Below are 56,130 nucleotides of genomic sequence, written 5' to 3'. Positions count from 1 at the left end.
GTTGCCTGCCAGCGCCCCCTGCTGCGCGAGCCGCACCGCCGAGGCCAATTGTTGATTAGCGAGGAGCGGACTGAAGCCGCTGCGGTTGGCGAAAAGGCCAATCCCGAGGCTACTCAGGATGCCGATCAAAACCAATGTTATAACCAGTTCCACGAGCGTGAAGCCACCGCTATCGTCTAGGCGGATGGTGCAGCGCTTCATGTCAGCCTCGCGACGGCTCCGGGACGTCTGAAAAGCCGCCAAGTCCCGAAAGCTTTAGGACGTTTTTGGCGTTCAATGCATGCGACCCGATGGCTTTACGCCTAGCAGTCATCAACGTTTGTTGACACGGACGCTGGGCTGCTGAGCGAGCCACCGCTCGCAGCCGGGGCTGAGTATGTGGCGGCACAACCAGTACCCCCCGAATCCCCCGGAACGGTCAGTACGACTGACTGGTCAACGCCGTCGGTCCCCCAGCTACCACCGTTCGGCACATAATCCGACGAGCTGACCTGTGCCGCAAATCCGATACCGTTTTCTTCTGCGCTTGGGTACCCATAGACCACGTTGATCGTCTCACCAGACAAATCAACAGAATCATCAGCAGATGATTGGTCACATTCGGAAGAAGCTAGACACGCACTTCTTACAACACCAGTCGCCGATTTCATACTGCCTGCCAATCCTTCTATCGATGAAGAGCGTGCATCCCCACTAAGATCCGCAAACCGCGGCAGCGCAAACGCTGACAGAATGCCGAGAATCACGATCACAATAACCAGTTCGATCAGGGTGAAACCCTGCTGTTGACGTTTCATAAGGTACTCCTACAACCCTTTTTTGCATTTTAGATATATTGCCTCACAGTATGGCCCAATTCCTGCACTTTTCAAATCAGGGTTTGATCTCAGTGACTACCTCCCCCTCTTCAGGGTCGTACTCAATATAGTTATCACTGCCATCAGGCTGATAGGTGAATCGGCACTCACCGTCGTTGTTCAGAGTGGCAACATAGTCGACACCGCCCTCACTGTCACTGGTCGCAACCGTTGGCGCATTGGACTGAAGCAACGCGCCCCAGAGATCCACACACTGATCATCCGAGAGTTCGCCAGGCTTATTGGTACCGTCCGTGGAGACCGGCCAGCCCTCTGAACTCACGTCCACGGTCTCATCACCAAAACCCCTGAGATCATCCACCTCGCCAGGCGCTCCAATTCCGGTCCACTGCGCCTTGACCAGCGCCACCGCGGCCCCGAGTGCGCCACTGGAGCCACGAACGCTCGCCCGATGGGCTTCTTCCGATAACTCCGCAAACCGGGGCAACAGCGTTGCGGCAAGAATCGCCAGAATCACGATCACCACCACCAACTCAATCAAAGTAAAACCAGCGCTGTTTGCTTTTGTTGCCTTCACTGTAAAACCTTCTCCTCTAACGGTTTACGGCCTCAACCGGTTCCGGCAGCGCCTCGGGGCCTGAGCCAGCGTCAATCTCAACTAAGCCAATAGTGTGACAAATCGGACCGCTGAATCACATACCGCAAGAAAACACCATAATCCCGTAACGGCGCAAATCTCGCCTAAGATGTCCAGGAAAGAGCCATGCCAAATCACCCCAAAATGCTCTAACATGAAGCGCCAACACCAGAATAGCCGTCGATGCACCGAATGAAGGTGTCAATGACTGCCCGATCATGCCGAGGAAACCCGATGAGCTCTGCTGCAAAGACGTCTCCATGGGCCGCCAGCTTCGCAGCTGTATTCCTGATAATTGGGCTAGTCGCCAGCCTCTACTACAACCAACTGGACCCCATGTATTTGGGCCTCGCGGGGCTCGGCCTGATCAGCTCCTTCGCCATTGCGCTGTGGGATCGCGCGCCCTCGGGCTCCTGGCCGCTAACCGGGCCGCTATGGCTCCTGGGGCTTGTCTGGTTCTGGTGGTTTCTTCTCAGCGGTTTCAGCCCGGTGCTTTACCTGAGCGAGAGCGCCACGTGGACACTGGCAGCGCTTCCAGCCAGCGCCATTATCACGCTGTGGTTACGCCATTCCCAATGGTTTGTATCGATTACAGTTACTGCAGTGGGGCTACTGCTGGCGTCACTTGCGGTCATGGCCTGCTACCAGTTTTTCATTCAGGTCCAGCAACCGTCGGCCACCTTTCTCAACAAAAACAACTTTGCTGCTCTTGAGATGCTGGTGGCGTTAAGCGCGACCGGCATCGCGCTGCAGCATGGGCGTGGCTGGCGCAGCTGGGCCGGCATGGGCCTCATGGGCCTGCTGGTTTTTGTGGTCGGCCTGGTCGGCAGCCGTGGCGCCCTGCTGACCCTGGTGACCAGCATGGTTATCCTGCTTGTTCTTGCCTTCCGCAAAGGGGCCTCGAGGAACTCCGTTGTCAGCACGGGTCTTATTTTTATTGGCGCAACGGGTAGCGCCCAACTGGCCTCAATGGGTCAGCTGGGTGAGCGCGTATCCTCCCTCGCTGATCCCTGGACGGCCGGTGGCAGCCGCTTTGCAATCTGGAGAGGCTCGCTGGAACTCGCCCAGGACGCACCCTGGCATGGCATCGGACCAGGGCTGTATTGGCTCTTCTACCCGCCCTACCGGGCCATTGAGGATCAATCGGCGGCGTTCTACGCTCATAACGACTATCTCCAGTTCCTGATCGAGACAGGTTGGCCCGGGCTGCTGTTAATCCTGGCCAGTATGGCGATGCTGGCATGGTGGACAATTCCCCGCCTGATGGCTCGATCAGCCACTGATCAAAGCATTGAAGCGTCAGGTCTCTTCTGTGGCCTGCTTGCGGTCGTCACCCATAGCCTGCTCACATTCAACCTGTACCTCATGCCGGTCCTCTTTGTTATGGGGCTCGCGATTGGTCGACTCTTATCACTGCTGGGGCCGGCTTTCGAGGATTCGCTCGAACCAACGACGCGTACAAAGCCGGTTTTCAACCTGAGCCTGACACTGCTTCTGCTGATCCCCCTGAACCTTTACATCAACGCGCTGGCCAGCGGCTGGCACTACCATCGAATGGAGGAGACAAGAAACCGCAGCGCCCCCTTAACCGCGATGGCCCACATCAATAGCGCAATCAGCTGGTGGCCGGACGTCGATCTCTACCACTACGTCAAGGCGCAGATGCTGCTTAAATCCGCTCGGGCGATAGAGGGCGACCCTGCCGAATCCACCCTGTCGGCGATCAGATCCGAGCTCGACAAAGCCGTGACGCTCAACCCCTACCGGCCCGAGACACGTCTGTTGCGCGGGCGATTCTACCAAGCGCTGAATCAAAGTCCCGACGCCGACACCTCACCGGCCGAGGCGGCCCGAATCGCCTACCGCCATGCACTGGCCCTGGATCCGTACTTTCTACGAGCCCGCTTTCGCCTCGGGCGCCTACTGCTCGAAGCCAATCATATCGAGGCCGGCATGGCAGTACTCGAAGAGAACGTCGAACACCGTTATCCAAGCAACAAGGTCACGCTGAACTATTTTCGGCTTTTGAGCCGTACGCATGAGGCTTTGGAAAATCCCGCCAAAGCAGCACACTATCGCAAGCGGCTCCAAGAGGTTGCAGGTAAGCCAGCGCCAGCCTCACCCGGCTCCGAATTGCCCCAATGACCAGTCGTGAACAAAGATGGATGCCGAACGCAGCAAGCACAGCTCCAGGAGTGACGAGTGGCACGCTGAGAATGCCCCGCTTACGCCAGATATCCAGTCGCACCTCCATCAACCTGGTCCCCGTTCAGTTGATTGCGGCACTGCCCAGATCCCATACCGGCAGAAAGACCCCTAGCGCCAGGATCAGCACCAGTATCGCCACACCCACCAACAGTATGGGCTCTATGGACTCAGACAACCGGTTGAGCTGGTAATCCACTTCCTCGTCGTAGAAATCCGCTACATTGGTCAGCATCTCATCCACCGAGCCGGTCTCTTCGCCCACCGAAATCATCTGCATGATCAGGGGTGTAAACAGCCCGCTTTCACGCGCGGCGCGCAGCAGGCTGTCGCCGCGCTCAATAGAGGCGCGCATCTCGTGCAGGTGATGGGCAATCCAGGCGTTACTGTTGGCATCCGCCACCACCGAAAGCGCGCTGGTCACCGGCATGCCGGCAGACAGAGTTGTGGCAATGTTGCGCGAAAAGCGGCTCAGCGCGATCTGTTCCAGAATCGGGCCAATAATCGGGATCCTGAGCTTATAGCGGTCCCACTGAAGGCGCCCGTGCTCCGTGGCAATCCACCGCCGGACGCCCACAAACACCGCTACAATACCGCCTAGCAACGCCGGCCACCAAGTGGTCATGAAGTTGGAGGTCATGATCAGCACCTGGGTCAGGAACGGCAGATCCGCCCCCAGGCGCTCGAATGTGGAGATGAACTGGGGAATCACGAAGAAGTTAATAATTATCATGGCCGCTGTCAGCGCCACAATCACGAAGATCGGGTAACGGGTGGCCTGCTTGATGCGCCGGCGCGTGTCCCGATCAAGCTCCATTATCAGGGATAATCGGTAGAAGGCATCATCGAGATTACCCGTGTTCTCCCCCACGTGCACCATGGCCACAAACAGCCCAGAGAACACGCGGCTGTTCGCCTGCATGGCTGTAGCCATGGTGGTGCCGGTCTCCAGCCGGTCCGCCACATCGTCCAGGGCCTGGCTCAGAGCGCGGGATTTGCTGGTCTCGGCCAGCCCCCGCATGGTTCGGATAATCGGGATACCGGCCTTGGTGAGCGCGTACATCTGCCGGCAGAAAACAATCAGATCATCCAGCTTCACTTTGGGCTGAAACAGCTCAAGCCGTGCCAGCTGAGCGCCCAGGCTTTCGCCTTTGTCCGCTTCCGGCGCCACGGAAACCGGGGTAATGCCGCGACGCTGCAATTCGGCGGCAATGGCATCACGGGAACCGCCTTCCAATACGCCCTGCTCCAATGCGCCCTTGCTGTTGCGGCCCCGGTATTCAAAGCGCATGGTCAGTCTCCCGCCTCATCCGCCGTACCGCCACTGAGCGTGGCGGAAACCCGGGCAACCTCTTCAAGGGTGGTAATCCCCTCTTCGGCGTAGCGCAGCGCGCAATGGTCCAGGCTCTCATAGTCCGGCAAGGCCCGGGCTGCCCGCTCAAAACCAGAATAGTCAGCCCGGCGCAGGGCATCCAGCATAGCCTCGCTGAATTCCAGCAGTTCATAGACGCCGATACGGCCCCGATAGCCGGTATTGCTGCACTGATAGCACCCCTTGCCAACCACAAAACCCGCGCCGGGCGCCGCCTCCGATGTGGCGCCGGTGCCCGGGGCTGCTTCACCGTTATCCATCAGCTCATCAGAAAGCGTCAGCTCCAGTGATCCCTCATCGGCTGGGGGTGGCGCGGCCGCCGGCTCAGGCGGTGCTGACGCTGCCGGCTCACCACGCTCGCCGCGGATCCGGTCAATCCAGATCTGCTCCTGATGCGTTGGGGTGTAGGGCATCTGGCAGTTCTCACACACCCGCCGCACCAGCCGCTGGGCCAGAACGCCGGCAATGGAGCTGGATACCAGGAAGGGTTCCGCCCCCATATCCAGCAGCCGCATGGCACTGCTGACGGCGTCATTGGTGTGCAGCGTGGACAGCACCATGTGGCCGGTCATGGCCGCGCGCAGACCTATTTCAACCGTCTCCTGGTCACGCATCTCCCCCACCAGAATGATGTCCGGGTCCTGGCGCAGGGCCGAACGCAGCACCGATGCGAACGAAAGCCCGATCTGGCTGTTCACCTGAACCTGGGTGATGCGTGGCAGGCGGTACTCGACCGGGTCTTCGGCTGTGATGACCTTAACCTCGGCGTCGTTCAATTCAGCCAGCGCCCCATAGAGCGTGGTCGTCTTACCCGAGCCGGTGGGACCAGTCACCAGCATCATGCCATGGGGGCGATGAATGAGCCGGCGGAAGCGCTTCATGATCCCGGGAGGCATGCCGGTGGACTCAAGATCCAGAATCCCCTGGGACTGGTCCAGCAGGCGCATGACCACGGACTCACCGTACTGCACCGGCAGCGTGGACATCCGCACGTCGATGCTCCGGCCTTTGACGCGGATGTTGAAGCGCCCATCCTGGGGCATGCGCTTCTCGGAGATATTGAGCCCGGCCATCAGCTTGAGGCGCAGCACCAGCGCGGCGTGGATGCGCTTTTCCTTCATGACCTGTTCCTGAAGCACGCCATCAATGCGCTGACGGATGCGGATCACGGTTTCGTCCGGCTCGATGTGGACGTCCGAGCTGCGGGCCTGGATGGCATCCTCGAAGATCGTCTGAAGCAGGCGCACCACCGGTGCTTCGTTAACGTCCGTATCATTGCCTAGAGCAGCAAGGTCAAAGGCCTCGTCGCCGATCTCGTCTTCCAGCTCCTCGGCCAGGGACGCAATCTCATCCGTACGCCGGTACACCAGATCCAGAGTATTCAGTAGTTCACTTTCGCGCACCACGGCCTGCTTCACCGGCTGGCCGAGGAGCCGGGCCAGCTCGTCGTAGGCAAAGATGTCCATGGGGTCAGCCATACCCACCAACAGCTCACCGTTACGCTCGGCCAGCACGATCGCCCGAAAGCGCCGCGCTTGAGTCTCTGGCAGCTTTTTGACCAGCTCATGATCAAAGTTGTAATGGCGCAGTTGGACAAACGGAATGTCCAGCTGCTGCGACAGGAAATTCAGTAGCTGGTCCTCTTCAAGGTAGCCCAGATCCGTAAGCGTCTTGCCCAGCTTTCGGCCGGTGCGCTTCTGCTCGGTCAGCGCAGTCTGGAGCTGCTCCTCTGTAATGACGTTGTTCTCAACGAGAAGATCGCCAATGCGGACTTTACGGCGTGTTTCAGAAGCCATGCTCTACCCCTGCTCCGCAGCGAGCCGTTGCTCAATGTACTGGCGCAGCTGCGGCGCCAGACCCGGCAGTGACAGCGCCCGCGAATAAGCCGCTCGGGCCCGTTCATTCCGCCCCCTGCTTTCCATGGCAATGCCCAGACCCGCCCACCAGCGGGCATTGCTGTCATCCGTCTCAATCAATGCGGCCCACTGCTCAGCAGCCGCCTGATGGTCGCCGACCTGCTGATAGAGCGCCGCCATCATGGTGTGATAGGCCGGCATGGTGCCTGGTCCCGGTGGTTCAGCCTCCAGCCATTCCAGGGCGCTTGCTCTACCCTTGCGGGCCAGTGCCACACGGGCCCTGAGCAGCCGCAGCTGCGACGACGTCGCCACGACCTGCTCCGGAAGCCATTGCAGCGTCGCCCCGTGGTCTCCGCGTTCCAGGCTATACCGGGCCATGACAGCCCGCGAGCGTGGCATCTTAGAATCCTGTGTGACACGCTGATTCAGCTGTTCTTTTGCCTCGGCTACGCGACCATCGGCGAGCAGAGTTTCAAGCTCCCGCGAGAGGCGACGGTCTTTTTCAGCCGGCGTGAGTTCCCGCACCGTTGTGCTTTCAGTCGCCGTTTCAGAATCCGAGGGCTCAGCAACCGCTGCCTCACCGGAATCCGGAGCCGAAGGCTGAGACGGTGATGGCTCACCATCGTCAGGGCTATCGGCCTCTGCTGTGTTTTCAGCCTTGTCAGCCAGGGCAGCGGTCGTCTGCGCCGACTCCGTTTCTCCGTCCTGACCAGAACCCGCTGGTGCCACCTCTTGATCCGCTTTATCAGCCGTTTGGCGCTCCCAGTTCCCCGGCTCCGGTGAAACCGTTCGGATTAACGGTTCAGGATCAAGGGCCGGCACAGCCCCTCCCCTGCCTGAGTGCGAATCACTGATCCCCCACCACCAGAAGCCAGCACCAGCGGCCACAGCCACCAGCACAGCGGCAACGCCCAGAATCCAGCGCCAGGACGATGACGCCGGGGCGCTGGCTGCACTCAGCCCTTCTGGGATCGATTCCTGGCCGCTGCCGTCGCCTCCCTCGCGCTTCTCCAGGTCTCTCAGCGCGTCATTGAGCAGACTCATATCAGCCCTCCCAGAACGCCCGGGCGACGCACCACACTGTCCGTATCCTGTATGGCCTGACGAACGTGGCGGCTGGTGATTTCCCGCTCGCCACGCCCATAAGCCGCAATCAGTGCCTTATGGGCCAGTATGTTGATGAGCCTCGGTGTACCACCTGAGGCGCGACTGATCAGCCGCACCGCACCAGGCCGGAACAACCGGCCGCCATTCCAGCCCGCCTGAACCAGACGATGCTGGAGATAATCCGCGACGGTGTCCGGTGCCAGCGTCTCCAACCGGTGCTGAAAGGTGATGCGCTGGCTGAGCTGGCGCAGATCCGGCCGTGCCAGAAGTTCATCGAGCTCCGGCTGACCGAAAAGGACGACCTGCAGCAGCTTACGGCTTTCGGTCTCGAGATTGGTGAGCAGGCGCAAAGCCTCCAGCGTCTCCACCGGCATCGACTGCGCTTCATCAATCACCAGCACCACCGCATTACCGGCAGCCGCGTTTTCAATCAAATGCGTCTGGAGTGTCGATAGTGCCCTGTGGGTGTTGCTGGCATCCTGCAAGGTCACCCCCAGCTCATCCGCCAGGGCCTCGTAAAGCCCGGTTGGCCCCAGCTGCGGGTTGGGTAAATAGGCGGTGGTGAGCTCCCCCTCCAGGGCATTGAGCAGAAGGCGGCACAACAGCGTCTTGCCGGTCCCCACTTCGCCGGAGACCTTGATGAACCCTTCTTTTTGGCGCAGAGCCACCAGCAGCAGCTCCAGCGCCTGATCGTGACTCGGCGCACGCAGGAAGTAGCGCGTGTTGGGCGTCAGTGAGAAGGGGGCATCCCTAAGGCCGAAAAACGCCTCGTACATGCTATCTGTCCCGCGTGGCGTCCGCCGCCGGCTCTGGCTTCGGGGACTCATTGGATTCCATGATTCGACGCAGATCGCGGATACGCTGGCGGCTCTCCTTCACGTCCTGAGTGTAGCGGTCCGCGTTCGCGATCATGGGCTTGAGCAGGATGACCAGCTCGCTCTTGCTGGATTCATAGTCACGCTGCTTGAACAGTTCACCGATCACAGGGATCTCACTGAAAAACGGTACTGCGGAGGTGGTTTCCTCGGTCTTGTTCTGGATCAGGCCACCGATGACCACGATCTGGCCACTGCGGGCACGCACCACGCTGTCTGTCTCACGAACGGTGCTCAGCGCCAGAGGCAGAGTTACGTCCCGATCACCAATGGTGATGAGCTTTTCCTGATCGTCCACTTCCGTAACCGACGGATGGACATGCAACGTGACCACATCCTGATCGCTGATCTGCGGCGTTACGTCCAGCGAGATACCGGAAAAGAAAGGCGTCAGATCCACGGAGGTGGAACGGGATGTTTCTTCCCCCCCCGTAGCATCATCTTCAAAATCGAGATCCGTGACGAAGAACTCGTCACTGCCCACCTTGATGACGGCCTTCTCATTATTGACCGTGGAAATCCGCGGGCTGGAAAGCACCTGGACGTTACCCTGCCGGCCAAGAAGCTGGATCAGGCTGTTGAAGCCTTGAACATCAAGCGCGGTCGAGAAGACCCCGCCGCCCTGAGTTGTGGTTCCGATGCTGCTCAGGCTACTCTCGACCGTCCCGCTTCCGACTTCATCCACTGAATTCCAATTGATGCCCTGCTGGAAGTCCTCGCTGAGTTCGACCTCGAGAATCCGTGCCTCCAGAATCACCTGGCGTTTGGAGATCAGCTGCATCCGGCGAAGGTAGTCCGCCACCGTCCTAAGTTCGTCCTGACGGGCATGCACCACGACGACACCGGAACCTGGGTTCGTGATCACCCGCTGGCCACGCTCCTGGCCCACCATAAGATTGAGCGAGCTCCGCAGATCGGCCCAGAACCGAGACTCTGAGGTTGTGGTAATACGCGTTCCGACCACAGTCCCGTTACCAGAGCCGCTGCTGCTGTCGCCGGACCCCGAACTGGAACTGGCATCCCCCGAACTGGTGACCTGCCCCGAGCGTACCTGGGTCTTTGAATTCCCGCTGCGCTGGATGTCCAGATAGTCCACCTGGAAAATACGAGTTCTCAGACCGGCAGGGCGTACGCGATAGATGCGCCCTTCCCGGTTAACCTGATAGCCATAGAGATCGGACACCACATCCATGACTTCATCCAGGGTAACCTGAGTCAGGTCGAGGGTCACATTGCCTTCAACGGCCGGATCCACTACCACATTGTAGGAAGTGCCATCGACCAGGCTTCGGAAGAAAGTAGGCGCCGCGAGGCCACGGGCATTCACATTAAACCGCTCTTCTTTTCCGGAACCGGATGCTACGGGCCCTGAAAAATCCGGCATCAAGGCACCGGTCACCTCATCCGGTGCCTGAGGAGAAGCCGCACTGCCCTGATCAGAGCCGGCTTTCTCGAGTTCCTGCTCAATCCGCTCTGTGGTTTCAGTGGATGTTGCCCGCTGGGTCTGCATCAGCGGATTACCGGCACACCCCACCAGAAACAGGGCGAGCACCACTGGGATCGGGTATGAGAAGAAACGCTTTCGCATATCGTTTAACCTGCTACTCGCGCCGGATCGACGGCGCGCTCTCGAGTTCAAGTGTGTACTGCTGCCCGCCGATCTCGATGAGCACACGATCGACACCAATGCGGACAATGGTGGCATTTGCCAGCGTACCGCCTTGGGCCAGTGTTGTGCCGTTGATCACAGCCCGCCGGCGCTGATCGCCCACCAGTATGGAATCGAGCCGGAATTGGCGTGCTGGCGAGACACTGTTTTTTTGCTGGGTCGCATCCATGGGCGGTTTAGTAGGATCCGGAAGTGATTCGTCGCTGCTGGCGCCAAAAGTCAAAGGCACCACCATGAAAACGCCTGCTATGACGCTGAAAAAACGTCTCTCAGACACCCAGCCACTCCTTATGCAGACTCAGCGTATGCATCCGGATCCGAACCCTGGCCCCCGGCCAATCCTGCGTTCTGTAATCCAGCGAGCGCCACCCCAGGCGCTCATCCAGACCCTCAAGGTCCCGCAGATAGGCCAGCACATCATGGAAACCGCCGCTGACAGTAACTTCCACCGGATGCGCGTAAAGACTGGCATCCTGTTTGTTGTTTCCGGTTTCACTCTGCTCACTGACAACAACCGGTTCCGGTGCCCGGTGGGAAACGCTCGCCAGCGTTACCCCATCATGCCGCGCCAGCATACGGCGCAGCAGAGCTACCATCTCCGGCGGACTGATCAGCCCTGTGGTCAGTTCTTCCAGCTGCTGGTCATAACGCTCAAGCCGCTTCTGGAGCTGGCTGATGCGTTCATGCAGAGGCTCGTTAGGATCTTTTTCTAACTCCCGTAGCAGCTTATCCTCCTGCTGGGAGAGGCTCTCCATGGATTGCTGCTTGCTTTCGATGCGCTCGGCCACACGGGTCTGGGCCTGCATAACCGGCGTAACCAGCAGCTGCCAGGCCCCCAGCGCTACAACCGCGGCGGTGGCCACCAGCATCAGAACCCGCTCACGGCGCTCACGTGCCAGAAAGGCAGCCGCAAACGCCTGCCAGCGTTGGCGCAGGCGCTCCTTCATTCGTCTTCCTCCGGCGTATCACGAGTAGACGCCACTTCAAAACTAAGGGGCTCTCCGCCTTCCGGACGTTCAATGACAAAACGAGCGAAGCGACGCCCCTCAAACACGGATTCCTCTTGAAGTCGCTGAAGATACTCCGGTACGTTCTGCCCGTCCCGGGTACGACCTGCCAGCCCCAGGCGATCACGCATCAGATCCACCCGGATCCGGGTGAGCCAGAGTCCATCCAGGCTCTGGCGGGCCAAGCCTTCAAGATAGGGCGTAAAGCCTTCGCTGCTCGCTTGAGCAACCGAATCGGCTCGCTCTACGAGGCGCCGACGATCCCGAACCCGCTGCTCAAGCCGCGTCACTTGCTGCTCAAGCGCAGGATCTTTCTGGCGTGCCTCAACCTGATCCTGGAGGGTCTCTACTGACTGCTGCTTTCGGCTCTCCCTGGATGCCAGGTCTTCAAGCCGGGCTTGCGCGCCGGCCAGCTGATACCGCAAAACCCCACTAACACCGGCAACCACCAGAAGCACAAGCGCCCCTACACCCAGCGCCCTTCCAAGGGTCAGCCATTCGCGAGAAGGCCGGAAGGCATCGGTATACAGGTTGATGGATTGCTTCATACAGCACCGCCATCATCACTCAGCAGTGTAGCCGCCGCCAGGGCACTTCCCGGCTCTGGCGTGATTCCTGAAAACACATCGCTCCAATCCAGATCAACCACCTCGGCAGTCACTTCGGAGTTGAGCATCCCCGCCAGTGGCAGGGCTTCCGGATGCCCGGCCAGCTGTACGCGGGGAGGGGGAATCTGGCGCAACTGACTCTCGTAATAGTCCAGCGAGCGCTGGATCTCCAATGCCAGATCCTGAACCGTCTGCTCCTGAGTAGCGGCGTCCCGCAACTGGGCGTGTGAAACATCCAGGCGGCGCGCCATGTAAAGCACTGGGCCACGGCAGAACACCACGTGGCCATTCTTCCTGCCGAGATAGACTATTGCCGCGCCCCGCTCCTCGAGGTCATCAAGCGCGAGCAGATTGCGCAATGCGAGCTCGGCGATGTCGATGGCTTCCAGTGCAAGCCCCGCTTCATGGACGATGTCGACGATCTGTTGGATTTGGTTCTGATGGGCACAGACGGCATTAATGAGAGACCCCCGGTCCCGGGAGGCGTCTTCCGGGAACGGAAAGGTATCAATAACCGCTTCAGTGGCGGGGTAATCAAGCAGGTCGCCCAGTTTCCAGCGCACCGCTTCGGCCAGCTCCCCGGCCTCCACATTAGGGCGTTCAGCCTGGAAGATCTGGTACTGGTTCTGGCCCAGCACTACTTTGGTCCGGGCTCCCTCCAATCCCTGTTCACTTACGAGCGTTTCCAGTGAGACTTCAGGTGCCACGGAGCCAGTCCGAAGCCCGCCATCGGCGTCACGGATTGCCCAGTACGTCGCCTCTTCCGCCAGTTCTAGACCAAGACGACGACGAGGATGGTGCCGGGCGAATGGGTTTCTGAGGAATCGGCGTGTGAACAAATCAACCGTCTGCGCTGTTCCGGAAATGGCGCACTGCTGGACCAGCATGCCTGCTTGAGCTCCAGTATAGTTCAGGATCCAAACAGTTTCACGCTGCTCAGGCACTTATCAACGTTATTTGACACAGCGCCGAGTTTTGCCGCCGTAATCGAGCCTACGTTGACCTCTAGAAGGGAATGTCGTCGTCAAAGTCATCGACTGGATCAGGCATTCCGCTTCCTTGGTTCTGATCGCCACCCTGGGGTGCATAACCACCACCCTGGGAGGGAGCGCCCTGGGCGGCTGCCGGAGCACCACCGCCGGTGCCGGCGTTATCGCCACCACGGCTGTCGAGCATCTGCATCTGGCCATTGATATCGACAATGATCTCGGTGGTATAACGATCCTGACCGTTCTGGTCCTGCCACTTGTTGGTCTGCAGACGACCCTCAATGTAGACCTTGGACCCCTTACGCAGATACTGGCCGGCGACTTCCGCGATCTTGCCGAACATAACGATACGGTGCCATTCAGTGCGCGGCACCATCTGGCCGGTATTGCGGTCCTTGTAGCTTTCGTCCGTTGCCAGCCTCAGGTTGGTAACCGGGTTACCATTGGCCGTGTACCGGGTCTCTGGATCCGCCCCCAGATTGCCGATCAGAATGACCTTGTTTACGCCTCTCGCCATGCTCTGCTCCTGTTCCTTTCTATTTATGCGCTGTTATGCGTTACAGGAAACCCTCCGGTGGTTTCCTTCGTCACTCCTGCTGCGCCACAAAAGGCAGCCGCCACAGGGCTTGTTCATCAAATTGTTGGCGATCCACCTTGAGCCAGGCTTCGCTGCTGGCAACCAGCACCACGGCGTCATCCACCCCCGCAATGCCCATAAAGGCCTCCCTCATGGTTCGTGGATCCTGTTGGTGGTCCTCACTCAGTTGTAACGCCAGGCTTGTGGCGTAACGTGGTGGCGCCATAGTGAGCACCAGTGCGAACCACGCAACGATCGCAATCAGGATAAGAACGATAACACCGCTGGCACCAGCGAAACCAGAGAGCCACCCTCCAAACGCCCCGCCTACAAACGAGCCCATGAACTGGCTGGTAGAGTACACGCCCATGGCTGAGCCCTTGCCGGCTGCCGGAGCCTCTTTGCTGATCAGCGAAGGCAGCAGCGCCTCCAGAAGATTGAAGCCGGTAAAGAAGATGAAAAGGACGACCCAGAACGCCGCCACGCGTTCCCAGCCAATCCCCATCAGCGCCACAGCGAGACCCAGAAGACCCACTGAAAGTGCCATAACCTGCTTTAGACGGCGCTTTTTCTCACCGATGATGACCAAAGGCAGCATGGCTACGAATCCAGTGCCCATTACCGACAGATACACCCACCAGTGCTGGTTTGTGCCCAGCCCCAGATCCTCGAGCGTCAGGGGTACGATCAGAAACAGCGCGGTCAGCGTCAGATGCAGCACAAAAATACCGGCATCAAGCCGCAGCAACCGCCCTGATGTGAGCACCTGGCGAAGCTGATCCCGGGCTGGCAGCGCATCCGGCTGATGGGAACGGATTTCAGGCGTTGGCACAACAGTTGCCACCAACACCATACCGATGCCCGCCAGAACCGCCGTTAACAGGAATATTCCGGTGAGGCCATAAGCGTCGCCGATCATGGGGCCAAGAACCAGTGACAGAGCAAAGGCCAAGCCGATGGACAGACCGATGCTGGCCATTCCCTTGGTGCGATTCTCCTCGCGAGTGAGATCGCTGGCCAGAGCCATGAGCACGCTGGCGATAGCCCCCGAGCCCTGCAGTATGCGCCCGGCAATAACCCCCTGTATGGAGTCCGACCAACCTGCCACCAGACTGCCCGCAGCAAACAGCACCAACCCAAGCTGGATCAGCGGCTTGCGGCCGAAACGGTCGGACAGCATGCCGAACGGAATCTGCAGAAGTGCCTGGGAAAGCCCATAGGCCCCCAGCGCAACACCCAGAAGCGCCGGGCTGGCGCCCTGCAGATCCCGCCCGAGCAGCACAAACACCGGCAGGATCATGAACAGACCGAGCATGCGCGAGCCGTAGACCGACGCCAAGGCGCCTATAGCACGTTTTTCAGTGGCATTCATTCAAAGCCCTCCAGAAAAGCGGTGTCATCTTAGCACAGGGCTCGCGCCTTACTCATCGATTCAGATCAATCCATCTATGGCGGCGTGCCAGTAACCCCTATAATGGCGGTTTTGCCCAGCCTTTGGAGCAACATGAACCACATCCGCATACGGGGCGCACGCACCCACAACCTGGCATCAGTGGATCTCGATATCCCGAGGAATCAGCTGGTGGTGGTCACCGGGCTTTCCGGCTCTGGCAAGTCATCACTGGCATTCGACACCCTCTACGCGGAAGGCCAGCGCCGCTATGTGGAATCGCTCTCCACTTACGCCCGCCAGTTTCTTTCCATGATGGAGAAGCCCGACGTGGATCACATGGAGGGACTGTCACCGGCAATCTCCATTGAGCAGAAGTCCACCTCCCACAACCCCCGCTCCACGGTCGGCACCATCACCGAGATTCACGACTACCTGCGGCTTCTGTTCGCACGTGCTGGCGAGCCGCGCTGCCCGGTGCACGATGAACCGCTGGACGCCCAGACGGTAAGCCAGATGGTGGATCAGGTGCTGAACCTGCCTGAAGGCAGCCGCATGATGATCCTCGCGCCCCTGATCAGCGAACGCAAGGGCGAGCACCAGCAGGTTCTGGATGAGATGCGCAGCCAGGGGTTCATTCGACTCCGCGTTGACAGCCAGGTGTACGACATCGACGCTCTGCCCTCGCTGGATCCCAAGCGCAAGCACAGCATTGAAGTGGTCGTGGATCGCTTCCGGATCCGGGAAGGGCTACAGCAGCGCCTGGCCGAGTCCTTCGAGACCGCACTAGCCCTAGCCGATGAAACCGCTCGCGTGGCCTCCATGGATGAGGATGGCTCGGAAGAGCTGGTTTTCTCCGCACGCCATGCGTGCCCCCAGTGTGGTTTCTCTATCAGCGCACCAGAACCCCGGACGTTTTCATTCAACAACCCTGCAGGGGCCTGCCCAACCTGTGACGGGCTGGGTGTCGATCAATTCTTTGACCCCGAACGCCTGATCCGCAACCCTGAGCTTACTCTGGCTGAAGGCGCAATACGGGGGTGGGACCGGCGTTCAGTCTATTATTTCCAGATGCTCGAAAGCGTTGCCTCCCACTACGGCTGCGATCTCGACACCCCCTGGGAGCAGCTGCCGGAATGGTTCCAGCGCACTGTACTTCATGGCACCGGCGACGAACCGGTCACCTTTCGCTACGTCAACTCCAAGGGGCAGTCCGTCGACCGCGATCACCCCTTTGAGGGGGTCATCCCCAACCTGGAGCGCCGCTACCGGGAGACGGATTCCCAGACAGTACGCGATGAAATGGCGCGCTCGCTGAATTCACGCCCCTGCCCGGACTGTTATGGCTCACGCCTGAACGAGGTGGCCCGGCATGTTTTCATCGGCGAGTGGACGCTTCCGGCAATGGCCCGACTTTCCATTGCCCATTCTCTGGAGACCGCACGGTCGGTCACGCTCCCCGGGTGGCGCGGCCAGATTGCCGAGACCATTCTCAACGAAATCCGCAAGCGCCTCGAATTTCTGGTGAACGTGGGACTGGGCTATCTGACCCTGGAGCGCAGTGCGGACACTCTCTCCGGCGGCGAGGCCCAGCGGATCCGACTCGCTAGCCAGATCGGCGCTGGGCTCGTGGGCGTGATGTACATTCTCGACGAGCCCTCAATCGGGCTCCACCAGCGTGACAATGAGCGCCTCCTCAATACACTCAAACGCCTGCGCGATATGGGCAACACCGTCATCGTGGTGGAACACGACGAAGATGCCATCAGAGCAGCGGATCATATTGTGGATATCGGCCCAGGCGCCGGTATCCATGGGGGACGAATCATTGCCGAGGGTACGGCGGACGCTATTGCGGCGGAACCCGAATCAATCACCGGCCAGTATCTCACCGGCCAGCGGCGGATCGCGATCCCAGAAAACCGCACCATCGCCGGTGAGCGCTGGATCACACTCAACGGTGCGAGGGGCCACAACCTCCAGGGCGACCAGGTGCGCATACCGATTGGCTTGATGACCTGTGTAACCGGGGTTTCCGGCTCTGGTAAATCCACTTTGATCAACAGCACTCTTTACCCGGCGGCCGCACGTCAGCTTAATAACGCCACAAGCCTGTCACCAGAGCCCCATCAAACCATCGAGGGGCTGGACGCATTGGATCGCGTGATCGATATCGACCAGAGCCCGATTGGGCGTACCCCGCGATCAAACCCCGCCACTTACACAGGGCTTTTCACTCCGATACGAGAGCTGTTTGCAGGAACGCAGGAAGCGCGATCACGGGGGTATAAACCCGGCCGATTCAGCTTCAACGTCAAGGGCGGACGCTGTGAAGCCTGCCACGGAGATGGCGAAATCAAAGTAGAGATGCACTTCCTGCCGGATATATACGTGCCTTGTGATGTTTGCCAGGGACAGCGCTATAACCGCGAGACTCTGGAAATCACCTACAAGGGTAAAAACATACACGAAGTGCTCTCCATGACCATTGAGGAGGCCAGGGACTTTTTCGACTCCGTTCCCTTCTTGGCCCGTCGACTTCAGACACTCATGGAGGTCGGCCTGTCGTACGTTAAGCTTGGCCAGAACGCCGTTACTTTGTCAGGTGGCGAAGCCCAGCGCGTCAAGCTGGCCCGGGAGCTTTCCAAGCGGGATACCGGCAACACACTGTACATCCTGGATGAACCAACAACCGGCCTTCACTTCCACGACATTCAGCAGCTTCTTGATGTTCTCCATACCCTGCGAGATCACGGCAACACCGTGATCGTTATCGAGCACAACATCGATGTCATCAAGACTGCTGACTGGCTCGTAGACCTCGGCCCGGAAGGTGGCGATGGCGGCGGTCGCCTCCTTGCCGGGGGAACGCCGGAACAGGTTGCCACCGTGGCTGACTCCCATACCGGTGGCTATCTGGCGCCAATCCTTCAGGTTCGCACCCCATAAAAAAAGCCGGACGCTTGGTCCGGCTTTTACGTGAGGCACTGCCTGACACGGTCAGGCATCAGAGCGAGGCTCAGTCTTCGTCCTCGTCATCCTCATCGTCTTCCACGTATTCAACAACCGGACGCCCGATGACCTCTACATACGCCATAGGCGCATTGTCGCCGGCCCGCAAGCCGCACTTGAGAATCCGCAGGTAACCGCCCGGACGGGATTCGAACCGGGGACCGAGCTCTTCAAAGAGCTTAGTCACCGTCTCGTCATTGCGCAGCCGCGCAAATGCCTGACGCCGGTTCGCCACCGAATCTTCTTTGGCAAGCGTGATCAGCGGCTCTGCCACCCGGCGAAGTTCCTTCGCCTTTGGCAGCGTCGTCTTGATCAGCTCATGCTCCACCAGAGAAGCGGTCATGTTGCGGTACATGGCCTTCCGGTGTGAACTGTTGCGGTTTAATTTACGACCACTCTTACGATGACGCATTGCTCTAATTCCTTAAATCAAAATCAGCGGTTCAGCGATCAGCCACCAAGGACCCGGTCATCACCGCGCAGGCTCGCCGGCGGCCAGTTCTCCAGCCGCATCCCCAGCGAGAGACCACGGGAGGCCAGCACATCCTTGATCTCGGTCAGCGATTTCTTGCCGAGATTGGGGGTCTTCAGCAGCTCCACCTCAGTGCGCTGGATAAGATCGCCGATATAGTAGATGTTCTCCGCCTTCAGACAGTTGGCCGAACGAACCGTCAACTCCAGATCATCAACCGGACGCATCAGAATTGGATCAACTTCCTCTTCTTCCTGCGACTCTTCCGGTTCTTTCTCCTGATCGAGATCCACGAATACCGACAGTTGCTGCTGCAGGATAGTGGCGGCGCGCCGGATTGCTTCTTCAGGATCGATGGTACCGTTGGTATCCAGATCAAGAATCAACTTATCCAGGTCGGTCCGCTGTTCAACACGGGCACTCTCAACCATGTAGGAAACACGGCGGATGGGACTGAAGGTCGCATCGATCTGGAGACGCCCAATCGCACGGCTTTCCTCATCCTGCTCGCGTTGATCCGCGGGCTCATAGCCACGACCAGCGCTCACTGTCAGCTTCATGTTGAGCTCACCAGCCTTCGACAGGTGGCAGATCACCATATCCGGATTGACAATCTCAACGTCATGATCAAGTTGGATATCCGCCGCGGTCACAGGCCCCTCTTCCTTTTTGGAAAGGGAGAGCTCGGCATGATCGCGACCGTTGAGCTTGACGGCCAGCCCCTTGAGGTTCAAAAGGATTTCTATAACATCCTCCTGAACACCCTCTATGGCACTGTACTCGTGCAGCACTCCATCGATCTGTGCCTCGGTGACTGCACTCCCGGGCATGGAGGAGAGCAGAATCCGCCGCAGAGCATTACCCAACGTGTGGCCAAAGCCCCGCTCAAGAGGCTCCAGTACCACGCGGGCGTGGGTTTGGGTCTGCTCCTCAACATTAATGCTGCGAGGAGTCAGGAATTCAGTAGCTGAACGCTGCATTGGACGCCCCTATTTCGCTGTCCGTTACTTGGAGTAAAGCTCGACGATCAAGCTCTCGTTGATGTCCGCAGACATCTCACTGCGCTCCGGACGGGAACGGAAAGTTCCCACGAGCTTGTTGGCGTCAACGTCGACCCACTCAATGGCCGCACGGCTGTTAGCCAGCTCCAGTGCGTTGCGGATACGAAGCTGGTTCTGAGCCTTCTCACGAACGCGGATCTCGTCGCCAGGCTGAACCTGATAGGACGCCACGTTGACGGTGCGGCCGTTGACCTGCAACGCCTTGTGAGAAACCAATTGACGTGCTTCGGCTCGAGTGGCGCCGAAACCCATCCGATAAACCACGTTATCGAGCCGGCACTCCAGCAGCTGCAGCAGGTTCTCGCCGGTCGAGCCTTTACGGCGAGTAGCCTCCTGGTAGTAATTCCGGAATTGTTTCTCAAGCACACCGTACATACGGCGTACCTTCTGCTTTTCCCGAAGCTGGGTTCCATACTCGGAAACCCGGGTGCGCCGCGCGCCATGCTGACCAGGCGCTTGGTCGACGTTGCACTTGCTTTCGAGCGCCCGGACCCCGCTCTTCAGGAAGAGATCTGTCCCCTCGCGGCGAGACAGTTTACATGTTGGACCAATGTAACGTGCCATAAATCGCTGTCTCCTTAATTACACGCGGCGCTTTTTCGGCGGACGACAGCCATTGTGCGGGATGGGTGTCGCGTCCTCGATATTGGTGATCTTGAAACCTACCCCATTGAGAGCGCGCACCGCGGATTCCCGGCCGGGTCCGGGACCCTTGACCATTACGTCCAGGTTTTTAAGACCGTATTCAGCGGCCGCGTTACCGGCCCTTTCAGCTGCTACCTGCGCAGCAAAAGGTGTACTCTTTCGTGAACCGCGGAATCCGGACCCCCCGGCAGTCGCCCATGAGAGGACGTTGCCCTGACGGTCGGACAGGGTCACGATGGTGTTGTTGAACGACGCATGAATGTGCGCCACGCCGTCAACAACTGACTTTTTCACCTTTTTACGGGTACGTGTACCTGGCTTTGCCATTTTTACCTACCTGTTATTTACGAATCGGTTTACGGGGGCCCTTGCGGGTCCTCGCATTGGTCTTGGTTCGCTGACCGCGAACCGGCAGACCATGGCGATGCCGCAGGCCGCGATAGCAGCCCAGATCCCGCAACCGCTTGATGTTCATCTGAACCTCACGACGCAGGTCACCCTCTACGGAAAGCTTGCCTACTTCGGTGCGCAGGTTATCCACCTGCTCATCGGTAAGTTGGCCAACCATCGTATTCCGGGGAATCCCTGTGGCGTCGCAAAGCTGACCTGCCGTGGTATGGCCGATCCCGAAGATATAGGTCAACGAAACCGCGGCATGTTTTTTCTCGGGTATGTTGACACCGGCTATACGTGCCATTCACTTCACTCCGCATTCAAAGCTTTGCTGTTTACGTTACCGTCACAAAAGGTGCGGAATGATAGCGCCTGTATCGGCAGATATCAACAACCGCCCTTTGCAGCGCCTCAACCTTGGCGCTGTTTGTGACGAGGCTCGGTGCAGATGACCCGGACTGAGCCATTGCGACGAATGATTTTGCAGTTTCGGCAGATTCTCTTAACCGATGCACGTACTTTCATTTCAGTCTCCCATTGATCAGCGGAACATACCGCTGCGTCCGTGATTCTTAAGGTTGGACTTCTTCATCACGGATTCGTATTGGTGCGACATCAGATGCGCCTGAACCTGTGACATGAAATCCATCACTACCACTACGACGATCAGCAGTGACGTGCCCCCGAGGTAGAACGGGATGTTACCGAACACCGTGAGGAACTGAGGCATGATCGACACCGCCGCGATATATAACGCGCCGAAGATCGTCAGACGCGTGAGCACCCCGTCGATGTATTTCGCAGTCTGCTCACCAGGCCGTATACCGGGAATGAAGGCACCCGACTTCTTGAGATTGTCGGCGACTTCCCGGGGGTTATACATCAATGCTGTATAGAAGAAGCAGAAGAAAATCACTGCAGCTGCAAACAGCAAGATGTACAGCGGCTGATTCGGCCCGAGGATCTGTGACAGGTTACCCAGCCACTCCATCCCCTCGGACTGCCCGAACCACTGCCCAAGCGACGCTGGGAAAAGCAGGATCGACGATGCAAAGATCGCCGGAATCACGCCAGCCATATTCACCTTCAACGGCAGATGACTCTGCTGTTGCGCATACACCCGCCGCCCCTGCTGGCGCTTGGCGTAATTTACCGTAATGCGGCGCTGGCCGCGCTCCATGAAGACAATAAACCCAACCACGCCAACGGCCATGATGCCAACACCAAAGACCAGTAACAGACTCATTTCACCGCTGCGTGCCTGTTCCAGCGTCTGTCCAATAGCGCCAGGTAGACCAGCTACGATACCGGCAAAGATCAGAAGCGAGATTCCGTTACCGATACCTCTCTCGGTGATCTGTTCGCCCAGCCACATCAGAAACACCGCGCCACAGACGAAAGACACAACCGCCACGAAATAGAAATCGAGACCGGACGAGAACGTCACCCCCTGGGACGCAAGCCCAACAGAGATTCCTACCCCCTGGACAAAGGCCAGCCCAACGGTGCCATACCGCGTGTATTGGCTGATCTTCTTGCGGCCTGACTCGCCTTCTTTCTTCAGCTGCTCTAACTGCGGGCTTACCGCCGTCATAAGCTGCATAATGATCGCGGCGGAGATGTAGGGCATGATGCCCAGAGCCAATATACTCATGCGCTCAAGGGCACCTCCCGAGAACATGTTGAACATGCCGAGGATCGTGCCCTGCTGCTGTTCAAACATTGCCGCCAACCGGTCCGGGTTGATGCCCGGCACCGGAATGTGTGCGCCGATCCTGTAAACCAGGATTGCGATCACAACGAACTTGAGCCTGGAGTAGAGCTCCGATAGCCCTTGTCCTTTGGCGGATGCCGGTCCCTGTTTAGCCATTTAGCCCTCGATTCAGTCTTCGACTTTCCCGCCAGCGGCAGTAATCGCTTCATGGGCCCCTTTACTTACCCGCAGGCCCTTTACAGTCACGGCACGGGAAAGCTCACCGGAGGCGACCACTTTCGCTTCGCGCACATCATGACGGATCACATTCGCTTTTTTCAGAGCGTCCAGATCCGCGACATCGCTTTCAACCTTCGCCAGCTCGTTAAGGCGAATCTCAGCTTCCCAACGCTGTTGACGAGAGGTGAAACCAAACTTGGGCAAACGCCCGGCCATTGGCTGCTGCCCACCCTCAAAGCCGGGGGCGATACTGCCGCCGGAGCGTGACTTCTGGCCATTATGGCCGCGACCGCCGGTCTTACCCAGACCGCTGCCGATACCACGGCCCACGCGCTTGCGGTCAGCCTTGGAACCATCGCCGGGGCGGAGTTCGTTCAGTTGCATCTTACTGCTCCTCTACCCGAACCATATAATTGACACGGTTGATCATCCCGCGGACCGCGGGTGTGTCCTCAAGTTCCACCGAATGGTGGAGACGGCGCAGACCCAGGCCTTGGATGCACAGGCGATGTTTCTTCTGCGCTCCAATGAGACTGCGGGTCAATGTGACCTTGATCGTTTTGTTAGCCATAACGTCAGTCCAGGATCTCTTCCACGGTTTTACCACGCTTAGCCGCCACTTCTTCCGGAGACCGCGTAGCTCTCAGGCCTTCAACAGTAGCACGTACTACGTTGATCGGGTTCGTCGATCCATAGCACTTCGCCAGTACGTTGTGCACGCCCGCAACCTCCAGGACAGCACGCATAGCGCCGCCCGCAATGATACCGGTACCTTCGGAGGCCGGCTGCATGAACACCCTGGAAGCGCCATGGTTTGCCTTGATCGGGTACTGCAGTGTGGCACCATTCAGCGGCACGGAAACCATGTTCTTGCGCGCGGAGTCCATAGCCTTCTGAATCGCCACCGGCACTTCGCGTGCCTTACCGCGACCATAGCCAACACGGCCATTGCCGTCACCCACAACCGTCAGGGCGGTGAAACCGAAAAGGCGGCCACCCTTAACCACTTTAGCCACCCGATTGACCTGCACCAGCTTTTCCTGAAGCTCAGGCTGGTTCTGTTCATTCACGCTCATCTTTTCCACCTCTTAGAATTGCAGGCCAGCTTCACGCGCCGCATCGGCAAGCGCTTTGACGCGACCATGGTAGCGATAGCCGGATCGGTCGAATGCAACCGTTTCGATACCCGCGTTCTTTGCCCGCTCCGCGATCATTTCACCAACCTGGCGCGCGGCTTCGACGTTTCCGGTTGCACCCTGGCGCAACTCTTTGTCCAGTGTGGAGGCGGCCGCTAGCACCTGGCTGCCATCCGCCGTAGTCACCTGTGCATACATATGACGCGGTGTACGGTGGACGCAGAGGCGGTTGGAGCCGCGTTCCCGGATTTTGATGCGCACCTTACGTGCGCGACGCAACCTGGATTCTTTCTTCGCGCTCATCTGTTCGCCTTATTTCTTCTTGGCCTCTTTACGCCTTACCGTTTCATCCGCGTAGCGGACACCTTTGCCCTTGTAGGGCTCAGGCGGACGGAAAGCCCTGATGTCTGCTGCTGCCTGGCCGACACGCTGCTTGTCGGTGCCTTTAAGCACCAGCTCTGTCGGCTTCGGGGACTCAGCGGAAACACCTTCCGGCAGCTGGTATTCCACCGGATGGCTGAAGCCAAGCGTAAGATTCACGCTGTTTCCTTCGGCCTGGGCCCGGTAGCCGACGCCATTGATCTCGAGCTTACGCTCAAACCCGCTGGACACACCAATAACCATATTGTTCAGGAGTGCCCGGGTAGTACCGGCTAGAGCCCGGCTCTTCTTCGCATTGTTGCGCGGCGCGAACCGCAGCTTATCGTCGTCCTGCGTCACTTCGACACTCGGGTGAATACTATGGTGCAGCGTGCCCATGGCACCCTTCACTTCAACGTCCTGGCCGTTGAACTTCACCTCGACACCGGATGGCAGCACGACAGGATTACTCGCAACCCTGGACATGACTCCTCCTAGAATACGGTGCAGATAATTTCGCCACCAATGCCGGCCTTACGCGCGGCGCTATCGGTCATCACGCCCTGGGACGTGGACACGATCGCGACACCAAGACCACCAGCAACGCGCGGCAGTTCGCTGTTACCGCGATACTGGCGCAGTCCGGGGCGACTCGCCCGCTGGATGCTCTCAATAACGGGCTTGCCTTCGAAATAACGCAGGCTGACAGTCAGCCGGGGCTTTTTATCGCCCTCAACGCTGAAGTCCTCGATAAACCCTTCATCCCTTAGGACATGGGCAACGGACTGTTTCATCTTGGATGACGGCATCTCTACGCTCATCTTCTCGGCCATCTGGCCGTTACGGATGCGCGTGAACATGTCCGCCAACGGATCTTGCATGCTCATTCGTATGAGACTCCTGATCGTTTCAGTTGTGCAGCAACAATGCTGTTGCTTACCAACGCGCGGGTTTACCAGCTGGCCTTGCGCAGCCCCGGAACCTCACCGCGCATTCCGGTTTCACGCAACTTGATGCGTGAAAGCTGGAATTTTCTGAGGACACCATGTGGGCGCCCGGTTACCTGGCAACGATTGCGTAGACGCACCGGGCTGGAATTACGAGGCAGCTTCTGGAGCTGCATCTGCGCTTCCCAGCGCTCTTCGTCACTCAGATTCTGGTCTTTCGCCTTGGCCTTGAGGCGCTCACGCTTATCAGCGTACTTCGCAACTAGACGCTCCCGGTTGCGTTCGCGCTGTTTCATGCCAACTTTAGCCATGTCCGATCCTTACTGTTTGAACGGGAAATTGAACGCCGAAAGCAATGCGCGCCCTTCCTCGTCACTCTCAGCGGATGTGCTGATGGTGATATCGAGACCGCGAACTTTATCGACCTTGTCGTACTCAATTTCCGGGAAGATGATCTGTTCCCGAACGCCCATGCTGTAATTGCCGCGACCGTCGAATGACTTAGGGCTCAGGCCACGAAAGTCACGAATCCGCGGAATCGCGATCTGCACCAGACGATCGAAGAAATCCCACATCCGCTCGCCGCGCAGTGTCACCTTGCATCCGATCGGGAAGCCTTCCCGGATCTTGAAACCGGCAACCGATTTGCGCGCTTTAGTGATCACCGGTTTCTGACCCGAAAGCTTCTCTAGGTCAGCGACGGCGTTATCAAGCTGTTTCTTGTCGCCAACAGCTTCACCTACGCCCATATTCAGGGTGATCTTTTCGATCCGCGGCACCTGCATCGGGTTCGCGTACCCGAATTGCTGGTTGAGCGCCGGGATCACCTGCTCTTTGTACACGTCTCTCATGTTGGACATCGTAACCACCGCCGCTTACTGGTTATCGATCACTTCTTGCGTGGAGCGGAAGATGCGCACTTTGGTGCCGTCTTCCTTCACCTGAAACCCGACGCGATCAGCCTGATCATGCTGCGGGTTATAGATGGCCACGTTCGAAATATGAATCGGAGCTTCCTTTTCGATGATGCCGCCCTGGGTTCCCGCCATGGGATTGGGGCGCGTGTGCTTCTTGATCATATTGATCCCGGACACTACGACGCGCTCACCACCATCAACAATACGCAGCACTTTGCCCCGCTTGTTCCGGTCTTTACCGGTGGTGACCACCACTTCATCATCTCGCTTGATCTTGTTCATAACCGGCCTCTCGTTCCTACAAAACCTCGGGTGCCAGCGAAATGATCTTCATGAATTTCTCATTCCGAAGTTCGCGAGTCACCGGGCCAAAAATTCGGGTACCTACCGGCGCTTCCTGCGGGTTAAGCAGAACCGCCGCATTGCCATCGAACCGGATCAGGGAACCATCCTGACGCCGAATACCACTCTTGGTCCGAACAACGACGGCCTTAAGCACCTGGCCTTTCTTGACACGGCCCCTGGGAATCGCCTCTTTGACGGATACCTTGATGATATCCCCGACCCTTGCATAGCGTCGGTGAGAGCCACCCAGGACCTTAATACACATAACCTGACGGGCACCGCTGTTATCGGCTACGTCAAGTACGGTTTGCGTCTGAATCATGGTTCGTCTCCACTAGAAACCACTTCGTCTTTACGACAAGAACCAGTGTCCTGGCGCCTTACACCTTCAACGCACGCTCAACAACGTTCACCAATGTCCATGCCTTATTCCGCGACAGCGGACGGCTCTCGGCGATCGTCACAAAATCGCCTACGCTACACTGGTTATCTTCGTCGTGAGCCTTAATGCGCGTTGAGCGCTTCACGTACTTGCCGTAGAGCGGATGCTTTTCGCGGCGCTCAACCTTCACAACAGCGGTTTTTTCCATCTTGTTGCTGACCACGTGGCCATTGAGCGTCCGGGCGTTACCTTTTTCTTGAGCCATTTCAGTCACCTGCCTTCTCAGTCATAACAGTTTTAACGCGCGCAATATCGCGCTTGGTCTGACGCAGCAAGTGAGACTGATTCAGCTGACCTGTCGCCTTGCGCATCCGGAGATTGAACTGCTCCTTGAGCAGCCGCATCAGCTCCTGGTTCAGTTCGTCTGCCGATTTGTCACGCAATTCTGTCGCTTTCATCACATCACCGTCCTGTTCACAAAGGTGGTCGGTACCGGCAGTTTGGCCGCGGCAAGGTTGAACGCATCGCGTGCCACGTCTTCTGCGACCCCTTCCATCTCATAAAGCATCTTCCCAGGCTGAACTTCGGCAACCCAGTACTCGACGGCGCCCTTACCCTTACCCATGCGGACTTCAAGGGGCTTTTCCGTGATCGGCTTGTCCGGGAAAACGCGAATCCAGATCTTACCGCCGCGCTTGATCCGCCGTGTCATCGTACGGCGAGCCGCCTCAATCTGACGCGCAGTAACCCGACCACGACCGGTCGCTTTAAGGCCATACTCACCGAAGCTGACCTTATTACCGGTGTTGGCCATGCCGCGGTTGCGACCTTTCTGTACCTTGCGGAATTTTGTTCGTTTCGGTTGCAGCATTTAGAGACCCCCTTACTTCTGAGCTTTCTTCTGAGCAGCGGCTTCTTTTTCAGCCCGAACCTGCTCCAGGCCACCCAGGATTTCACCCTTAAAGATCCAGACTTTGACGCCAATGATCCCGTAGGTGGTGTGGGCCTCGTAATGCGCATAGTCAATATCCGCACGAAGTGTGTGCAGCGGTACACGACCCTCGCGATACCACTCGGTGCGCGCAATCTCGGAACCGCCGAGCCGCCCGCTGGCCTGGATCCGGATTCCCTTCGCGCCTTGGCGCATCGCATTCTGAACAGCGCGCTTCAAAGCCCGCCGGAACATCACGCGGCGCTCAAGCTGGTTCGCTACACTCTGAGCCGCCAGCTTGGCATCCAGATCCGGCTTGCGGATCTCTTCAATGTTGACGTGTACGGGCACGCCCATCATATCCGTCAGCTCTTTCCGGAGCTTGTCCACGTCCTCGCCCTTCTTACCGATCACGATCCCGGGACGGGCCGTATGGATCGTAATCCGAGCATTCTGCGCGGGGCGCTCAATCAGAATCCGGCTGACCGAGGCCTTCTCGAGCCGGCGATTGAGGAAATCGCGAACCTCGATATCCTTAAGCAGGTTCTGGGCGTAAGCCCCTTTCTCCGCGTACCAGACCGAGTTGTGCTCTTTGACAACGCCAAGCCTGATACCGGTTGGATGTACTTTGTGACCCATCGGGTATCTCCTACTCGTCCGAAACCTTGACGGTGATGTGGCACGTGCGCTTCAGAATCCGGTCTGCACGACCTTTGGCTCGTGCCTGGATCCGCTTGAGCGTCGGCCCCTCGTCCACACAGATCGTTGCGAGACGCAACTCATCCACGTCCAGGCCTTCGTTGTGCTCGGCGTTGGCAATCGCAGACTCAAGGGTCTTGCGAATGATCCCGGCCGCTTTCTTTGGTGTGAACGCTAGTGTATTAAGCGCTTCCTCGACACTCTTCCCACGAACCATGTCTGCGACAAGGCGAGCCTTCTGAGCCGAGAGTCGAGCGCCTTTCGTTTTAGCCGCTACTTCCATCGTTAAATCCCCTCAGAATCAGCGTTTTTTCGCTTTCTTGTCGGCAGCATGCCCGCGAAACGTGCGTGTCGCGGCAAACTCACCAAGTTTATGGCCAACCATTTCTTCACTAATCATCACCGGCACATGCTGCCGGCCGTTATGCACTGCAATGGTCAGCCCTACCATCTCCGGAAACACCGTAGAGCGGCGCGACCAGGTCTTGATCGGCTTACGGGTGTTATTTTCCAGAGCTGCCTCAACCTTCTTCAGCAGATGCAGGTCTATAAAAGGACCTTTCTTCAGAGAACGTGGCACAGCTTTTTCCCCTAAACGTTATTTCTTGGCCGAACGACGACGTACGATCATCTTATCAGTACGCTTGTTCTTACGAGTCTTATGTCCTTTGGTCGGAATCCCCCAGGGTGTAACCGGGTGACGCCCGCCAGAGGTACGCCCTTCACCACCACCATGTGGGTGGTCAATTGGGTTCATAGCAACACCGCGCACTGTTGGCCGCTTGCCACGCCAACGTGTTGCACCCGCTTTGCCGGACTGCTTGAGACTGTGCTCACTGTTGGATGCTTCCCCCAGCGTGGCACGGCACTCAACCGGCACCTTACGCATTTCGCCCGAACGCAGCCGGATGGTTGCGTGATTGCCTTCACGCGCAACCAACTGAACCGACGAGCCAGCACTGCGGGCGATCTGTGCCCCCTTGCCGGCCTTGAGCTCAACGCAATGGATCACCGAGCCCAAGGGGATATTACGCAGGGGCAGACTGCTGCCAGCCCGTATCGGTGCGTCGACACCAGACTGGACACGGTCGCCCTGCTTCAGTCCCTTGGGCGCGATAATATAACGACGCTCACCATCCTGGTATTTAACCAGTGCTATATGGGCGGAGCGGTTGGGATCATACTCGAGACGCTCCACACGCCCCTGAATACCATCTTTGTTACGCTTAAAATCAATGTGACGGTAATGACGCTTATGGCCGCCGCCAATATGACGCGATGTGATCCGACCGTTGTTATTGCGACCGCCCGTCTTACTAAGCTTGGTCAGCAGAGGCGCGTAGGGCGCACCCTTGTGAAGGTCAGGATTGCGGACCTTGATGAGGTGGCGACGACCGGCTGACGTCGGCTTGGTTTTCTCAATCGACATGTCTGTAACCCCTCAACTTATTCCACGTCCATGAAGTCAATGTCCTGACCATCAGCCAGCCGCACATACGCTTTGCGCAGGGAATCCCGCTTACCCATGCCATGGATGGTGCGCTTGTTCTTACCCTTGCGGTTACTGACCTGGACCTTGACTACGTCCACATTGAAAAGCTGCTCTACCGCTTTACGGATCTCGGGCTTGGCCGCATCAGGAGCCACCTTGAAAACGACCTGGCCCTGATCGCCAACCATGGTCGCTTTTTCAGAGACCAGCGGGCCGAGCAGAACCTTGTAAATTCGCTCCTGATTCATCCCAGCATCTCCTCAAACTTCTTGAGCGCATCAACAGTAACCACGACATGGTCATGCGCTACGAGACTCACCGGATTCACGCCCCGAACATCGCAAACCGCCACATTCGGAATGTTACGTGATGCCAGCTCGAGATTCCGCTCTACGGACTCGGAAACGATTAACGCGTCTTGCGGAACTCCCAGTTCCTGAAGCTTGGCGCTAAAAGCCTTCGTGCGAGGCTCATCCGGTGTTACCGAATCCACTACAACCAAACGTTCCTGCCGGACAAGCTCAGAAAGAATCGAACGCAACGCGCCCCGATACATCTTCCTGTTCACTTTTTGTGAATAGTCCCTTGGCACCGCAGCGAAGGTTGTGCCGCCGCCTCGCCAAATAGGGCTGCGGATAGTGCCAGCTCGAGCTCGTCCAGTCCCCTTCTGCCGCCAGGGTTTCTTGCCACCACCTCTGACTTCGGAGCGCGTTTTCTGTTTAGTGCTGCCCTGCCGGCCAGCCGCTAAATAGGCGGTCACCACCTGGTGCACTAACGATTCATTGAATTCTTTACCAAAAGCGACATCCGATACCTGAACGCCGTTGCCGCTTCCTGTCACTGTCAGTTCCATCACGCCACCCCTTAGGCTTTCACTGCGGGCTTGATGATCAGGTCACCGCCATTGGCGCCAGGGACAGGCCCTTTAACCAGCAGCAGATTCCGCTCCGCATCGACACGTACAATCTCGATGTTCTGGGTGGTCACGCGCGCGTTACCCATCTGCCCGGACATTTTCTTGCCTTTAAAGACACGCCCCGGGGACTGGCACTGGCCGATGGAGCCAGGTGCGCGATGCGCCAGCGAGTTACCGTGGGTCTTATCTTGGGTGGAGAAATTCCAGCGCTTAACTGTGCCGGAAAAGCCTTTGCCCTTCGACTGGCCGGTCACATCGATCGCCTGACCGTCTTCGAACTGGGAAACATTCAGCTCTGAGCCAGGCTGCAGGTCGGATTCATCCGTCTGCTCCAGCAGCCGGAACTCCCAGAGACTGCGCCCAGCCTCGACACCGCTCTTCGCGAAATGTCCGGCTTCCGGTTTGGTAATCCGGTTTGCGCGACGCGTTCCCGTCGTCACTTGGATAGCACGATAGCCGTCGCGCTCGGGCGTCTTGATTTCAGTAATCCGGTTGGCATCAACCTGGATTACCGTGACGGGGATGGAGTTACCCTCGTCAGTAAAAACACGAGTCATACCGGCCTTGCGGCCGACAACACCAATCGCCATTTTTCACCTCTTAGTGTACGGGGCTCAAACCCTCTATGGCCTGAAAGACAGTTACACTCTGAGGGGTTAACCCTGTTGTTAACCCAGGCTGATCTGCACATCCACTCCGGCGGCGAGATCGAGCTTCATCAGAGCATCGACTGTCTTCTCGGTAGGCTCAACGATATCCAGAAGCCGCTTATGCGTCCGGATTTCATACTGATCACGCGCGTCCTTATTGACGTGCGGTGAAATCAGAATAGTGTATTTCTCTTTGCGGGTCGGCAGAGGTATAGGACCCCGAACCTGAGCGCCAGTCCGCTTTGCCGTGTCGACAATTTCCTGAGTGGACTGATCGATCAGGCGGTAGTCAAACGCCTTCAACCGGATTCTGATTTTTTGGCTCTGCATGTTGCACCAAACTCCAATCGTTGTTGGCAGCTCGTATAAGCCGACCCGTAAAAAGGATGCACATTATAGAGCGCACACTTTACGGCGTCAAGCTACGGGCTGCTCCAGAGAATCCGTTACAGGGAAAATCCCTGAAACCAAAAAAGGGGCTGCTCGCTGGCAGCCCCTTTTCCAGGGCGAGTGACCGATTATTCGATAATCTTAGTCACAACGCCTGCGCCGACGGTTCGGCCGCCTTCACGTACCGCGAAGCGCAAACCGTCTTCCATCGCAATCGGAGCGATCAGCGTCGCCGTCAGCTTGACGTTATCACCCGGCATTACCATCTCAACGTCTTCCGGCAGCTGACAGGTGCCGGTTACGTCCGTGGTCCGGAAATAGAACTGCGGGCGATAGCCGCTGAAGAACGGCGTATGGCGACCGCCTTCGTCTTTGCTGAGAACGTAGATCTCGCCCTCAAACTGCGTGTGGGGCGTAATACTGCCCGGCTTGGCCAGAACCTGGCCACGCTCAACGTCATCACGCTTGGTGCCACGCAGAAGCGCACCAATGTTTTCACCCGCACGACCCTCATCAAGCATCTTGCGGAACATCTCAACACCGGTACAGACCGTCTTCTGCGTCTCACGCAGCCCGACAATCTCAACGTCAGAGCCTGTCTTGACCACACCACGCTCAACACGACCGGTGACAACGGTACCACGGCCGGAGATGGAGAAAACGTCTTCAATCGGCATCAGGAACGGTTGATCAATGGCGCGCTCCGGCTCCGGAATATGACCATCCATTTCCTTGATCAGATTCGCCACCGCAGTGGTGCCATAACCGTTATCGTCCTTGCCTTCCATCGCCATCAGCGCGGAGCCGGTCACGATCGGCGTATCATCACCCGGGAAGTCGTACTCGTTGAGCAGCTCGCGCACTTCCATCTCAACCAGCTCGAGCAGCTCCTCATCATCAACCATGTCGGCTTTGTTGAGGAAAACCACAATGTGCGGAACGCCAACCTGGCGGGACAGCAGGATGTGCTCGCGAGTCTGCGGCATGGGGCCGTCAGCAGCCGAAACCACCAGGATGGCGCCGTCCATCTGCGCCGCACCGGTGATCATGTTCTTGACGTAGTCGGCGTGACCGGGGCAGTCGACGTGCGCATAGTGGCGGTCTTCCGAGCCGTATTCGACATGCGAGGTCGCGATGGTGATGCCGCGGTTTTTCTCTTCCGGCGCGTTGTCGATCTGGTCAAACGCACGCGCTTCACCACCGAATACTTCCGCACTCACGCGCGTCATCGCCGCTGTCAGCGTCGTCTTGCCGTGGTCGACGTGACCAATGGTGCCCACGTTGATATGCGGCTTATCTCTTTCAAATTTTTGCTTAGACACGATTCACCTCTTCGCTCTGTTCAGTCAATTCAATCAGTTCTTGTTCATGATCTCTTGCGCGATGCTATTCGGCGCTTCCCCATAATTATGGAACTCCATCACGTAAGAGGCACGCCCCTGGGTTGTGGAACGCAGGTCCGTCGCATAGCCAAACATCTGAGCAAGCGGGACTTCCGCCCGGATCACCTTGCCGGCCGGACTCTCTTCCATACCCTGGACCAGACCACGGCGACGATTAAGGTCGCCAACCACGTCCCCCATGAACTCCTCCGGCGTAACCACTTCCACCTTCATGATGGGCTCAAGCAGGGCGGGAGACGCGTCCAGCGCACCCTGCTTCATCGCCATGGAACCGGCAACCTTAAACGCCATTTCGTTGGAGTCCACATCGTGATAGGAACCGTCAAACAGGGTTGCCTTAACCCCGAGGATCGGATACCCAGCGAGAACGCCGGTCTGCATCTGCTCCTCAATGCCCTGCTGGACGGCAGGAACGTATTCCTTGGGGACCACACCGCCAACGATCTTGTTCTCGAACAGGAACGTCGGGGAGTCCTCGTCATCAAGCGGCAGCGGCTCAAGCTTGACCCAGACATGGCCGTACTGACCGCGGCCACCAGACTGGCGAACAAACTTACCCTCAATCTCAACAGGCTTGCGAATGCACTCGCGGTACGCCACCTGGGGCTGGCCAATGTTGGCCTCAACCTTGAACTCACGCTTGAGGCGGTCAACGATCACGTCTAGATGCAACTCGCCCATGCCGGAAATGATGGTCTGACCGGACTCTTCATCGGTACGCACACGGAAGGACGGATCCTCCTGCGCAAGCTTACCGAGAGCCGTACCCATCTTTTCCTGCTCCACCTTGGACTTGGGCTCAACCGCAACCGAAATGACTGGCTCAGGGAACTCCATTCGCTCCAGCTCAATCTTGCGCTTCTCGTCACAGAGCGTGTCACCAGTGGTGATATTCTTCAGGCCGATAGCGGCCGCGATGTCACCGGAGAACACCTCTTTGATCTCTTCACGGTCGTTCGCGTGCATCTGCACCATACGACCGACACGCTCTTTCTTCTGCTTGCTGGCATTATAAATCGCCGTCCCGGTCTCGAGCTTACCGGAGTAGACACGGAAGAAAGTCAACGTTCCCATGAAGGGGTCCGTAGCGATCTTGAACGCCAAAGAAGCAAAAGGTGCGTCGTCGTCCGCAGAACGAGTCTCTTCAGTACCATCCTCGTCGACAACACCAGTGATCGCCCTCACTTCATCGGGCGCCGGCAAGAACTCGAGCACGTTATCGAGCAGAGCCTGAATACCCTTGTTCTTGAACGCAGAACCACAGGTCGCAAGCACGATGTCATTCTCAAGGCAGCGTGCGCGGAGCCCCTGCTTGATCTCGTCGTCGCTCAGCTCACCTTTATCGAGATAGGCATCCATGAGCTCTTCATTGGCCTCGGCAGCTGCCTCAACCATGGCTTCACGAGTTGCTTCAGCCTCCTCCTTGAGGTCATCAGGGATTTCGGTCTGCTCATACGTCATACCCTGATCGGCTTCGTTCCAGTAGATCGCCTTCATCCGCATGAGGTCGATCACGCCCTGGAAATTATCCTCTGCACCGATCGGTAGCTGGATGGGAACAGTAGTGGAGCCAAGCCGTTCACGAATCTGGCTGACAACCCGGGAGAAGTTGGCGCCGGCGCGGTCCATCTTATTTACGAAGACCAAGCGCGGGACATGGTATTTGTCCGCCTGGCGCCAGACCGTTTCGGACTGGGGCTCGACGCCGGAAGTACCACAGAAAACTACAACAGCACCGTCGAGAACCCGCAGCGAACGCTCCACCTCGATGGTGAAGTCAACATGCCCCGGGGTGTCGATGATATTAATCCGGTGCTCGTTGTATTGCTGGTCCATACCACGCCAGAACGCGGTCACGGCCGCCGAGGTAATCGTGATCCCGCGCTCCTGCTCCTGCGACATCCAGTCGGTGGTGGAAGCACCATCATGGGTCTCACCCATTTTGTGACTGCGGCCGGTGTAGTAGAGAATCCGCTCTGTCGCGGTCGTTTTACCAGCATCCACATGCGCGCAGATGCCGATATTGCGATAACGTTTGATCGGTGTTTTACGTGCCACGTCAGATACCTCGGTCGATTAGAAACGGTAATGGGAGAAGGCTTTATTGGCTTCGGCCATACGGTGCACGTCTTCCCGTTTCTTGACCGCCGCGCCCTTGCTGCCGGCGGCATCGAGGATTTCACCCGCAAGCCGCTGGACCATCGACTTCTCACCCCGCTTGCGGGAGAAATCGACCAGCCAGCGCATGGCCAGCGCCATCTGGCGGGACGGCCTTACCTCAACCGGAACCTGATAGGTCGCACCACCAACGCGGCGTGACTTAACCTCGACCATGGGCTGAATGTTTTCCAGTGCCGTTTCAAAAACGGATAACGGCTCTTGATTCGTCTTTTCAGCAACAATGTCCAGCGCGCCATACACGATGCGCTCGGCGACTGCTTTCTTACCATGTTCCATTACATGGTTGATGAATTTCGCTAGGCGCTCACTGTTGAATTTCGGATCCGGGATGATTTCCCGCTTTGTAGCAATGCGTCTTCTTGGCATCGATAAGCCCTCAAAAATTAGTGTCAGGTCTTCAGGTTACTCCGGAATGATGCGCTTACGAGCGCCATCCGGCCTTACTCTTATCGGCACAGACGATCAGAATCGACCCGTTGCCAGCGATAAAAGAAAGCTTGCTGAATCACTGTTGTTAAAACCGAACTCCGATCAGGACTTCGGACGCTTGGTTCCGTACTTCGAACGACCCTGGCGGCGGTTCTGTACCCCTTGGGTATCCAGCGTGCCGCGAACGGTGTGATAACGCACACCAGGCAGGTCCTTGACTCGACCACCACGAATGAGCACAACACTGTGCTCCTGGAGGTTATGACCCTCACCACCGATGTAGGATGCGACCTCGTGGCCGTTCGTCAGCCGCACACGACAGACCTTTCGAAGAGACGAGTTCGGTTTCTTCGGGGTCGTGGTGTAAACGCGCGTGCACACGCCACGCCGCTGCGGGCAGGCCTGCAGCGCGGGTACGTCGGTTTTCGCAGCGCGGCGCTTGCGCGGCTTTCGAACCAACTGGTTAATGGTTGCCATCTAGACTAACTCCGGTTTTCAGACGGTTTTTGCCCTGTCTGGGCGGTTCAACAAGGGGCGCAAGTTTAAGTCTGCGCCCCTTCCCAGTCAAGGTAACTGGTTACTTATTGAGCTCTGCGCTCAGCGCTTCGACAACATCGTCGGCACTGACCTGCTGCTCTGTATCTTCGCGGCGGCGACGGCGCTCCTCGTGATACGCCAATCCAGTGCCCGCTGGGATCAGGCGACCCACGACAACGTTCTCCTTGAGCCCGCGCAGATAATCCCGTTTACCGCTGACCGCACCTTCAGTGAGAACCCTTGTGGTCTCCTGGAAGGAGGCCGCAGAGATAAAGGAGTCCGTCGCCAGCGACGCCTTGGTAATACCCAGAAGCTCGCGCTGGAATGTTGCCGGCATCTTGCCTTCAGCTTCCATACGCTCGTTTTCTTCCATGGCATGCGTATACTCAACCTGGTCTCCAGAGATGAAGCTCGTGTCGCCGGAATCAACGATATTAACCTTGCGCAGCATCTGCCGGCAGATCACTTCAATGTGTTTGTCGTTCAAGCCGACACCCTGGAGTCGGTACACGTCCTGGATCTCGTTCGTGATGTACTTCGCCAGCTCGGTAATGCCCAGAAGCCGCAGAATGTCATGAGGATTGGAGGGACCATCAGAGATGACCTCGCCCTGTTCAACGGTTTCACCCTCAAAAACGTTCAGTTGGCGCCACTTCGGAATCAGCGCTTCATAGGGGTCGCCGTCTCTCGGTGTGATCACCAGGCGCTTCTTACCCTTGGTTTCCTTGCCGAAGGAAACCACGCCGCTGACCTCTGCAAGAATGGCCGGATCCTTGGGCTTACGCGCCTCAAACAGATCCGCTACTCGCGGCAGGCCACCTGTAATGTCCCGTGTACCTGTGGTTTCCTGCGGAATACGGGCGATCACGTCACCCAGTTCGATGGTGTCTCCCTCACGCAACGTTACCAGTGCGCTGGAAGGCAGCGAGTAGTGAGCAGGAGAGCCACCGGCAAGCGTCACCGGCTCGCCGCTTTCATCCACCAGCTCTACTGCGGGCCTCAGATCTTTCCCGGATGCTGGCCGATCGTTGGGATCCATCACCTCAATCGTCGACAGACCGGTAAGCTCGTCGGTCTGAGTTCGGACGGTGATGTTTTCCTCAATGCTAAGCAGCCGAACCTTGCCTTCGGCTTCCGCGATGACGGGGTGCGTGTGTGGATCCCACTTAGCAGCTACGGTGCCGGCGTCGACCTCAGCCGCCTCCGAAACCTCAAGCACCGCACCATAAGGCAGCTTGTACCACTCACGCTCACGCCCGTGCTCATCGGCAATTGCCAGCGCGGAGGAACGGGTAACCACCACCTGGGTCCCATCACTCTTCTCGATGGACTTGAGGTTGTGCAGCCGGACCTTGCCCCCGTGCTTGACCTGAATGTTGTCCGTCGCAGATGCCCGGCTTGCCGCACCACCAATGTGGAATGTACGCATGGTCAGCTGGGTACCCGGCTCACCGATCGACTGGGCACCCATAACACCAACGGCTTCGCCGACGTTGACCTGATGCCCGCGGGCAAGGTCGCGACCGTAGCACTTGGAACAGATGCCATAACGGGTGTGGCAGGTGATCGTTGAGCGTACCCACACCTCGTCGACACCCGCGCGTTCGACCTTGTCCACCAGTTTTTCATCAAGCAGTGTTCCCGCTTCGACCACCGGGTTCTCTTTGTCGCCGGGCGTAAACACGTCTTTCCCGGTAACACGGCCCAGCACCCGGTCGCCCAACGGCACGACAACGTCACCGCCTTCAACCAGAGGTGTCATCAGGATGCCATCATCTGTGCCGCAGTCTTCCTCGGTCACAACCAGATCCTGCGAAACGTCTACGAGGCGCCGGGTCAGATACCCCGAGTTCGCCGTCTTGAGGGCCGTGTCCGCCAGCCCCTTACGCGCACCGTGCGTGGAGATGAAGTACTGCAGTACGTTGAGACCTTCACGGAAGTTGGCGGTGATTGGCGTCTCAATGATCGAGCCGTCCGGCTTGGCCATCAGGCCCCGCATGCCGGAAAGCTGACGGATCTGAGCAGGCGAACCACGTGCCCCGGAATCGGCCATAATGTAGACCGAGTTGAATGACTCCTGCGTCAACTCCTCACCGTTCTCGTCTTTCGCGACCTCGCCCTCAGGCGTAATCACCTCTTCCTTACTCAAGCGATCCATCATGGCATTCGAGACCTGGTCATTGGCCCGCGCCCAGATATCGATCACCTTGTTGTACTTCTCACCCTGCGTCAGAAGACCAGACGCGAACTGCTGTTCGATCTCCATGACCTCGGATTCGGCTTCCTCGATCAGCGTGTACTTCTCATCAGGTACCTCGAAGTCGTTCACGCCAATGGAGCAACCGGAGACTGTGGAATAATGGAAGCCGGTATACATCAGCTGGTCGGCGAAGACCACGGTCTCCTTGAGACCGACTTCGCGATAACACGCGTTGATCAGCTTCGAGATCTGCTTCTTGGCCATAGCCTGGTTGACCAGACTGAACGGCAGACCTTCAGGCGTGATGTTGTACAGCATCGCCCGGCCGACTGTGGTGTCCTGGATACTGGTCTCCACATGACGCTCACCCGTGTCGTCGTCCAAGTCGACCTCGGTAACACGCACTCGTACTTTTGCCTGCAGAGCCACTTCGCCCGACCCGAATGCGTGCTCAACCTCGTCAAGGTCCGCAAAGATCCGGCCTTCACCTTCGGCCCGAAGACGTTCACGGGTCATGTAATAAAGCCCCAGAACCACATCCTGAGAGGGCACGATGATGGGCTCGCCGTTCGCCGGCGACAGAACGTTGTTGGTGGACATCATCAGTGCCCGCGCCTCGAGCTGGGATTCCAGCGTCAGCGGCAGGTGCACCGCCATCTGGTCACCATCGAAGTCCGCGTTATAGGGTGCACAGACCAGCGGATGCAGTTGAATCGCCCTGCCTTCAATCAGCACCGGCTCAAACGCCTGGATACCCAGACGGTGCAGTGTCGGTGCCCGGTTCAGCAGAACCGGATGTTCACGGATAACCTCTTCCAGGATGTCCCAGACAAGCCCTTCTTCACGCTCAACCATCTTCTTGGCCGCTTTGATGGTCGTCGCGTGACCACGATGCTCAAGCTTGGAGAAGATGAAGGGTTTGAAAAGCTCCAGTGCCATCTTCTTCGGAATGCCGCACTGGTGAAGCTTAAGGTAGGGACCGACAACGATCACCGAACGACCGGAATAATCCACACGCTTACCCAGCAGGTTCTGGCGGAAACGGCCCTGCTTGCCCTTGATCATGTCTGCGAGGGATTTGAGCGGGCGCTTGTTGGAGCCCGTAATCGCACGACCACGACGGCCGTTGTCCAGAAGGGCGTCCACCGATTCCTGCAGCATACGCTTTTCATTGCGCACGATGATGTCCGGCGCATTGAGCTCAAGCAGACGCTTGAGGCGATTATTGCGGTTGATAACCCGCCGATAGAGGTCGTTCAGGTCAGAAGTGGCGAACCGGCCGCCGTCCAGCGGTACCAACGGGCGCAGATCCGGGGGCAATACCGGCAACACTTCCATCACCATCCATTGCGGATTATTGCCGGAATAGTAGAACGCCTCCATCAGTTTCAGACGCTTGGAAAACTTCTTGAGCTTGGTTTCAGAGGCTGTCTGCGGCATTTCTTCACGAAGCTTATCGATCTCTTCCCCGAGATCGATATCCCCAAGCATTTCCTTGACAGCTTCCGCCCCCATGCGCGCATCGAATTCGTCACCGAACTCTTCAAGCGCCTCATAGTACTGCTCGTCATTGAGCAGCTGGCCGCGCTCCAGGGTCGTCATGCCCGGTTCGATAACAATGAATGATTCGAAATAAAGCACTCGCTCGATGTCGCGCAGAGTCATGTCCAGCATCAAACCGATGCGTGAAGGCAACGATTTGAGGAACCAGATATGCGCCACTGGCGCAGCCAACTCGATGTGACCCATGCGTTCACGCCGCACGCTGGCCAGCGCCACTTCTACGCCACATTTCTCGCAGATCACACCACGATGTTTGAGGCGCTTGTACTTACCGCAAAGGCACTCGTAGTCCTTCACCGGCCCGAAAATCTTGGCACAGAACAAGCCATCACGTTCCGGCTTGAATGTCCGGTAATTGATCGTTTCCGGTTTCTTGACTTCCCCAAAGGACCAGGAACGGATCATTTCCGGAGAGGCTAGGCCAATCCGGATGGAGTCGAATTCCTGTTTCTGATTCTGGTTCTTCAGCAGGTTGAGCAGGTCTTTCATAATATTGGCTCCGGAGCGTTAATCACTGGCGGTAGCTCTGCGCCACCGCCGTCGCTGCCAAACAGTTTTCGGGTCAGTCCGTCTCGAGATCGATGTCGAGGCCGAGCGACCGGATTTCCTTAACCAGAACATTGAAGGATTCTGGCATGCCCGGTTCCATCCGGTGGTCACCATCAACAATGTTCTTGTACATCTTCGTGCGCCCGTTCACGTCGTCGGACTTGACGGTGAGCATTTCCTGCAGGGTATAAGCGGCACCATAGGCCTCCAGGGCCCAGACTTCCATCTCACCGAAGCGCTGGCCGCCGAACTGCGCCTTACCGCCCAGAGGCTGCTGAGTGACGAGACTGTAGGAGCCGGTCGCACGGGCATGCATCTTGTCCTCAACCAGATGGTTAAGCTTGAGCATGTACATGTAGCCGACCGTTACCGGGCGATCGAAAGCATCGCCAGTGCGGCCGTCGAACAGCTTGGTCTGGCCGCTGGTGTCCATATCGGCGAGCTCAAGCATCTTCTTGATCTCGGTCTCATTGGCACCGTCGAACACCGCAGTCCCCATGGGAACACCACCTCGGAGGTTGTTCGCCATCGTCAGTACTTCCTCGTCGCTGAGCTCGTCAAGGTTCACTGTCGGTGTATCCGTGCCATTGTAGACCTGGTCGAGGAAACTTCGAATCTCACTGACCTTTTTCTGCTGCTCGAGCATGGTATCGATCTTGTCGCCCAGTCCTCGTGCCGCAGCGCCCAGATGGGTTTCAAGAACCTGGCCTACGTTCATCCGGGAAGGGACACCCAGTGGATTGAGAACCAGATCAACCGGTTCGCCCTGCTCGTCGAAGGGCATATCTTCGGTCGGCATGATGGCGGAGATCACGCCCTTGTTACCGTGACGGCCAGCCATCTTGTCGCCAGACTGGATTCGACTCTTAACCGCAAGGTAGACCTTCACGATCTTGAGCACGCCCGGTGCGAGATCATCGCCCTGCTGGATCTTCTCCTTCTTGACCTCGAAGCGCTGCTCCTGATCCTGCCGGCGCTCTTCCAGCTGCTCTTGGGCACGCTCGAGCATGTCATTCAGGGAATCATCCTGCATGCGCAGCTTGAACCACTCGTCAGAGCTGAGCTTGCTCAGGTACTCGGCGTCCAGAGTGTCGCCCTTCTTCACCCCGGGCCCGCTAATGACCGTCTGCCCTTCCAGCGCGCTGATAAGACGCTCAAAGGTCGCGGTTTCAACGATACGGTACTCATCCTTCAAGTCTTTACGGAAGGCATTGAGCTCATCTTGCTCAATAGACAGAGCACGCTGATCTTTCTCGACACCATCGCGAGTAAAGACCTGAACGTCGATAACCGTGCCGCGCTTACCCGTGGGCATACGCTGCGACGTGTCCTTCACGTCAGAGGCTTTCTCACCGAAGATAGCACGCAGCAGTTTTTCCTCCGGCGTCAGCTGGGTTTCGCCCTTGGGCGTGACCTTGCCCACGAGGATGTCGCCGGCATCCACTTCCGCGCCGATATAGACCACACCGGATTCGTCCAGCTTTGAAAGCGCCTGCTCGCCCACGTTCGGGATGTCCGCACTGATTTCCTCAGAGCCCAGTTTGGTATCCCTTGCCACACAGGTTAGTTCCTGAATGTGGATGGTAGTCAGACGATCCTCCTGAGCAACACGCTCAGAAATGAGAATGGAGTCCTCAAAGTTGTAGCCGTTCCAGGGCATAAACGCCATGCGCATGTTTTGGCCCAGCGCCAGCTCACCCAGATCCACCGAGGGGCCATCAGCGAGAGTATCGCCACGCGCGACTTCATCTCCAGGGCTGACAATCGGCCGCTGGTTGCTGCAGGTGTTCTGGTTGGAGCGCGTGTACTTGGTCAGGTTGTAGATGTCGACGCCCGCATCACCGGCGCTGGTTTCATCGTCACGTACCCGAACGACAACACGTGAAGCATCCACGCTCTCGATCACACCGCCGCGTTCCGCGTTGACACAAACGCCTGAGTCTTTTGCTACCGTTCGCTCCATCCCCGTACCAACAAGCGGCTTATCCGCACGCAGGGTAGGCACAGCCTGACGCTGCATGTTCGAGCCCATAAGGGCACGGTTCGCGTCGTCATGCTCCAGGAACGGAATCATCGCCGCGGCTACGGAGACTACCTGCCGCGGGGAGACGTCCATAAAGTTGACCTTCTCTGGCGGCATAACGGTGAACTCGTTCTTGTGCCGCACCGTCACGAGCTCATCGGACAGTTTGCCGTTATCGTCCAGCTTGGCGCTGGCCTGGGCGATAATGTAATTGCTTTCCTCGATGGCGGAAAGATAAACGATTTCGTCTGTGACTTCGCCGTCAATAACCTTTCGGTAAGGGCTTTCTAGGAAACCGTATTTGTTGGTCTGAGTGTACGTGGCCAGGGAGTTGATCAGGCCAATGTTCGGCCCCTCCGGCGTTTCGATCGGGCAGACACGACCATAGTGGGTCGGATGCACGTCCCGCACTTCGAAGCCGGCGCGCTCACGCGTCAGCCCGCCCGGACCAAGAGCCGAAACACGGCGCTTGTGCGTTACCTCAGAAAGCGGGTTGTTCTGGTCCATGAACTGCGACAGCTGGCTTGATCCGAAGAACTCCTTGATTGCCGCGCCCACCGGCTTGGCGTTGATCAGATCCTGCGGCATCAGGCCTTCACTTTCAGCAAGACTCAAACGCTCACGGACCGCCCTCTCGACCCGTACCAGCCCGACACGGAACTGGTTCTCCGCCATCTCACCAACACAGCGGATACGGCGGTTACCGAGGTTGTCGATGTCGTCTGTCTCGCCTTTGCCGTTGCGAATGTCTACGAGTGTACGCAGCACATCCACGATATCTTGTTCCTCAAGAACGCCGGAGCCTTCCAACTCCTCGCGCCCGAGCCGACGGTTCAGCTTCATTCGTCCCACGGCGGAAAGGTCATACCGGTCTTCCGAGAAGAACAGATTATTGAACAGCGTCTCTGCGGATTCTTTGGTCGGCGGCTCGCCAGGACGCATCATGCGGTAGATCTCAACCAGCGCCTCTAACTGGTTGCGCGAGGGATCAATCCGCAGCGTATCGGACATGAACGGACCGCAGTCGAGATCGTTGGTATAGATCGTATCAACCGCCTCGATGCCCGCTTCCTCAAGCTTTTCGAGATGTTCTTCAGTGAGTTCTGTATTGCACTCGACAATCACTTCGCCAGTGCTTTCATCCACAATATCACGGGCAACCACGCGACCATGGAGATAGGAACGCGGAACCTCCAGCTCGCTGACGCCCGCCTTTTCCAGCTGCCGGATATGGCGCGCCGTAATCCGGCGACCACTTTCGACAATGACATTACCTTCTTTATCACTGATGTCGAAGGTCGCAATGTCACCACGCAGCCGACTGGGCACGAGCTCGAGCTTGCAGGACTCTTTACCAAGCGTGAAGCGGCTGTTGTCAAAGAACAGTTCAAGAATCTGCTCGGAGGTATATCCCAGCGCACGCAGCAGAATCGTAGCCGGCAGCTTACGCCGACGGTCGATGCGCACGAATACCGAATCCTTCGGATCAAATTCAAAATCCAGCCAGGAACCACGATAGGGGATTACCCGGGCTGAATACAGGAGCTTGCCTGAAGAATGGGTTTTGCCCTTGTCGTGATCAAAGAAGACACCGGGCGAACGATGAAGCTGGGAGACAATCACCCGCTCAGTGCCGTTAACCACGAAGGTGCCGTTTTCGGTCATCAGGGGCATTTCGCCCATGTAAACTTCCTGTTCCTTGATGTCCTTAACGGCCTTGTTGGAGGACTCCTTGTCATAGATAACCAGGCGCACTTTCACGCGAAGCGGTGCCGCGTAGGTCACCCCCCGAAGCTGGCATTCCTTGACGTCAAATGCCGGCTCGCCGAGCCGATAGCTGACATACTCCAGTGCTGCGTTCCCGGAATAACTGGTGATCGGGAAAACGGACTGAAACGCGGCATGCAAGCCCGTGTTCTTGCGATTATCCGCGTCTGATTCAAGCTGCAGAAAGTCCCTATAGGAGTCGATCTGCGTTGCAAGCAGAAACGGAACATCCATAACGGACGGCAACTTGCCAAACTCTTTGCGGATTCGCTTTTTCTCGGTGTAGGAGTAAGTCATCTGCATTCCCCAGCTTCGGACTCAATAACTGGTGTTCCCGGCCTGAAAGCAGTGCACCGGGTTCGGTCCCGGGTCAGGCCCGGGCACCCGGATCCGTGACCCGGGTGACCTTCATATAACGCGAAAAGGCCGGCGGCATACGCCACCAGCCAATCCGCAGGTTCAGCGCTCTGGACAGCTGTAACAGCCGTTATTTGAGCTCAACAGTGGCGCCTGCTTCCTCAAGCTTCGCCTTGGCGTCGTCCGCTTCTTCCTTGCTAGCACCTTCTTTGACGGTACCGGGCGTGCCGTCAACCAAGGCTTTCGCTTCTTTCAGGCCCAAGCCCGTCAGTTCGCGCACAACCTTGATCACGTTGACCTTCTTCTCACCGCCACTGGTCAGTACGATGTCGAATTCGGTCTGCTCTTCAGCAGCACTGGCTTCCTCACCACCGCCAGCAGCCGCGGGGGCTGCCGCAACAGCAGCCTGAGCGGAAACGTTGAATTTTTCTTCCATCGCTTCAACGAGCTCAACTACTTCCATGACGCTCATTTCGGCGATTGCATTAAGGATATCGTCTTTAGACAGAGCCATGACTATTCTCCAGATTCAAAAATGATAAAAAACCAATCAGGCTGCTTCTTTCTTTTGGTCACGAACTGCAGCTACCGCGCGAGTAGCCTTGGACGGAACTTCATTGAAGGTCCGTGCCAACTTGGTGATCGGAGCCTGCATGACGCTGGCGAGTTGCCCCAGTGCTTCGTCACGTGTCGGCAGTTTAGCCAGCCGATCAATCTGCTCCCCACCCAGCAGCTCGCCACCTACGGCCAGTGCCTTGATTTCAAAGTTGTCGTTTTCCTTTGAAAAATCCTTGAGCAGGCGTGCGCCCGCACCCGGATCTTCCATGGAAAATGCAAACAGGGTTGGACCGGCGAGAGCCTCACTTACGCACTCAAAGTCAGTTCCTTGAACAGCACGCTTCGCGAGCGTGTTACGAACCACCCGCAGGTAGACGTTCTGTTCACGAGCCTTGGTGCGCAAAGCGGTCATATCGCCGGAGTTCACACCCCGGTAGTCCGCAAGGACAACAGACAAAGCACCACTGGCAGCCTCGTTGACTTCGGCGACAATCGCCTTTTTGCCTTCGAGTTGGATTGCCACTGGTTTTACTCCTCAGGTTGTGCCGGCAGTACCGGCGATCAACTCACGCCCCTGAGGGCGCCCTTACGGTGTCTTTGTTCGAAGAGAACGTCTTACACCGTCTGCGCAGGCATTGCTTTAGCCCCTGTACCCTAAAGTTTCGGGGACCTGCGGTCTTTGACAGCCCGGCTCACGCCTAGACTACAAAGCTTGCTACGGGTACCGAAAACCGGTACCCGGTATTCCGCAACCTGTCAGATGGACAGCGTTGACTGATCAATGGTAATGCCTGGCCCCATCGTAGAGGACAGCGTTACCTTTTTAAGATAGACACCCTTGGCGGTTGAAGGCTTGAGCTTTTTCAGATCACCCAGCAACGCCTCCAGGTTCTGCCGGATCGCCTCAGCGTCAAAACTGACATTGCCGACAGCACAGTGCACAACGCCCTTCTTGTCGGTGCGGAAGCGGACTTGGCCGGCCTTGGCATTACCAACGGCGGTTTCGACATCAGCGGTTACGGTGCCAACCTTGGGGTTCGGCATCAGCCCCCTCGGCCCCAGGATCTGGCCAAGTTGGCCAACGACGCGCATGGCATCCGGCGTAGCGATAACGACATCAAAGTTCAGGTCGCCACCTCTGATCTGTTCCGCCAGATCATCCATTCCAACTACGTCAGCACCAGCCGCCTCGGCTTTTTCCGCATTATCGCCCTGGGCAAACACGGCGATGCGTACACTTTTGCCCGTGCCATTGGGAAGGACTGTGGAACCACGCACCACTTGGTCTGATTTCCGGGCATCTACCCCCAGATTCACGGCCAGATCAACGGATTCCTGGAAATTCGTGTGCTGGTCGAGATCTTTCAGAATATCAACCGCTTCGCTCACACTGTACTCTTGGGTACGGTCAACCTTTTCGCGGATCAGCTTCTGGCGCTTGCTTAGTTTTGCCATTTCAGAGCCCCTCCACGTTCAGGCCCATACTGCGTGCCGTGCCTGCAATGGTACGCACAGCAGCGTCCATATCAGCGGCCGTCAGATCGGGATCTTTGGTTTTCACAATCTCTTCCAGCTGTTCACGAGTCACGCTGCCCACCTTATCGGTGTTTGGCTTACCCGACCCGGTCGAGATGCCGGCTGCCTTTTTAAGGAGAACCGGCGCCGGCGGTGTTTTAGTAATGAACGTAAAACTACGGTCATTATACACCGTGATAACTACCGGAATCGGCATTCCGGGCTCCATGTCCTGCGTTTCAGCATTGAATGCCTTGCAGAACTCCATGATATTCAGGCCATGCTGACCCAAAGCCGGCCCGACAGGCGGACTCGGGTTGGCCTTTGCCGCCGCGACCTGCAGCTTGATGTAAGCTTGAACTTTTTTAGCCACGATAACCTCCTGATGGGTTCAAACGCCTTAATGGCTCCCCGTTGAGACAGAAACACACGCAAGGCCCAACAAAGACCTGCGTGTATTTCCCCGGATGACCTTCAGTCTTTTTCGACCTGGCCAAATTCCAGTTCGACCGGCGTAGACCGGCCGAATATGAGAACCGCCACCTTCACGCGGCTCTTGTCGTAGTCAACTTCCTCGACCACGCCATTAAAATCCGCAAAAGGACCTTCTACAACGCGCACAATCTCACCAGGCTCAAACAGCGTCTTCGGCTTTGGCTGCTCAGCACCAGTCTCGACGCGTTGAAGGATAGCTTCCGCCTCTTTCTCACTGATCGGGGCCGGTTTATCCGGTGTCCCGCCGATGAATCCCATGACCCTGGGAGTGCTTTTCACCAGGTGCCAAGTTTCATCAGTCATTTCCATCTGAACCAGTACATAGCCCGGGTAGAACTTACGTTCGCTCGTGCGCTTTTTGCCGTCGCGCATCTCAACAACTTCTTCGGTTGGAACAAGAATCTCACCGAAAAAGTCGTCCATATTATTGAGCTCCACCCGCTCCCTGAGGGACCGCATGACATGCTTTTCAAAGCCGGAATAGGCGTGAATCACGTACCAGCGTTTCGCCATGTGCCGCTCTCTGTTAACCGATCAGACTTGAAACAATCCACGCCACCAGAGAATCCATCCCCCACAGGATCAGCGCCACCAACAAAACGAAACCAAGCACGATGGCTGTCGTCTGAAGAAGCTCCTGCCGGGTCGGCCAGACCACTTTTCTGATCTCGACCTTGGCTTCTCTCATAATACGGGCCAGCTGGCGCCCCTTAGCTGTCTGCAGCGCGACAGCGCCAGCGATAAGCGCCAACGCCACCAGTGCCAGGACACGATAAAGAAGGGACTCGCCCCCGTAGTAATGGTTGCCGGCTACACCTGCCGCCACCAAAGCAATGACGACAACCCACTTTGCGGTGTCAAAGCGGGTCGCCGCCTCTCTGGAACTGGATTCCATAGGGTTCAACTTAGTGGGTGCCGAAATAAATGGCAGGCCAGGAGGGGATCGAACCCCCAACCTGCGGTTTTGGAGACCGCTGCTCTGCCAATTGAGCTACTGGCCTGCACCGAAACTTTTTATTCGATAATCTTAGTCACAACGCCTGCGCCGACGGTTCGGCCGCCTTCACGTACCGCGAAGCGCAAACCGTCTTCCATCGCAATCGGAGCGATCAGCGTCGCCGTCAGCTTGACGTTATCACCCGGCATTACCATCTCAACGTCTTCCGGCAGCTGACAGGTGCCGGTTACGTCCGTGGTCCGGAAATAGAACTGCGGGCGATAGCCGCTGAAGAACGGCGTATGGCGACCGCCTTCGTCTTTGCTGAGAACGTAGATCTCGCCCTCAAACTGCGTGTGGGGCGTAATACTGCCCGGCTTGGCCAGAACCTGGCCACGCTCAACGTCATCACGCTTGGTGCCACGCAGAAGCGCACCAATGTTTTCACCCGCACGACCCTCATCAAGCATCTTGCGGAACATCTCAACACCGGTACAGACCGTCTTCTGCGTCTCACGCAGCCCGACAATCTCAACGTCAGAGCCTGTCTTGACCACACCACGCTCAACACGACCGGTGACAACGGTACCACGGCCGGAGATGGAGAAAACGTCTTCAATCGGCATCAGGAACGGTTGATCAATGGCGCGCTCCGGCTCCGGAATATGACCATCCATTTCCTTGATCAGATTCGCCACCGCAGTGGTGCCATAACCGTTATCGTCCTTGCCTTCCATCGCCATCAGCGCGGAGCCGGTCACGATCGGCGTATCATCACCCGGGAAGTCGTACTCGTTGAGCAGCTCGCGCACTTCCATCTCAACCAGCTCGAGCAGCTCCTCATCATCAACCATGTCGGCTTTGTTGAGGAAAACCACAATGTGCGGAACGCCAACCTGGCGGGACAGCAGGATGTGCTCGCGAGTCTGCGGCATGGGGCCGTCAGCAGCCGAAACCACCAGGATGGCGCCGTCCATCTGCGCCGCACCGGTGATCATGTTCTTGACGTAGTCGGCGTGACCGGGGCAGTCGACGTGCGCATAGTGGCGGTCTTCCGAGCCGTATTCGACATGCGAGGTCGCGATGGTGATGCCGCGGTTTTTCTCTTCCGGCGCGTTGTCGATCTGGTCAAACGCACGCGCTTCACCACCGAATACTTCCGCACTCACGCGCGTCATCGCCGCTGTCAGCGTCGTCTTGCCGTGGTCGACGTGACCAATGGTGCCCACGTTGATATGCGGCTTATCTCTTTCAAATTTTTGCTTAGACACTTGACCTTTCTCCCGCGCCGTTGCCTTTCTTAGTTTCGTTATAGCCAGCTTCAAAACTGGAGCTCATGGGCGGACTTGAACCGCCGACCTCACCCTTACCAAGGGTGTGCTCTACCACTGAGCTACATGAGCTCACGACAACCTGGAGCGGGTGGCGGGAATCGAACCCGCGTCATCAGCTTGGAAGGCTGAGGTAATAGCCACTATACGACACCCGCAAATATGGTGGAGGGGGCAGGATTCGAACCTGCGAAGCTTTCGCGTCAGATTTACAGTCTGATCCCTTTGACCACTCGGGAACCCCTCCGTTTTGCAACCAGCCCGCGGGCCAATTGCTTTAAAACGGTGCTGATCTGGAGCTGGTGGAGGGAATCGAACCCCCGACCTACTGATTACAAGTCAGTTGCTCTGCCTGCTGAGCTACACCAGCTCTGTAACGCCAATCAGCGAGGGCAGTATCCTAAGGATAATTTTCCGGTTTTGCAACACCCTTATCGACTTCAATCACCTGAATCGGCTCTACCCGAGGCAAATTAGCCTCAGGTACCGACTGCGAGGCCGGCTCCGGGAGACGTTCGGTCAGCAGACAAATCGCCAGATTGGCGAGAAAGAGCAATCCGAACAAAATCCGCAAATCCGCTCCCGCGCTTCAAAAGCCGCTACGCATTTCATCAATTACCGCATCCATACCGGCAAAAACCAGCTCCGATTCTACCAGTATTCCCTGACTCAGGCCCGCGGCAGCCATTTCCGCATCACCGCCTGTCAGAACTGTTCTGCCGCGCCCATTCCAGTAAAGTGAGCTGTTGCGAATCAACGCTTCAATGACCCAAGCAATACCGTGATGAACGCATTCGGAGGTCGTTACTCCGGGCGCAGTTCCGTACTCTACGATGTGCCCGGTGCGCACATCTGAAGTCCCAGCCCCAAGCGACTGCATCATCAGCGCGGCGCCCGGGAGGATATAACCCCCACGATGATTACCTGTTTCATCCACATGGTCAATGGTGATGGCTGTACCTGCATCGACAACCGTAATTGGGCCTCCCCACCGGCTGTAGGCCCCGACCATTGCAAGCCACCGATCAACGCCCATGCACGCAGGGTCTTCATACGCGTTAAGCACACCACACTGGCGCGGAGTACTAACAAATTCCTCCACATCCACATTGCCGGCGCTCACAAACCATGCCTTTAGATCTCGCGCTCGCTGTCCTGCAACGGAAGCAAACTCCAATCGAGTGACACGACCGGGAACCATGCCCGCAAGAACACCAGCGCTCACCGCATCCCATGACTCGGCGCCCCGCCCGGCAACAGTCCGATGCTCGTCCAGAATCCGCCAATGAACACGAGAGTTGCCGGCATCAACCTGCAGAATCAACCGGAACCTCCAGGCTTACCTCACCAGCATTCAGGAGGACAACTTCCCCCTGAGGAGTGCGAAGCCGCAGCTGCCCTGACGCATCAATACCATCGCCAACGCCCCGGCAGTCACTGCCCCGGACGGCCACCTGCCGACCGTGCAGGACGTCATATTGCGCCCATTCAAGCGGGATTTCAGGATCGGCCCCGACATCCAGATCCGCTACTGATGCCAGGATGCCGTCAATCAATTGGCCAGCAAGACAATCACGCCCTCCGTCGGGAACCTGCCCTTCCCGGACAAGCGAGGTCCAGGGTTGATCAATAGCTGTTTCGGCTGCCGTCATATAGACATTGAGCCCAACCCCAACAACCAGCCGGAGATCATCCTGGGCTGACCCCTGGAGCTCTGTCAGGATGCCTGCGACCTTGCGCCCATTGAGCCAAATGTCATTGGGCCACTTGATCCCCAGCCCGGTTATACCCAGACGAGCAAGAGCCTGGACGGCTCCCAAGCCGGCACGGAGGGTCACACCCTGTACCGCCGCAGCTCCCGCATCGGTTTCCAGGCCTATACTGAGGTAAAGGTTTTGGGCGAAGGGGCTGAACCAGCGCCGACCGCGGCGGCCCCGGCCCTGCAGCTGCTGTTCAGCAAGACAAATCCGGGGACCCTCTGAGCAACTGGGCTGCTCCATCAGGACTGCGTTGGTTGACTCGACAACCGGCTCCAGAATCAACTCCGGCTGTGGAGTGCGCCGGGACAGCACCTTCTCAACGGGCTCACGGGAAAGCAGATCAAGCGGTTCAGCAAGCCGGTACCCCTTACCACGAACCGACTCCACCTCAACGCCAATTTCCTCAAGACGGCGCAGTTGCTTCCACACGGCAGTACGCGTCACCCCCAGATGGTCCGCGAGGTCCGTTCCGGAATGCAGCTTTCCGTCCGCGAGTAGATGGATCAGAGAATAGAGGTGCATGCGGTCTCCTAGCCTGTTCCGGCTAAGGTAACCAACAAAGCACAGGAAAGGAACACCTCAGGGAATCGGGGTCGCGCTCAGATTGGATTCCATATCCATGTTCTGGATGCTGACACCCTGCAGGGCTGTCGCCGTGGAGCTGTTGCCGCTCCCATCGTTATGGACAAGATCCACACTGCCCACATTGAGTTCCCTGAACCTTGTACGCGTATTCACATGCAAGCCCTGCTGCAGTCCCTGCGCCGACTCCACCTCACGGACATCGACGGTCAGGTCCGTCTTGATTCCGAAGTCATTCGTCGCTGCGCCCGGGCCATCCGAAGTGTGAACATTATCGAGCACCAGCTGCATTCCGGTTCCGTTTTCAGGGTTACCGTCTCCATCCGTCGTCCGTCCGGTTTCCCAAAGGAAGCGGTTCCGCTTTTCCCCAACCGCTTGATTGAAGATGCTTGTGAGTGCCAACTTAAGCCCTTCCTTCCCTTCCGGGCCTGTAATTACCATCTCGCTGTTCTGACCATAGCGCTGCCAGACAATGCGCCCGAAGCTGGCACCGTCTTGTGCGTCACCGACGCGCAGATTTCCCACGTCCATGGTGCTCCAGGCTTCCCCACGCATGACCCGGAGGCCGTTCTTAACCACTTCCAGGGTCATATCACGAATGTGGCCTTCGTAGGACAGATCGTCCGCCCAGATTCCCTGGCCAGACTCCTCAGTCAGCGACCCGATTCGCCCATCCTCAATATAGAGATCTGAGTTGATGGTGATTCCCTCGCCACCAGCAACGCCCGGGGTCAGGGTATACTGGCCATCCATATTGCCGAATTCGAAAGACCGGTACACACCAAGCGCACTCAAAAGCTCCACGCCGCCCTGCACTTCAGCCCCTTCTACAGAGCCTTTAGATCCGACACGGATACCATCCATACGGTACCCACCCGAGATTCCCTCAAACCCCACACGAAGGCCCTCATAGAACTGAGTACCGCCCAGTTTCTCATCGCCTGTTACGTTAACGGTTACATCACCGCGCCCCCAGGACTGTATCCCGTCAAAAAGCACTGAACTGCCATCGGTCGTCCACGTCAGCGCTGCATCCGCAAGACTCCACTCGGAGGCGAAGCGCATGCCCTCATCGCCTGCATCCGAGTGTCCCCCTGCCATCACATAAGTCTGGTTGCCGAAAGCGTCACCATTGATGGTCTGGTTCTCGTAAAGCCAGCTGAGATCGACGGAACCTATGTTGCGGCCTCCGTCACGGCTCCCTGCATCAACGCCAAGCTTTATATCGCCAATACTGAGATTACCTTCCGCGCGGGAGCCGCTACCGTTCAGGGTGAATGCCAGCCCTTGGCGCCCCGCATCGGTAAAATCCTTGCCCACTTCAATTCGCAGATCCTGGACCGAGGAAGTGCCAGAGATGTCACTCAACACTAAGCCGTAGCCATTGGTTTTATAGAGGAAGTTGGCTGTATTGAGCGTTGTATCAGCATTAACCTGGAGCCCTTCTGCCCCCTGGCGACCGCCCCCGCCACGGATCTCGAATTCGGAAACAAAGTCCATATACGCCTCAATCCCGCCCATGCTGGCGCGGTTACTCTGATCACCGCGAACAGGGGTTGAACCCTCGGCGTAACGAATCGCCCCTATCCCCACTTCCAGCTCAGTTGGAGCCGCATACTCAACGATGCCGTTGTTAACATCGAGCGTGTGATCTGAGGCGATGGCAGACACCGTCACCTCATCGAGAAAGAGCTGATGCCCATTCGTCTGGTAGCCAAAGCGTGATCCCTGCATCGAGAGGTCTGAGTTAAAGGTATACCCCTCCTCTGACAGCGCCCCGCCCGGCGTGATCCGGAACCAACCATCCATATTGCGATCCATCCAGAACGACCCCATGCTCTTGGTCCCGCTGTCATCCAGCGAAATACCACCAACCGATACACGTTCGTCCTGTATATCGACACCGATCTCAAGGCTGTCGTCGTTCAGCAGATCTAGTTCATAATCCCGTCTTGCCAGACCATTGGGATCGGACGCGGAGCCTACATCGATGTCTTCAAGATGAATGCCGTTACCATTGGTGAAATAGCTGAAACGGTCCACGGAGGCTTCGGTGGCCATTTCCATGGTGACACCGGCCTGCCCTTGAACCCCAGCCAGTTCGGCATCGTCCATGGCTTCCATGGCACATACCGGCCCGATTGCGGCATAAAGTACTGCACCCGTTAACCAAACCCTGCGATGGCCTACTGGTATCGTCATTGCTCAAGGCTCCGTAGGGAATATCAATGCATTGCCATCCAGTGTTACATCGCCTCCAATCTCCACGTTGAGGCGATCAACCTGCTGGAAATCATTATCAGAAGGGCGGGCGGTTGAACTGGTTGCCATGGTGTAGCTGAAATCCGTAAAGCTCGCGGTTTCGGGCATCCCGATCTCTATGACTGTGCGATTGAAGTCCGCAGCATCCGAGCCGAATCCGGTATCGCTTCCGGTGATCAAACGGGTCGCAAGGGTCAGCCCCATGAACTCGAAGGTGCCCTGAAGATCATCCAGTACAATCCAGCCACCGCCCTGGTTCAGCTGCGCGGCGACTCGCGCACCACAACGCTTACCGTTATTGCAGTCGAACCCGACTGCCTCTCCCTTCAAGGGACCGCCGGATTCGTTGAACGTGACATCACCGGAAAGCGACATTCCGCCATACTGCCCACTGACCCCTGACAGAGCCTGATCACTCATGGATTCCATGTCAGCGGTGACAGTTCCAGCGAGACCGAACCAAGCAAGCAGGGCAAACATTGAGTGTCTGATGGAATACGCAGGTATAAGCATCTCAGTCCAGACTCCTTGTAGTCACATTCAGCTTCTGGAACAGCATGCCCTTCATCCGAGTCTCACCCATGTCCTGCCCACCAACCTTCAGATTACCGACTTCAATGTCGCTGCGGTACTCGCTGTTGTTGTAATAGTCCGAGTAGAAATTATGGGTTTCATCGTCGTCGCTGGACCCGTCACCAGGGTCATTAATCGGATCCGGTGAGCGCGCTTTAGTGATGGTTTTCAGCTCAAAATTGAAATTTCCAGGGCCGGCGACGGTTTCCCCATCGGTCGTAACTTGTTGACCAACACCCAGAACACCCATAAACAGAGGCTGATGTGCGTTGCCCAACGCCAACTCCATCATGAAGTCATTAAAGGCAATCTGGCTGTTACAGTTGGTTCCGCCCTGCTCACAGGCACTGACCGTAAGACTGGGCGTATAGAAATTGGTCTGAATGCGACCACGCAGCTGCTGCCGATCGTCATCCGGGGTCGCACCCCAGAGCTGAATATAGCTGCCATCTACAACAGCTCTTTTGGCATGGATGTTAACCGATTGGGGTGAGGCAGTGCCGGGCTGAACCGTCGCCTCAAAGCCGACATCCATGCGTTCACCGCGAATGTCATTTCCGGAATCCGCTCCGCGGCTGACACAGCCGGTGTCCGCCCCGCCGGGCAGACATTCAACTCCGTTGGCCTGTGAAACCTTTGTCGGAGCTGCATATTCAAAAACCGCTTTACCCGCTGCATCACCGCCAACTGCATCACCATCGATCAGGTCAACCTGGAAAGGGTTGGTCAGGCGCCCAAGATTAACGGTCTGGAGATTTTCTCCCTTCTGGCTTGCAGAGCCCCCGATATACAGTTGATTCACCAGAACGTCGACGTCATCGCCGGCACTGTTGGTGATGCCACTCAATCTGAACGTCTGATTATTATCGGGATCGTGTCCATGAGCAAAGCGGAAGTCCTCCATGACGATGCCGACGCCCTGCCCCTGAACCTGTGCCATCTCCTGCTCGCTCATGGGCTCCATCCCGGACGCCCAGGTCGCAGGTATGCCGGCGACACAACAGAGTGCGAATGCCAGGTTCGTTTTCAGGATCCTATCCGCCAATTGCCAAACTCCTGAACCGGGAACGGAAAAGCAAATTCCTTGTGCTACAGCATACTCAGGCAGGAAAGTAATGCTTTGATTCAGTCAACAGTTTTCGCGGACAGGCGAAAGGAAAATGCGTCGCTTACAGGAAATGGGACCTGAGTCACACACAAAAAAGCCCCGCGCGGAGTTGCCGGCGGGGCTTGGGTGTAGGGGCCTGACGATGACCTACTCTCGCATGGGATCTCCCACACTACCATCGGCGCTGAGTCGTTTCACTTCTGAGTTCG

Annotated in this window: 62 protein-coding genes, 5 tRNA genes and 1 rRNA gene (1 of these 68 only partly in view); 2 read left to right on the top strand and 66 right to left on the bottom strand. The window is 57.6% G+C overall.

All coding sequences use genetic code 11. The features are described from left to right. The 3 genes from AAF659_RS09980 to AAF659_RS09970 all read right to left on the bottom strand — a co-directional run. Nucleotides 1-201, bottom strand: partial view of a prepilin-type N-terminal cleavage/methylation domain-containing protein gene (locus AAF659_RS09980; protein WP_349751597.1) — the 5' portion only. The gene continues 258 nt to the left of window position 1, outside the view; the window shows 201 of its 459 coding nt (coding positions 1-201); its start codon is at nucleotides 199-201; its stop codon lies beyond the left edge, outside the window. Nucleotides 202-302: 101 nt separating this feature from the next. After that, nucleotides 303-797, bottom strand: a complete 495-nt coding sequence (locus tag AAF659_RS09975) for a type II secretion system protein (protein ID WP_349751596.1) — start codon at nucleotides 795-797, stop codon at nucleotides 303-305. A 76-nt stretch (nucleotides 798-873) separates the two neighbouring features. Further along, nucleotides 874-1,395: a type II secretion system protein gene (locus AAF659_RS09970; protein WP_349751595.1), complete on the bottom strand. Its 522-nt coding sequence runs from the start codon at nucleotides 1,393-1,395 to the stop codon at nucleotides 874-876. Between the two features lie 294 nt (nucleotides 1,396-1,689). Between AAF659_RS09970 and AAF659_RS09965 the strand changes: the two genes are divergently transcribed. Then, nucleotides 1,690-3,600 carry an O-antigen ligase family protein gene (locus tag AAF659_RS09965; protein WP_349751594.1) on the top strand — a complete coding sequence of 637 codons (1,911 nt, stop codon included), beginning with the start codon at nucleotides 1,690-1,692 and terminating at the stop codon, nucleotides 3,598-3,600. A 124-nt stretch (nucleotides 3,601-3,724) separates the two neighbouring features. Here AAF659_RS09965 and AAF659_RS09960 read toward each other — a convergent pair whose 3' ends face one another. From AAF659_RS09960 to AAF659_RS09910, 11 genes are all read right to left on the bottom strand, one after another. Continuing rightward, nucleotides 3,725-4,951: a type II secretion system F family protein gene (locus tag AAF659_RS09960; RefSeq protein ID WP_349751593.1), complete on the bottom strand. Its 1,227-nt coding sequence runs from the start codon at nucleotides 4,949-4,951 to the stop codon at nucleotides 3,725-3,727. A 2-nt stretch (nucleotides 4,952-4,953) separates the two neighbouring features. Next, nucleotides 4,954-6,828, bottom strand: coding sequence for a GspE/PulE family protein (locus AAF659_RS09955; RefSeq protein ID WP_349751592.1), 1,875 nt, complete (start codon nucleotides 6,826-6,828; stop codon nucleotides 4,954-4,956). A gap of 3 nt (nucleotides 6,829-6,831) precedes the next feature. Next, nucleotides 6,832-7,932 carry a tetratricopeptide repeat protein gene (locus AAF659_RS09950; RefSeq protein ID WP_349751591.1) on the bottom strand — a complete coding sequence of 367 codons (1,101 nt, stop codon included), beginning with the start codon at nucleotides 7,930-7,932 and terminating at the stop codon, nucleotides 6,832-6,834. After that, nucleotides 7,929-8,771 carry an ExeA family protein gene (locus AAF659_RS09945; RefSeq protein ID WP_349751590.1) on the bottom strand — a complete coding sequence of 281 codons (843 nt, stop codon included), beginning with the start codon at nucleotides 8,769-8,771 and terminating at the stop codon, nucleotides 7,929-7,931. The genes AAF659_RS09950 and AAF659_RS09945 overlap by 4 nt, the downstream gene beginning before the upstream one ends. 1 nt (nucleotide 8,772) lies before the next feature. Beyond that, nucleotides 8,773-10,458 (bottom strand): pilus (MSHA type) biogenesis protein MshL, encoded by a 1,686-nt coding sequence (gene mshL, locus AAF659_RS09940; RefSeq protein WP_349751589.1) that lies wholly within the window; start codon nucleotides 10,456-10,458, stop codon nucleotides 8,773-8,775. Nucleotides 10,459-10,471: 13 nt separating this feature from the next. Further along, on the bottom strand, nucleotides 10,472-10,816 hold the full coding sequence (locus tag AAF659_RS09935) for a hypothetical protein (protein ID WP_349751588.1): 345 nt from the start codon (nucleotides 10,814-10,816) through the stop codon (nucleotides 10,472-10,474). Continuing rightward, complete coding sequence (locus AAF659_RS09930) at nucleotides 10,809-11,486, bottom strand: hypothetical protein (RefSeq protein WP_349751587.1); 678 nt, start codon at nucleotides 11,484-11,486, stop codon at nucleotides 10,809-10,811. Before AAF659_RS09930 ends, AAF659_RS09935 begins: the two co-directional genes overlap by 8 nt. Next, on the bottom strand, nucleotides 11,483-12,094 hold the full coding sequence (locus tag AAF659_RS09925; protein WP_349751586.1) for a PilN domain-containing protein: 612 nt from the start codon (nucleotides 12,092-12,094) through the stop codon (nucleotides 11,483-11,485). The genes AAF659_RS09930 and AAF659_RS09925 overlap by 4 nt, the downstream gene beginning before the upstream one ends. After that, entirely contained in the window at nucleotides 12,091-13,041 is a 951-nt protein-coding gene (locus tag AAF659_RS09920) for a hypothetical protein (RefSeq protein ID WP_349751585.1), read from the bottom strand. Before AAF659_RS09920 ends, AAF659_RS09925 begins: the two co-directional genes overlap by 4 nt. A 118-nt stretch (nucleotides 13,042-13,159) precedes the next feature. Further along, entirely contained in the window at nucleotides 13,160-13,660 is a 501-nt protein-coding gene (ssb, locus tag AAF659_RS09915) for a single-stranded DNA-binding protein (RefSeq protein ID WP_349751584.1), read from the bottom strand. Between the two features lie 70 nt (nucleotides 13,661-13,730). Then, on the bottom strand, nucleotides 13,731-15,092 hold the full coding sequence (locus tag AAF659_RS09910) for an MFS transporter (RefSeq protein WP_349751583.1): 1,362 nt from the start codon (nucleotides 15,090-15,092) through the stop codon (nucleotides 13,731-13,733). Between the two features lie 132 nt (nucleotides 15,093-15,224). On the opposite strand from AAF659_RS09910, the gene uvrA reads away from it, so the two are divergent. Next, a complete protein-coding gene (gene uvrA, locus AAF659_RS09905; protein WP_349751582.1) occupies nucleotides 15,225-18,059 on the top strand; it encodes an excinuclease ABC subunit UvrA in 2,835 nt (944 codons plus the stop codon). Nucleotides 18,060-18,129: 70 nt separating this feature from the next. Here uvrA and rplQ read toward each other — a convergent pair whose 3' ends face one another. From rplQ to rrf, 52 genes are all read right to left on the bottom strand, one after another. Further along, nucleotides 18,130-18,534: a 50S ribosomal protein L17 gene (gene rplQ, locus AAF659_RS09900; protein WP_349751580.1), complete on the bottom strand. Its 405-nt coding sequence runs from the start codon at nucleotides 18,532-18,534 to the stop codon at nucleotides 18,130-18,132. Between the two features lie 38 nt (nucleotides 18,535-18,572). Further along, on the bottom strand, nucleotides 18,573-19,574 hold the full coding sequence (locus AAF659_RS09895; RefSeq protein WP_349751579.1) for a DNA-directed RNA polymerase subunit alpha: 1,002 nt from the start codon (nucleotides 19,572-19,574) through the stop codon (nucleotides 18,573-18,575). Between the two features lie 24 nt (nucleotides 19,575-19,598). Then, the gene (rpsD, locus tag AAF659_RS09890) at nucleotides 19,599-20,219 is read right to left on the bottom strand and encodes a 30S ribosomal protein S4 (RefSeq protein ID WP_349751578.1); all 621 of its coding nucleotides are present in this window, start codon (nucleotides 20,217-20,219) and stop codon (nucleotides 19,599-19,601) included. 18 nt (nucleotides 20,220-20,237) lie between these two features. Beyond that, nucleotides 20,238-20,627: a 30S ribosomal protein S11 gene (rpsK, locus tag AAF659_RS09885; RefSeq protein WP_349751577.1), complete on the bottom strand. Its 390-nt coding sequence runs from the start codon at nucleotides 20,625-20,627 to the stop codon at nucleotides 20,238-20,240. A 13-nt stretch (nucleotides 20,628-20,640) separates the two neighbouring features. Next, nucleotides 20,641-20,997 (bottom strand): 30S ribosomal protein S13, encoded by a 357-nt coding sequence (gene rpsM, locus AAF659_RS09880; protein WP_349751576.1) that lies wholly within the window; start codon nucleotides 20,995-20,997, stop codon nucleotides 20,641-20,643. A 107-nt stretch (nucleotides 20,998-21,104) separates the two neighbouring features. Further along, entirely contained in the window at nucleotides 21,105-21,218 is a 114-nt protein-coding gene (gene rpmJ, locus AAF659_RS09875; RefSeq protein ID WP_349751575.1) for a 50S ribosomal protein L36, read from the bottom strand. 16 nt (nucleotides 21,219-21,234) lie between these two features. Beyond that, a complete protein-coding gene (gene secY / locus AAF659_RS09870; RefSeq protein WP_349751574.1) occupies nucleotides 21,235-22,563 on the bottom strand; it encodes a preprotein translocase subunit SecY in 1,329 nt (442 codons plus the stop codon). Nucleotides 22,564-22,575: 12 nt separating this feature from the next. After that, the gene (rplO, locus tag AAF659_RS09865; protein ID WP_349751573.1) at nucleotides 22,576-23,010 is read right to left on the bottom strand and encodes a 50S ribosomal protein L15; all 435 of its coding nucleotides are present in this window, start codon (nucleotides 23,008-23,010) and stop codon (nucleotides 22,576-22,578) included. A 1-nt stretch (nucleotide 23,011) separates the two neighbouring features. Next, entirely contained in the window at nucleotides 23,012-23,197 is a 186-nt protein-coding gene (gene rpmD, locus AAF659_RS09860; RefSeq protein WP_349751572.1) for a 50S ribosomal protein L30, read from the bottom strand. Nucleotides 23,198-23,201: 4 nt separating this feature from the next. Beyond that, on the bottom strand, nucleotides 23,202-23,702 hold the full coding sequence (rpsE, locus tag AAF659_RS09855) for a 30S ribosomal protein S5 (protein WP_349751571.1): 501 nt from the start codon (nucleotides 23,700-23,702) through the stop codon (nucleotides 23,202-23,204). 12 nt (nucleotides 23,703-23,714) lie between these two features. Beyond that, nucleotides 23,715-24,065 (bottom strand): 50S ribosomal protein L18, encoded by a 351-nt coding sequence (gene rplR / locus AAF659_RS09850; RefSeq protein WP_349751570.1) that lies wholly within the window; start codon nucleotides 24,063-24,065, stop codon nucleotides 23,715-23,717. 9 nt (nucleotides 24,066-24,074) lie between these two features. Next, on the bottom strand, nucleotides 24,075-24,608 hold the full coding sequence (gene rplF / locus AAF659_RS09845) for a 50S ribosomal protein L6 (RefSeq protein ID WP_349751569.1): 534 nt from the start codon (nucleotides 24,606-24,608) through the stop codon (nucleotides 24,075-24,077). Between the two features lie 8 nt (nucleotides 24,609-24,616). Further along, nucleotides 24,617-25,009: a 30S ribosomal protein S8 gene (rpsH, locus tag AAF659_RS09840; protein WP_349751568.1), complete on the bottom strand. Its 393-nt coding sequence runs from the start codon at nucleotides 25,007-25,009 to the stop codon at nucleotides 24,617-24,619. A gap of 65 nt (nucleotides 25,010-25,074) precedes the next feature. Continuing rightward, complete coding sequence (rpsN, locus tag AAF659_RS09835) at nucleotides 25,075-25,380, bottom strand: 30S ribosomal protein S14 (RefSeq protein ID WP_349751567.1); 306 nt, start codon at nucleotides 25,378-25,380, stop codon at nucleotides 25,075-25,077. Between the two features lie 9 nt (nucleotides 25,381-25,389). After that, nucleotides 25,390-25,920, bottom strand: coding sequence for a 50S ribosomal protein L5 (rplE, locus tag AAF659_RS09830; protein WP_502949207.1), 531 nt, complete (start codon nucleotides 25,918-25,920; stop codon nucleotides 25,390-25,392). A 24-nt stretch (nucleotides 25,921-25,944) separates the two neighbouring features. Further along, entirely contained in the window at nucleotides 25,945-26,268 is a 324-nt protein-coding gene (rplX, locus tag AAF659_RS09825; RefSeq protein ID WP_349751565.1) for a 50S ribosomal protein L24, read from the bottom strand. Between the two features lie 16 nt (nucleotides 26,269-26,284). Next, nucleotides 26,285-26,653 (bottom strand): 50S ribosomal protein L14, encoded by a 369-nt coding sequence (rplN, locus tag AAF659_RS09820; protein WP_077529279.1) that lies wholly within the window; start codon nucleotides 26,651-26,653, stop codon nucleotides 26,285-26,287. 58 nt (nucleotides 26,654-26,711) lie between these two features. Further along, a complete protein-coding gene (gene rpsQ, locus AAF659_RS09815) occupies nucleotides 26,712-26,978 on the bottom strand; it encodes a 30S ribosomal protein S17 (RefSeq protein WP_349751564.1) in 267 nt (88 codons plus the stop codon). A gap of 1 nt (nucleotide 26,979) precedes the next feature. Then, nucleotides 26,980-27,171: a 50S ribosomal protein L29 gene (gene rpmC, locus AAF659_RS09810; RefSeq protein WP_349751563.1), complete on the bottom strand. Its 192-nt coding sequence runs from the start codon at nucleotides 27,169-27,171 to the stop codon at nucleotides 26,980-26,982. After that, a complete protein-coding gene (rplP, locus tag AAF659_RS09805; RefSeq protein WP_349751562.1) occupies nucleotides 27,171-27,584 on the bottom strand; it encodes a 50S ribosomal protein L16 in 414 nt (137 codons plus the stop codon). Before rplP ends, rpmC begins: the two co-directional genes overlap by 1 nt. Before the next feature lie 12 nt (nucleotides 27,585-27,596). Further along, nucleotides 27,597-28,283, bottom strand: coding sequence for a 30S ribosomal protein S3 (rpsC, locus tag AAF659_RS09800; RefSeq protein ID WP_349751560.1), 687 nt, complete (start codon nucleotides 28,281-28,283; stop codon nucleotides 27,597-27,599). 10 nt (nucleotides 28,284-28,293) lie between these two features. Next, on the bottom strand, nucleotides 28,294-28,626 hold the full coding sequence (gene rplV, locus AAF659_RS09795) for a 50S ribosomal protein L22 (protein ID WP_077529284.1): 333 nt from the start codon (nucleotides 28,624-28,626) through the stop codon (nucleotides 28,294-28,296). Nucleotides 28,627-28,644: 18 nt separating this feature from the next. Continuing rightward, complete coding sequence (rpsS, locus tag AAF659_RS09790) at nucleotides 28,645-28,923, bottom strand: 30S ribosomal protein S19 (RefSeq protein ID WP_349751559.1); 279 nt, start codon at nucleotides 28,921-28,923, stop codon at nucleotides 28,645-28,647. An 18-nt stretch (nucleotides 28,924-28,941) separates the two neighbouring features. After that, complete coding sequence (gene rplB / locus AAF659_RS09785; protein ID WP_349751558.1) at nucleotides 28,942-29,772, bottom strand: 50S ribosomal protein L2; 831 nt, start codon at nucleotides 29,770-29,772, stop codon at nucleotides 28,942-28,944. A 17-nt stretch (nucleotides 29,773-29,789) separates the two neighbouring features. Then, nucleotides 29,790-30,083, bottom strand: a complete 294-nt coding sequence (gene rplW / locus AAF659_RS09780; protein WP_349751557.1) for a 50S ribosomal protein L23 — start codon at nucleotides 30,081-30,083, stop codon at nucleotides 29,790-29,792. Further along, the gene (gene rplD / locus AAF659_RS09775) at nucleotides 30,080-30,688 is read right to left on the bottom strand and encodes a 50S ribosomal protein L4 (RefSeq protein ID WP_349751556.1); all 609 of its coding nucleotides are present in this window, start codon (nucleotides 30,686-30,688) and stop codon (nucleotides 30,080-30,082) included. Before rplD ends, rplW begins: the two co-directional genes overlap by 4 nt. An 11-nt stretch (nucleotides 30,689-30,699) precedes the next feature. After that, nucleotides 30,700-31,341, bottom strand: coding sequence for a 50S ribosomal protein L3 (gene rplC, locus AAF659_RS09770; RefSeq protein WP_349751555.1), 642 nt, complete (start codon nucleotides 31,339-31,341; stop codon nucleotides 30,700-30,702). Between the two features lie 78 nt (nucleotides 31,342-31,419). Continuing rightward, on the bottom strand, nucleotides 31,420-31,731 hold the full coding sequence (gene rpsJ, locus AAF659_RS09765; protein ID WP_077529290.1) for a 30S ribosomal protein S10: 312 nt from the start codon (nucleotides 31,729-31,731) through the stop codon (nucleotides 31,420-31,422). 188 nt (nucleotides 31,732-31,919) lie between these two features. Beyond that, a complete protein-coding gene (tuf, locus tag AAF659_RS09760; RefSeq protein WP_349751543.1) occupies nucleotides 31,920-33,113 on the bottom strand; it encodes an elongation factor Tu in 1,194 nt (397 codons plus the stop codon). Nucleotides 33,114-33,146: 33 nt separating this feature from the next. Beyond that, nucleotides 33,147-35,252, bottom strand: coding sequence for an elongation factor G (fusA, locus tag AAF659_RS09755; protein WP_349751554.1), 2,106 nt, complete (start codon nucleotides 35,250-35,252; stop codon nucleotides 33,147-33,149). Nucleotides 35,253-35,270: 18 nt separating this feature from the next. Next, complete coding sequence (gene rpsG, locus AAF659_RS09750) at nucleotides 35,271-35,741, bottom strand: 30S ribosomal protein S7 (RefSeq protein ID WP_349751553.1); 471 nt, start codon at nucleotides 35,739-35,741, stop codon at nucleotides 35,271-35,273. A gap of 165 nt (nucleotides 35,742-35,906) precedes the next feature. Then, nucleotides 35,907-36,281: a 30S ribosomal protein S12 gene (gene rpsL, locus AAF659_RS09745; protein WP_349751552.1), complete on the bottom strand. Its 375-nt coding sequence runs from the start codon at nucleotides 36,279-36,281 to the stop codon at nucleotides 35,907-35,909. Between the two features lie 100 nt (nucleotides 36,282-36,381). Further along, nucleotides 36,382-40,593, bottom strand: a complete 4,212-nt coding sequence (gene rpoC / locus AAF659_RS09740; RefSeq protein ID WP_349751551.1) for a DNA-directed RNA polymerase subunit beta' — start codon at nucleotides 40,591-40,593, stop codon at nucleotides 36,382-36,384. 73 nt (nucleotides 40,594-40,666) lie between these two features. Next, nucleotides 40,667-44,740, bottom strand: a complete 4,074-nt coding sequence (gene rpoB / locus AAF659_RS09735; protein WP_349751550.1) for a DNA-directed RNA polymerase subunit beta — start codon at nucleotides 44,738-44,740, stop codon at nucleotides 40,667-40,669. A gap of 190 nt (nucleotides 44,741-44,930) precedes the next feature. Next, nucleotides 44,931-45,314, bottom strand: a complete 384-nt coding sequence (gene rplL / locus AAF659_RS09730; protein WP_349751549.1) for a 50S ribosomal protein L7/L12 — start codon at nucleotides 45,312-45,314, stop codon at nucleotides 44,931-44,933. Between the two features lie 36 nt (nucleotides 45,315-45,350). Then, the gene (rplJ, locus tag AAF659_RS09725; RefSeq protein ID WP_349751548.1) at nucleotides 45,351-45,881 is read right to left on the bottom strand and encodes a 50S ribosomal protein L10; all 531 of its coding nucleotides are present in this window, start codon (nucleotides 45,879-45,881) and stop codon (nucleotides 45,351-45,353) included. 233 nt (nucleotides 45,882-46,114) lie between these two features. Continuing rightward, a complete protein-coding gene (rplA, locus tag AAF659_RS09720) occupies nucleotides 46,115-46,813 on the bottom strand; it encodes a 50S ribosomal protein L1 (RefSeq protein WP_349751547.1) in 699 nt (232 codons plus the stop codon). A 1-nt stretch (nucleotide 46,814) separates the two neighbouring features. Beyond that, nucleotides 46,815-47,246, bottom strand: a complete 432-nt coding sequence (gene rplK / locus AAF659_RS09715) for a 50S ribosomal protein L11 (protein ID WP_349751546.1) — start codon at nucleotides 47,244-47,246, stop codon at nucleotides 46,815-46,817. Between the two features lie 101 nt (nucleotides 47,247-47,347). After that, on the bottom strand, nucleotides 47,348-47,881 hold the full coding sequence (nusG, locus tag AAF659_RS09710; RefSeq protein ID WP_349751545.1) for a transcription termination/antitermination protein NusG: 534 nt from the start codon (nucleotides 47,879-47,881) through the stop codon (nucleotides 47,348-47,350). A 13-nt stretch (nucleotides 47,882-47,894) separates the two neighbouring features. Beyond that, on the bottom strand, nucleotides 47,895-48,263 hold the full coding sequence (secE, locus tag AAF659_RS09705) for a preprotein translocase subunit SecE (protein ID WP_349751544.1): 369 nt from the start codon (nucleotides 48,261-48,263) through the stop codon (nucleotides 47,895-47,897). 30 nt (nucleotides 48,264-48,293) lie between these two features. Beyond that, nucleotides 48,294-48,369, bottom strand: a tRNA-Trp gene (locus tag AAF659_RS09700). A gap of 13 nt (nucleotides 48,370-48,382) precedes the next feature. Next, nucleotides 48,383-49,576: an elongation factor Tu gene (gene tuf, locus AAF659_RS09695; protein WP_349751543.1), complete on the bottom strand. Its 1,194-nt coding sequence runs from the start codon at nucleotides 49,574-49,576 to the stop codon at nucleotides 48,383-48,385. A gap of 57 nt (nucleotides 49,577-49,633) precedes the next feature. After that, nucleotides 49,634-49,708: transfer RNA gene (locus AAF659_RS09690), tRNA-Thr, on the bottom strand. A gap of 11 nt (nucleotides 49,709-49,719) precedes the next feature. Continuing rightward, nucleotides 49,720-49,794 (bottom strand) — tRNA-Gly (locus AAF659_RS09685). A 5-nt stretch (nucleotides 49,795-49,799) separates the two neighbouring features. Then, nucleotides 49,800-49,883 (bottom strand) — tRNA-Tyr (locus tag AAF659_RS09680). 47 nt (nucleotides 49,884-49,930) lie between these two features. Further along, nucleotides 49,931-50,006 (bottom strand) — tRNA-Thr (locus tag AAF659_RS09675). Between the two features lie 219 nt (nucleotides 50,007-50,225). Next, on the bottom strand, nucleotides 50,226-50,960 hold the full coding sequence (locus AAF659_RS09670; RefSeq protein WP_349751542.1) for a type III pantothenate kinase: 735 nt from the start codon (nucleotides 50,958-50,960) through the stop codon (nucleotides 50,226-50,228). Beyond that, complete coding sequence (locus AAF659_RS09665) at nucleotides 50,944-51,918, bottom strand: biotin--[acetyl-CoA-carboxylase] ligase (protein ID WP_349751541.1); 975 nt, start codon at nucleotides 51,916-51,918, stop codon at nucleotides 50,944-50,946. The genes AAF659_RS09670 and AAF659_RS09665 overlap by 17 nt, the downstream gene beginning before the upstream one ends. Before the next feature lie 57 nt (nucleotides 51,919-51,975). Further along, nucleotides 51,976-54,180, bottom strand: a complete 2,205-nt coding sequence (locus AAF659_RS09660) for a DUF6160 family protein (RefSeq protein ID WP_349751540.1) — start codon at nucleotides 54,178-54,180, stop codon at nucleotides 51,976-51,978. Between the two features lie 3 nt (nucleotides 54,181-54,183). Continuing rightward, nucleotides 54,184-54,720, bottom strand: coding sequence for a hypothetical protein (locus tag AAF659_RS09655; protein ID WP_349751539.1), 537 nt, complete (start codon nucleotides 54,718-54,720; stop codon nucleotides 54,184-54,186). A gap of 34 nt (nucleotides 54,721-54,754) precedes the next feature. After that, nucleotides 54,755-55,768, bottom strand: a complete 1,014-nt coding sequence (locus AAF659_RS09650; RefSeq protein WP_349751538.1) for a hypothetical protein — start codon at nucleotides 55,766-55,768, stop codon at nucleotides 54,755-54,757. Between the two features lie 287 nt (nucleotides 55,769-56,055). After that, nucleotides 56,056-56,130, bottom strand: a 5S ribosomal RNA gene (gene rrf / locus AAF659_RS15120); the annotation flags it as partial.

The organism is Salicola sp. Rm-C-2C1-2 (assembly GCF_040196175.1).
Taxonomy (GTDB): Bacteria; Pseudomonadota; Gammaproteobacteria; order Pseudomonadales; family Oleiphilaceae; genus Halospina.
Note: the sequence above shows the minus strand (reverse complement) of the source record. Positions and strands in the feature narration are given on the sequence as shown.

Bases quoted from the DNA above. Each gene is read 5' to 3' on its own strand.
- AAF659_RS09975 (WP_349751596.1), bottom strand. From the start codon at position 797: ATGAAACGTCAACAGCAGGGTTTCACCCTGATCGAACTGGTTATTGTG.
- AAF659_RS09965 (WP_349751594.1), top strand. From the start codon at position 1,690: ATGAGCTCTGCTGCAAAGACGTCTCCATGGGCCGCCAGCTTCGCAGCT.
- AAF659_RS09960 (WP_349751593.1), bottom strand. From the start codon at position 4,951: ATGCGCTTTGAATACCGGGGCCGCAACAGCAAGGGCGCATTGGAGCAG.
- AAF659_RS09955 (WP_349751592.1), bottom strand. From the start codon at position 6,828: ATGGCTTCTGAAACACGCCGTAAAGTCCGCATTGGCGATCTTCTCGTT.
- AAF659_RS09950 (WP_349751591.1), bottom strand. From the start codon at position 7,932: ATGAGTCTGCTCAATGACGCGCTGAGAGACCTGGAGAAGCGCGAGGGA.
- AAF659_RS09945 (WP_349751590.1), bottom strand. From the start codon at position 8,771: ATGTACGAGGCGTTTTTCGGCCTTAGGGATGCCCCCTTCTCACTGACG.
- mshL (WP_349751589.1), bottom strand. From the start codon at position 10,458: ATGCGAAAGCGTTTCTTCTCATACCCGATCCCAGTGGTGCTCGCCCTG.
- AAF659_RS09930 (WP_349751587.1), bottom strand. From the start codon at position 11,486: ATGAAGGAGCGCCTGCGCCAACGCTGGCAGGCGTTTGCGGCTGCCTTT.
- AAF659_RS09925 (WP_349751586.1), bottom strand. From the start codon at position 12,094: ATGAAGCAATCCATCAACCTGTATACCGATGCCTTCCGGCCTTCTCGC.
- AAF659_RS09920 (WP_349751585.1), bottom strand. From the start codon at position 13,041: ATGCTGGTCCAGCAGTGCGCCATTTCCGGAACAGCGCAGACGGTTGAT.
- ssb (WP_349751584.1), bottom strand. From the start codon at position 13,660: ATGGCGAGAGGCGTAAACAAGGTCATTCTGATCGGCAATCTGGGGGCG.
- AAF659_RS09910 (WP_349751583.1), bottom strand. From the start codon at position 15,092: ATGAATGCCACTGAAAAACGTGCTATAGGCGCCTTGGCGTCGGTCTAC.
- uvrA (WP_349751582.1), top strand. From the start codon at position 15,225: ATGAACCACATCCGCATACGGGGCGCACGCACCCACAACCTGGCATCA.
- rplQ (WP_349751580.1), bottom strand. From the start codon at position 18,534: ATGCGTCATCGTAAGAGTGGTCGTAAATTAAACCGCAACAGTTCACAC.
- AAF659_RS09895 (WP_349751579.1), bottom strand. From the start codon at position 19,574: ATGCAGCGTTCAGCTACTGAATTCCTGACTCCTCGCAGCATTAATGTT.
- rpsD (WP_349751578.1), bottom strand. From the start codon at position 20,219: ATGGCACGTTACATTGGTCCAACATGTAAACTGTCTCGCCGCGAGGGG.
- rpsK (WP_349751577.1), bottom strand. From the start codon at position 20,627: ATGGCAAAGCCAGGTACACGTACCCGTAAAAAGGTGAAAAAGTCAGTT.
- rpsM (WP_349751576.1), bottom strand. From the start codon at position 20,997: ATGGCACGTATAGCCGGTGTCAACATACCCGAGAAAAAACATGCCGCG.
- rpmJ (WP_349751575.1), bottom strand. From the start codon at position 21,218: ATGAAAGTACGTGCATCGGTTAAGAGAATCTGCCGAAACTGCAAAATC.
- secY (WP_349751574.1), bottom strand. From the start codon at position 22,563: ATGGCTAAACAGGGACCGGCATCCGCCAAAGGACAAGGGCTATCGGAG.
- rplO (WP_349751573.1), bottom strand. From the start codon at position 23,010: ATGCAACTGAACGAACTCCGCCCCGGCGATGGTTCCAAGGCTGACCGC.
- rpmD (WP_349751572.1), bottom strand. From the start codon at position 23,197: ATGGCTAACAAAACGATCAAGGTCACATTGACCCGCAGTCTCATTGGA.
- rpsE (WP_349751571.1), bottom strand. From the start codon at position 23,702: ATGAGCGTGAATGAACAGAACCAGCCTGAGCTTCAGGAAAAGCTGGTG.
- rplR (WP_349751570.1), bottom strand. From the start codon at position 24,065: ATGAGCGCGAAGAAAGAATCCAGGTTGCGTCGCGCACGTAAGGTGCGC.
- rplF (WP_349751569.1), bottom strand. From the start codon at position 24,608: ATGTCCAGGGTTGCGAGTAATCCTGTCGTGCTGCCATCCGGTGTCGAG.
- rpsH (WP_349751568.1), bottom strand. From the start codon at position 25,009: ATGAGCATGCAAGATCCGTTGGCGGACATGTTCACGCGCATCCGTAAC.
- rpsN (WP_349751567.1), bottom strand. From the start codon at position 25,380: ATGGCTAAAGTTGGCATGAAACAGCGCGAACGCAACCGGGAGCGTCTA.
- rplE (WP_502949207.1), bottom strand. From the start codon at position 25,920: ATGAGAGACGTGTACAAAGAGCAGGTGATCCCGGCGCTCAACCAGCAA.
- rplX (WP_349751565.1), bottom strand. From the start codon at position 26,268: ATGAACAAGATCAAGCGAGATGATGAAGTGGTGGTCACCACCGGTAAA.
- rplN (WP_077529279.1), bottom strand. From the start codon at position 26,653: ATGATTCAGACGCAAACCGTACTTGACGTAGCCGATAACAGCGGTGCC.
- rpsQ (WP_349751564.1), bottom strand. From the start codon at position 26,978: ATGGCTCAAGAAAAAGGTAACGCCCGGACGCTCAATGGCCACGTGGTC.
- rpmC (WP_349751563.1), bottom strand. From the start codon at position 27,171: ATGAAAGCGACAGAATTGCGTGACAAATCGGCAGACGAACTGAACCAG.
- rplP (WP_349751562.1), bottom strand. From the start codon at position 27,584: ATGCTGCAACCGAAACGAACAAAATTCCGCAAGGTACAGAAAGGTCGC.
- rpsC (WP_349751560.1), bottom strand. From the start codon at position 28,283: ATGGGTCACAAAGTACATCCAACCGGTATCAGGCTTGGCGTTGTCAAA.
- rplV (WP_077529284.1), bottom strand. From the start codon at position 28,626: ATGGAAGTAGCGGCTAAAACGAAAGGCGCTCGACTCTCGGCTCAGAAG.
- rplB (WP_349751558.1), bottom strand. From the start codon at position 29,772: ATGTCGATTGAGAAAACCAAGCCGACGTCAGCCGGTCGTCGCCACCTC.
- rplW (WP_349751557.1), bottom strand. From the start codon at position 30,083: ATGAATCAGGAGCGAATTTACAAGGTTCTGCTCGGCCCGCTGGTCTCT.
- rplD (WP_349751556.1), bottom strand. From the start codon at position 30,688: ATGGAACTGACAGTGACAGGAAGCGGCAACGGCGTTCAGGTATCGGAT.
- rplC (WP_349751555.1), bottom strand. From the start codon at position 31,341: ATGGCGATTGGTGTTGTCGGCCGCAAGGCCGGTATGACTCGTGTTTTT.
- rpsJ (WP_077529290.1), bottom strand. From the start codon at position 31,731: ATGCAGAGCCAAAAAATCAGAATCCGGTTGAAGGCGTTTGACTACCGC.
- rpsG (WP_349751553.1), bottom strand. From the start codon at position 35,741: ATGCCAAGAAGACGCATTGCTACAAAGCGGGAAATCATCCCGGATCCG.
- rpsL (WP_349751552.1), bottom strand. From the start codon at position 36,281: ATGGCAACCATTAACCAGTTGGTTCGAAAGCCGCGCAAGCGCCGCGCT.
- rpoC (WP_349751551.1), bottom strand. From the start codon at position 40,593: ATGAAAGACCTGCTCAACCTGCTGAAGAACCAGAATCAGAAACAGGAA.
- rpoB (WP_349751550.1), bottom strand. From the start codon at position 44,740: ATGACTTACTCCTACACCGAGAAAAAGCGAATCCGCAAAGAGTTTGGC.
- rplL (WP_349751549.1), bottom strand. From the start codon at position 45,314: ATGGCTCTGTCTAAAGACGATATCCTTAATGCAATCGCCGAAATGAGC.
- rplA (WP_349751547.1), bottom strand. From the start codon at position 46,813: ATGGCAAAACTAAGCAAGCGCCAGAAGCTGATCCGCGAAAAGGTTGAC.
- nusG (WP_349751545.1), bottom strand. From the start codon at position 47,881: ATGGCGAAACGCTGGTACGTGATTCACGCCTATTCCGGCTTTGAAAAG.
- secE (WP_349751544.1), bottom strand. From the start codon at position 48,263: ATGGAATCCAGTTCCAGAGAGGCGGCGACCCGCTTTGACACCGCAAAG.
- AAF659_RS09665 (WP_349751541.1), bottom strand. From the start codon at position 51,918: ATGCACCTCTATTCTCTGATCCATCTACTCGCGGACGGAAAGCTGCAT.
- AAF659_RS09660 (WP_349751540.1), bottom strand. From the start codon at position 54,180: ATGACGATACCAGTAGGCCATCGCAGGGTTTGGTTAACGGGTGCAGTA.
- AAF659_RS09655 (WP_349751539.1), bottom strand. From the start codon at position 54,720: ATGTTTGCCCTGCTTGCTTGGTTCGGTCTCGCTGGAACTGTCACCGCT.
- AAF659_RS09650 (WP_349751538.1), bottom strand. From the start codon at position 55,768: ATGAGCGAGCAGGAGATGGCACAGGTTCAGGGGCAGGGCGTCGGCATC.